This is a genomic window from Kitasatospora sp. NPDC004669 (assembly GCF_040609455.1).
Taxonomy (GTDB): domain Bacteria; phylum Actinomycetota; class Actinomycetes; order Streptomycetales; family Streptomycetaceae; genus Kitasatospora.
This window is the reverse complement of record NZ_JBEXKB010000004.1, coordinates 103,925-161,595: the sequence shown is the minus strand read 5'-3', so window position 1 is coordinate 161,595 and position 57,671 is coordinate 103,925. Positions and strand designations below refer to the sequence as shown.

General features: G+C 73.6%; 44 protein-coding genes and 1 pseudogene (1 of these 45 cut by a window edge). 11 read left to right on the top strand and 34 right to left on the bottom strand.

Annotated features, from left to right (window positions below):
* The 6 genes from ABZW30_RS05520 to ABZW30_RS05495 all read right to left on the bottom strand — a co-directional run.
* A protein-coding gene (locus ABZW30_RS05520; protein WP_355669714.1) for a 2'-5' RNA ligase family protein crosses the window boundary here: on the bottom strand, window positions 1-64 show its beginning. 425 nt of this gene lie to the left of the window's left edge; 64 of the gene's 489 nt are visible here — the first part of the coding sequence; it begins with the start codon at window positions 62-64; the stop codon falls past the left edge of the window.
* A gap of 62 nt (window positions 65-126) precedes the next feature.
* Window positions 127-1,167 carry a tryptophan--tRNA ligase gene (gene trpS, locus ABZW30_RS05515; RefSeq protein ID WP_355669713.1) on the bottom strand — a complete coding sequence of 347 codons (1,041 nt, stop codon included), beginning with the start codon at window positions 1,165-1,167 and terminating at the stop codon, window positions 127-129.
* A 30-nt stretch (window positions 1,168-1,197) separates the two neighbouring features.
* Window positions 1,198-2,523, bottom strand: a complete 1,326-nt coding sequence (locus tag ABZW30_RS05510; protein WP_355669712.1) for a hemolysin family protein — start codon at window positions 2,521-2,523, stop codon at window positions 1,198-1,200.
* 112 nt (window positions 2,524-2,635) lie between these two features.
* A complete protein-coding gene (locus ABZW30_RS05505) occupies window positions 2,636-3,628 on the bottom strand; it encodes a malate dehydrogenase (protein ID WP_355669711.1) in 993 nt (330 codons plus the stop codon).
* Window positions 3,629-3,828: 200 nt separating this feature from the next.
* Entirely contained in the window at window positions 3,829-4,254 is a 426-nt protein-coding gene (locus tag ABZW30_RS05500; RefSeq protein ID WP_355669710.1) for a DUF3017 domain-containing protein, read from the bottom strand.
* 19 nt (window positions 4,255-4,273) lie between these two features.
* Complete coding sequence (locus ABZW30_RS05495; RefSeq protein ID WP_355669709.1) at window positions 4,274-5,128, bottom strand: bifunctional methylenetetrahydrofolate dehydrogenase/methenyltetrahydrofolate cyclohydrolase; 855 nt, start codon at window positions 5,126-5,128, stop codon at window positions 4,274-4,276.
* 478 nt (window positions 5,129-5,606) lie between these two features.
* Between ABZW30_RS05495 and ABZW30_RS05490 the strand changes: the two genes are divergently transcribed.
* Window positions 5,607-6,218 (top strand): proline-rich domain-containing protein, encoded by a 612-nt coding sequence (locus ABZW30_RS05490; RefSeq protein ID WP_355669708.1) that lies wholly within the window; start codon window positions 5,607-5,609, stop codon window positions 6,216-6,218.
* A gap of 76 nt (window positions 6,219-6,294) precedes the next feature.
* On the opposite strand, the gene purH is transcribed toward ABZW30_RS05490, so the two are convergent.
* Both purH and purN read right to left on the bottom strand, forming a co-directional pair.
* Complete coding sequence (purH, locus tag ABZW30_RS05485) at window positions 6,295-7,896, bottom strand: bifunctional phosphoribosylaminoimidazolecarboxamide formyltransferase/IMP cyclohydrolase (protein WP_355669707.1); 1,602 nt, start codon at window positions 7,894-7,896, stop codon at window positions 6,295-6,297.
* Window positions 7,893-8,552 carry a phosphoribosylglycinamide formyltransferase gene (gene purN, locus ABZW30_RS05480; protein ID WP_355669706.1) on the bottom strand — a complete coding sequence of 220 codons (660 nt, stop codon included), beginning with the start codon at window positions 8,550-8,552 and terminating at the stop codon, window positions 7,893-7,895. The genes purH and purN overlap by 4 nt, the downstream gene beginning before the upstream one ends.
* A gap of 379 nt (window positions 8,553-8,931) precedes the next feature.
* Between purN and ABZW30_RS05475 the strand changes: the two genes are divergently transcribed.
* Window positions 8,932-9,576 (top strand): hypothetical protein, encoded by a 645-nt coding sequence (locus ABZW30_RS05475; RefSeq protein ID WP_355669705.1) that lies wholly within the window; start codon window positions 8,932-8,934, stop codon window positions 9,574-9,576.
* Between the two features lie 9 nt (window positions 9,577-9,585).
* On the opposite strand, the gene ABZW30_RS05470 is transcribed toward ABZW30_RS05475, so the two are convergent.
* Window positions 9,586-10,959, bottom strand: a complete 1,374-nt coding sequence (locus tag ABZW30_RS05470) for a DUF6350 family protein (RefSeq protein ID WP_355669704.1) — start codon at window positions 10,957-10,959, stop codon at window positions 9,586-9,588.
* Between the two features lie 132 nt (window positions 10,960-11,091).
* Between ABZW30_RS05470 and ABZW30_RS05465 the strand changes: the two genes are divergently transcribed.
* Window positions 11,092-13,470 carry a LuxR C-terminal-related transcriptional regulator gene (locus ABZW30_RS05465; RefSeq protein ID WP_355669703.1) on the top strand — a complete coding sequence of 793 codons (2,379 nt, stop codon included), beginning with the start codon at window positions 11,092-11,094 and terminating at the stop codon, window positions 13,468-13,470.
* A 72-nt stretch (window positions 13,471-13,542) separates the two neighbouring features.
* Here ABZW30_RS05465 and sucD read toward each other — a convergent pair whose 3' ends face one another.
* The 5 genes from sucD to ABZW30_RS05440 all read right to left on the bottom strand — a co-directional run bounded on the left by sucD (window position 13,543) and on the right by ABZW30_RS05440 (window position 20,560).
* On the bottom strand, window positions 13,543-14,433 hold the full coding sequence (gene sucD / locus ABZW30_RS05460) for a succinate--CoA ligase subunit alpha (protein WP_355669702.1): 891 nt from the start codon (window positions 14,431-14,433) through the stop codon (window positions 13,543-13,545).
* Window positions 14,434-14,452: 19 nt separating this feature from the next.
* Window positions 14,453-15,625, bottom strand: a complete 1,173-nt coding sequence (gene sucC, locus ABZW30_RS05455) for an ADP-forming succinate--CoA ligase subunit beta (RefSeq protein WP_355669701.1) — start codon at window positions 15,623-15,625, stop codon at window positions 14,453-14,455.
* 290 nt (window positions 15,626-15,915) lie between these two features.
* Complete coding sequence (locus ABZW30_RS05450; protein ID WP_355669700.1) at window positions 15,916-17,094, bottom strand: VWA domain-containing protein; 1,179 nt, start codon at window positions 17,092-17,094, stop codon at window positions 15,916-15,918.
* An 18-nt stretch (window positions 17,095-17,112) separates the two neighbouring features.
* A complete protein-coding gene (locus ABZW30_RS05445; RefSeq protein ID WP_355669699.1) occupies window positions 17,113-19,404 on the bottom strand; it encodes a DUF5682 family protein in 2,292 nt (763 codons plus the stop codon).
* Between the two features lie 73 nt (window positions 19,405-19,477).
* On the bottom strand, window positions 19,478-20,560 hold the full coding sequence (locus ABZW30_RS05440; protein ID WP_355669698.1) for an AAA family ATPase: 1,083 nt from the start codon (window positions 20,558-20,560) through the stop codon (window positions 19,478-19,480).
* A 200-nt stretch (window positions 20,561-20,760) separates the two neighbouring features.
* Between ABZW30_RS05440 and ABZW30_RS05435 the strand changes: the two genes are divergently transcribed.
* Both ABZW30_RS05435 and ABZW30_RS05430 read left to right on the top strand, forming a co-directional pair.
* Window positions 20,761-22,053 carry an SWIM zinc finger family protein gene (locus ABZW30_RS05435; protein WP_355669697.1) on the top strand — a complete coding sequence of 431 codons (1,293 nt, stop codon included), beginning with the start codon at window positions 20,761-20,763 and terminating at the stop codon, window positions 22,051-22,053.
* A 67-nt stretch (window positions 22,054-22,120) separates the two neighbouring features.
* Complete coding sequence (locus ABZW30_RS05430; RefSeq protein ID WP_355669696.1) at window positions 22,121-23,731, top strand: DUF5691 domain-containing protein; 1,611 nt, start codon at window positions 22,121-22,123, stop codon at window positions 23,729-23,731.
* Between the two features lie 80 nt (window positions 23,732-23,811).
* Here the strand turns inward: ABZW30_RS05430 and ABZW30_RS05425 are convergent, their stop codons facing one another.
* Window positions 23,812-24,219, bottom strand: coding sequence for a cobalamin B12-binding domain-containing protein (locus ABZW30_RS05425; protein WP_355669695.1), 408 nt, complete (start codon window positions 24,217-24,219; stop codon window positions 23,812-23,814).
* 338 nt (window positions 24,220-24,557) lie between these two features.
* On the opposite strand from ABZW30_RS05425, the gene ABZW30_RS05420 reads away from it, so the two are divergent.
* Entirely contained in the window at window positions 24,558-25,346 is a 789-nt protein-coding gene (locus tag ABZW30_RS05420; protein WP_355669694.1) for a M23 family metallopeptidase, read from the top strand.
* Here ABZW30_RS05420 and pcrA read toward each other — a convergent pair.
* The 3 genes from pcrA to ABZW30_RS05405 form a co-directional block, all read right to left on the bottom strand.
* A complete protein-coding gene (gene pcrA, locus ABZW30_RS05415; RefSeq protein WP_355669693.1) occupies window positions 25,343-28,003 on the bottom strand; it encodes a DNA helicase PcrA in 2,661 nt (886 codons plus the stop codon). The genes ABZW30_RS05420 and pcrA overlap by 4 nt on opposite strands.
* A 102-nt stretch (window positions 28,004-28,105) precedes the next feature.
* A complete protein-coding gene (locus ABZW30_RS05410) occupies window positions 28,106-28,783 on the bottom strand; it encodes a response regulator transcription factor (RefSeq protein WP_355255707.1) in 678 nt (225 codons plus the stop codon).
* Window positions 28,776-30,242: a PspC domain-containing protein gene (locus ABZW30_RS05405; RefSeq protein ID WP_355669692.1), complete on the bottom strand. Its 1,467-nt coding sequence runs from the start codon at window positions 30,240-30,242 to the stop codon at window positions 28,776-28,778. The genes ABZW30_RS05410 and ABZW30_RS05405 overlap by 8 nt, the downstream gene beginning before the upstream one ends.
* A gap of 134 nt (window positions 30,243-30,376) precedes the next feature.
* Here ABZW30_RS05405 and ABZW30_RS05400 point away from each other — a divergent pair, with 134 nt between their 5' ends.
* Window positions 30,377-31,804, top strand: coding sequence for a PspC domain-containing protein (locus tag ABZW30_RS05400; RefSeq protein ID WP_355669691.1), 1,428 nt, complete (start codon window positions 30,377-30,379; stop codon window positions 31,802-31,804).
* Window positions 31,801-32,010, top strand: a complete 210-nt coding sequence (locus ABZW30_RS05395) for a hypothetical protein (protein WP_355669690.1) — start codon at window positions 31,801-31,803, stop codon at window positions 32,008-32,010. Before ABZW30_RS05400 ends, ABZW30_RS05395 begins: the two co-directional genes overlap by 4 nt.
* Window positions 32,011-32,018: 8 nt before the next feature.
* Here ABZW30_RS05395 and ABZW30_RS05390 read toward each other — a convergent pair whose 3' ends face one another.
* The 8 genes and pseudogenes from ABZW30_RS05390 to ABZW30_RS05355 form a co-directional block, all read right to left on the bottom strand.
* Window positions 32,019-32,303, bottom strand: a complete 285-nt coding sequence (locus tag ABZW30_RS05390) for a Rieske (2Fe-2S) protein (RefSeq protein WP_355669796.1) — start codon at window positions 32,301-32,303, stop codon at window positions 32,019-32,021.
* A gap of 246 nt (window positions 32,304-32,549) precedes the next feature.
* Window positions 32,550-32,972, bottom strand: a pseudogene (locus ABZW30_RS05385) (DoxX family membrane protein); the annotation flags it as partial.
* A gap of 302 nt (window positions 32,973-33,274) precedes the next feature.
* Window positions 33,275-34,870: a glutamine-hydrolyzing GMP synthase gene (guaA, locus tag ABZW30_RS05380; RefSeq protein WP_355669689.1), complete on the bottom strand. Its 1,596-nt coding sequence runs from the start codon at window positions 34,868-34,870 to the stop codon at window positions 33,275-33,277.
* A gap of 1,025 nt (window positions 34,871-35,895) precedes the next feature.
* Entirely contained in the window at window positions 35,896-37,767 is a 1,872-nt protein-coding gene (locus ABZW30_RS05375) for a hypothetical protein (RefSeq protein ID WP_355669688.1), read from the bottom strand.
* Between the two features lie 141 nt (window positions 37,768-37,908).
* Window positions 37,909-39,714, bottom strand: a complete 1,806-nt coding sequence (locus ABZW30_RS05370; protein WP_355669687.1) for a GMC family oxidoreductase — start codon at window positions 39,712-39,714, stop codon at window positions 37,909-37,911.
* Between the two features lie 117 nt (window positions 39,715-39,831).
* The gene (locus ABZW30_RS05365; protein WP_355669686.1) at window positions 39,832-41,475 is read right to left on the bottom strand and encodes a succinic semialdehyde dehydrogenase; all 1,644 of its coding nucleotides are present in this window, start codon (window positions 41,473-41,475) and stop codon (window positions 39,832-39,834) included.
* Between the two features lie 119 nt (window positions 41,476-41,594).
* On the bottom strand, window positions 41,595-43,370 hold the full coding sequence (locus ABZW30_RS05360) for a protein kinase (RefSeq protein WP_355669685.1): 1,776 nt from the start codon (window positions 43,368-43,370) through the stop codon (window positions 41,595-41,597).
* 163 nt (window positions 43,371-43,533) lie between these two features.
* On the bottom strand, window positions 43,534-44,643 hold the full coding sequence (locus tag ABZW30_RS05355) for a protein kinase (RefSeq protein WP_355669684.1): 1,110 nt from the start codon (window positions 44,641-44,643) through the stop codon (window positions 43,534-43,536).
* A gap of 57 nt (window positions 44,644-44,700) precedes the next feature.
* Here ABZW30_RS05355 and ABZW30_RS05350 point away from each other — a divergent pair, with 57 nt between their 5' ends.
* Entirely contained in the window at window positions 44,701-45,264 is a 564-nt protein-coding gene (locus tag ABZW30_RS05350) for an SHOCT domain-containing protein (protein ID WP_355669683.1), read from the top strand.
* Between the two features lie 59 nt (window positions 45,265-45,323).
* Here ABZW30_RS05350 and ABZW30_RS05345 read toward each other — a convergent pair whose 3' ends face one another.
* Window positions 45,324-47,321, bottom strand: a complete 1,998-nt coding sequence (locus ABZW30_RS05345) for a serine/threonine-protein kinase (RefSeq protein WP_355669682.1) — start codon at window positions 47,319-47,321, stop codon at window positions 45,324-45,326.
* A 254-nt stretch (window positions 47,322-47,575) separates the two neighbouring features.
* On the opposite strand from ABZW30_RS05345, the gene ABZW30_RS05340 reads away from it, so the two are divergent.
* Window positions 47,576-48,142, top strand: coding sequence for a hypothetical protein (locus ABZW30_RS05340; RefSeq protein ID WP_355669681.1), 567 nt, complete (start codon window positions 47,576-47,578; stop codon window positions 48,140-48,142).
* 177 nt (window positions 48,143-48,319) lie between these two features.
* Here ABZW30_RS05340 and ABZW30_RS05335 read toward each other — a convergent pair whose 3' ends face one another.
* From ABZW30_RS05335 to ABZW30_RS05320, 4 genes are all read right to left on the bottom strand, one after another.
* Window positions 48,320-49,447, bottom strand: coding sequence for a GuaB3 family IMP dehydrogenase-related protein (locus ABZW30_RS05335; protein WP_355669795.1), 1,128 nt, complete (start codon window positions 49,445-49,447; stop codon window positions 48,320-48,322).
* Window positions 49,448-49,765: 318 nt separating this feature from the next.
* A complete protein-coding gene (gene guaB, locus ABZW30_RS05330) occupies window positions 49,766-51,268 on the bottom strand; it encodes an IMP dehydrogenase (protein ID WP_355669680.1) in 1,503 nt (500 codons plus the stop codon).
* 251 nt (window positions 51,269-51,519) lie between these two features.
* Window positions 51,520-52,236, bottom strand: coding sequence for an RNA polymerase sigma factor ShbA (gene shbA, locus ABZW30_RS05325; RefSeq protein WP_355669679.1), 717 nt, complete (start codon window positions 52,234-52,236; stop codon window positions 51,520-51,522).
* A gap of 335 nt (window positions 52,237-52,571) precedes the next feature.
* Window positions 52,572-53,183 (bottom strand): response regulator transcription factor, encoded by a 612-nt coding sequence (locus ABZW30_RS05320; RefSeq protein WP_014136228.1) that lies wholly within the window; start codon window positions 53,181-53,183, stop codon window positions 52,572-52,574.
* Window positions 53,184-53,747: 564 nt separating this feature from the next.
* On the opposite strand from ABZW30_RS05320, the gene ABZW30_RS05315 reads away from it, so the two are divergent.
* Entirely contained in the window at window positions 53,748-54,074 is a 327-nt protein-coding gene (locus tag ABZW30_RS05315; protein WP_030055868.1) for a WhiB family transcriptional regulator, read from the top strand.
* Between the two features lie 97 nt (window positions 54,075-54,171).
* Here ABZW30_RS05315 and ABZW30_RS05310 read toward each other — a convergent pair whose 3' ends face one another.
* From ABZW30_RS05310 to groES, 3 genes are all read right to left on the bottom strand, one after another.
* Window positions 54,172-55,170 (bottom strand): LysR family transcriptional regulator, encoded by a 999-nt coding sequence (locus ABZW30_RS05310; RefSeq protein ID WP_355669678.1) that lies wholly within the window; start codon window positions 55,168-55,170, stop codon window positions 54,172-54,174.
* 302 nt (window positions 55,171-55,472) lie between these two features.
* The gene (groL, locus tag ABZW30_RS05305) at window positions 55,473-57,104 is read right to left on the bottom strand and encodes a chaperonin GroEL (RefSeq protein WP_355669677.1); all 1,632 of its coding nucleotides are present in this window, start codon (window positions 57,102-57,104) and stop codon (window positions 55,473-55,475) included.
* 116 nt (window positions 57,105-57,220) lie between these two features.
* Complete coding sequence (gene groES / locus ABZW30_RS05300; RefSeq protein WP_014136232.1) at window positions 57,221-57,526, bottom strand: co-chaperone GroES; 306 nt, start codon at window positions 57,524-57,526, stop codon at window positions 57,221-57,223.
* Window positions 57,527-57,671: the final 145 nt, after the last annotated feature.

Here is a 57,671-nt window from a genome sequence, read left to right as displayed (position 1 = left end):
GCGGGTCGCCGTGCCCCGCCCGGGCGTCCTGGATCCGCGCCCCGTACGGGTCCGGGACGCTCACGGACACGCCGATGGTGACGACCTCCGGGAGGTCGCCACCATCGGGCAGGTGCGTGAGGGGAGTCACCGCTTGGCGGCCGGGAGGAAGCCGATCCGGTCGTACACCGTCGCCAGCGTCTCGGAGGCCACCGCGCGGGCCTTCTCGGCACCGACCGCCAGCACCCGGTCCAGCTCGGCCGGGTCGTCCAGGAAGGTGCTGGTGCGCTCCTGGAAGGGGGCGACCCACTCGGTGAACAGCTCGGCCAGCTCGGTCTTCAGGGCGCCGTACATCTTGCCCTCGAAGTGCGCGACCAGCTGCTCGACCGACTGGCCGCTGAGCGCGGAGTGGATGCTCAGCAGGTTGGAGACGCCCGGCTTCCGCTCCTCGTCGTAGGAGACGACGGTGCCGGTGTCGGTCACGGCGCTCTTGAACTTCTTGGCGCTGACCTTCGGGTCGTCCAGCAGGCTGACCAGGCCCTTGGGCGAGGAGGCCGACTTGCTCATCTTGATGCCCGGGTCCTGGAGGTCCATGATCTTCGCCGTCTCCTTGAGGATGTACGGCTTCGGGATCGTGAACGTCGGGCTGTAGCGCGAGTTGAAGCGCTCCGCGATGTCGCGGGTGATCTCCACGTGCTGGCGCTGGTCCTCGCCGACCGGGACGGCGTCCGCCTGGTAGAGCAGGATGTCCGCGATCTGCAGGATCGGGTAGGTGAACAGGCCGACGGTGGCACTGTCGGCGCCGTACCGGGAGGACTTGTCCTTGAACTGGGTCATCCGGGAGGCCTCGCCGAAGCCGGTGAGGCAGTTCATCACCCACGCGAGCTGCGCGTGCTCGGGCACGTGCGACTGGACGAACAGGGTGCAGTGCTCCGGGTCCAGGCCGGCTCCGAGCAGCTGGGCGGTGGAGATCCGGGTGTTCTGGCGCAGAGTCGCCGGGTCCTGCGGCACGGTGATCGCGTGCAGGTCGACGACCATGTAGAAGGCGTCGTTCTCCTTCTGCAGGTCGACCCACTGACGCACCGCGCCCAGGTAGTTGCCGAGGTGGAACGAGCCGGAGGTGGGCTGGATGCCGGAGAGCACCCGGGGACGGTCCTTGACCGGACCAGTGACCGCTGCGTTGACCATGCGGGCCATTGTTCCAGTTCCACCGGTCGCTCAGGAAACGTCCGCCCCCGGAGGTTCGGCCGGTGTGACGGCACTCACCCTCACCCGGGCGATCCGCCGACCCTCCACCTTCGCCACCGTCAGCAACGCCGTTCCCCCGCCGTCGAGCGGGATACGGGCCTGGTCACCGTCCCTGGGCAGCCGGCCGAGCGAGGCGACCAGGCAGCCGGCCACCGTCTCGTACGGGCCCTCGGGGAGGGACACGCCGGTCTCCTCCTCGAAGTCACCCAGGTTGAGCAGGCCGTCCAGTTCCATGCCGCCGCCGGCCAGCCGGCGGGTGGTGGTGGTCTCCGGCCGGTCGTACTCGTCCCGGATCTCGCCGATCACCTCCTCGACCAGGTCCTCCAGGGTGACGATCCCGGCGGTGCCGCCGTACTCGTCCACCACGATGGCCAGGTGGTGGCCCTCGCGGCGCATCTCGCCCATCGCCTCCAGCACCAGCTTGGTGGCGGGCAGCAGCTTGACCGGGCGGGCCAGGTCGCGGACCTTGACGGCCTGCTCGCCGCGGGCGCCGTACAGGTCGCGGACGTGGACGAAGCCGACCACGACGTCGGCGCTGCCCTCGACCACCGGGTAGCGGGAGTGCGGCGAGGTCTCGGCCTGGTGCCGCACGGCGGCCAGCGGGCGCTCGGCGTCCAGGAAGGTCACCTCGGTGCGCGGGACCATCACCTCGCGCAGCTGGCGCTCCCCGGCGGCGAACACATCGGCGATCAACGCCCGTTCATCGCTGCCCAGTTCGGTGTTGGCGGCGACCAGGCCGCGCAGCTCCTCGGAGCTCATCGAGCCGCGCCCGGCCGCCGGGTCGCCGCCGAGCAGGCGGACCATCAGATTGGTGGAGTGGCCGAGCAGCCAGATCACCGGCCGCAGCACCACCGACATCACGTCCACCACGGGGGCGGCGACCACCGCGATGGACTCGGCGCGCTGCAGGCCGATCCGCTTGGGGGTGAGCTCGCCGAGCACCAGCGAGACGTAACTGATCACCAGGGTGAGGCCGACCAGGGCGAGCGCGTCGGCCACCCCCTGGGACAGCCCGGCGTCGACGAACAGCGGGGCCACCTTGCCGGCCAGGGTGTCCGCGCCGAAGGCGGCGGACAGGAAGCCCATGCAGGTCACGCCGACCTGGACGGCGGCCAGGAAGCGGTTGGGGTCGGCGGCCAGGTGCGCGGCCCGGGCCGAGCGCCGGGTGCCGTGCGCCTCCAGGGTCCGGATCTGGCCCTCGCGCAGCGAGATCAGCGAGATCTCGGCGACGTTGAACAGCCCGCCCAGCAGGATGAAGACGAGGACGAGCGCGGCGTCCCCGAGGGTTTCGTTCACAGCGGGCCAGTGTAGGTGGCCGGTGTGTACGGGACCCCGAACACGGCGGCGGCCCGCCGTCCCCCGGTTTCGGGAGAGGGCGGGCCGTCCGGGCGGACCGTGCGGGCGGGACTCAGATGAGGCCCAGCTCCTGGACCGCGTCGCGCTCCTCGGTCAGCTCCTTGACCGAGGCGTCGATGCGGGCGCGGGAGAAGTCGGAGATCTCCAGGCCCTGGACGATCTCGAACTTGCCGTCCTTGGTGGTGACCGGGAAGGAGGAGATCAGGCCGGCCGGGACGTCGTAGGAGCCGTCGGAGACGACGCCCATGGAGGTCCAGTCACCCTCGGCGGTGCCGTTGACCCAGGTGTACACGTGGTCGATGGCGGCGTTGGCGGCCGAGGCGGCCGAGGAGGCGCCGCGGGCGTCGATGATGGCGGCGCCGCGCTTGGCGACGGTCGGGATGAAGTCGTTCTCCAGCCAGGCCAGGTCGCTGCCGACGGCCTCGAAGGCCGGCTTGCCGGCGATCTCGGCCTGGAAGACGTCCGGGTACTGGGTGGCGGAGTGGTTGCCCCAGATGGTGACGCGCTTGATGTCGGAGACCAGGGCGCCGGTCTTGGCGGACAGCTGGCCGACCGCGCGGTTGTGGTCCAGGCGGGTCATCGCGGTGAAGCGCTCGGCCGGGACGTCCGGGGCGTTGCGCTGGGCGATCAGGGCGTTGGTGTTGGCCGGGTTGCCGACGACCAGGACCTTGATATCGTCCGCGGCGTGGTCGTTGATGGCCTTGCCCTGCGGGCCGAAGATGCCGCCGTTGGCCTGCAGCAGGTCGCCGCGCTCCATGCCGGCGGTGCGCGGACGGGCGCCGACCAGCAGCGCGACGTTGGCGCCGTCGAAGGCCTCGTTCGGGTTGTCGGTGATCTTGATGTCGCGCAGCAGCGGGAAGGCGCAGTCGACGAGCTCCATGGCGGTGCCCTCGGCGGCCTTGAGGCCCTGCGGGATCTCCAGGAGGCGGAGGTTCACCGGCACGTCGGCACCGAGCAGGTGGCCCGAGGCGATGCGGAAGAGCAGCGCGTAGCCGATCTGGCCGGCCGCTCCGGTGATGGTGACGTTGACGGGGGTGCGGGTCATTTCTACCTTCTCCAGCAAATCGCCAGGTGCCCCAGGCACACCGGCACTGGAGCCAGGGATGATCTCTCGACATCGAGAGACCGGCGTCAGGTTATCGCAAAGGGAAGCGTACGCCGCGTGTGCGGGCGTGGCTGATGCGTCACAGACGCACTGCGGCCCCGCCCGGGAAATCCCGGACGGGGCCGCAGTGCGAAGGCGGCTCAGTGCTTGGGCCGACCGATCAACTGGCCGATGTTGTCGAGCAGCGGGAACTCCAGCCACGGGTTCGGCTGCGCCACCAGGGTCAGCAGCACGATCGAGGCGCCCAGGAAGGTCAGCACGATCACGTCGGTGAAGCGGCTGCGCACCGCCAGCATCCCGACCTCGGGCAGCACCAGCCGCAGCACCGCGCCGAGCAGCACCCCGGCGCCGAGGATCAGCAGCCCGTACTTGAAGCCGTCCTTGAAGTCGGCGAACCAGGTGACCGCGAGGCCGGCACCGACCACCGACAGGACCAGCGTTATCGGCCACTGCCGGACCGGCAGGGCGTGGTCGCGCCCGAGGGCCGGGGCCGCGCCCTCGGGCGGCAGGGTGCCGGTGGTCTTGACCGGCCTGCGCCGGGTCCGCGCCGGTCGCGGTTCAGTCATGCTCGCCGTCCCTCGGGGGTCAGACGCCGGCGCGGCGCTCGGCCGCCACGACGATGTTGTTGAGCAGCATCGCGCGGGTCATCGGGCCCACGCCGCCGGGGTTCGGGGAGATCCAGCCGGCCACCTCGGCCACACCCGGGTGGACGTCGCCGACGATCTTGCCCTCGCTGCGGCTGACGCCCACGTCCAGCACCGCCGCGCCCGGCTTGACGTCCTCCGGCTTGACCAGGTGCGGGACACCGGCGGCGGCCACGATGATGTCGGCCTTGCGCAGGTGGGCGCCGAGGTCGCGGGTGCCGGTGTGGCACAGGGTCACGGTGGCGTTCTCGCTGCGGCGGGTCAGCAGCAGGCCGATCGAGCGGCCGACGGTGATGCCGCGGCCGACCACGACCACCTCGGCGCCGTTGATCTCGACGTCGTGGCGGCGCAGCAGCTCGACGATGCCCAGCGGGGTGCACGGCAGCGGGCCGTCGATGCCCAGGGCGAGCCGGCCCAGCGAGGTCGGGTGCAGGCCGTCGGCGTCCTTGTCCGGGTCCATCAGCTCCAGGACCGGGTTCTGGTCCAGGCCCTTGGGCAGCGGCAGCTGGACGATGTAGCCGGTGCAGGACGGGTCGGCGTTGAGCTCGCGGACGACGTTCTCGACGTCCTCCTGGGTGGCGGTGGCGGGCAGCTCGCGCTGGATCGAGGCGATGCCGACCTCGGCGCAGTCCTTGTGCTTCCCGTTGACGTACCAGCGGCTGCCCGGGTCGTCGCCGACCAGGACGGTGCCGAGGCCGGGCGTGACGCCCTTCGCCTTGAGGGCCGCCACGCGGGCGGCGAGTTCGGACTTGATCGCGGCCGCGGTGGCCTTGCCATCGAGAATCTGGGCAGTCATGACCCCATTCTCCCGGATCGCGACCGGCGTCCGCACCGGGGCCGCTCCGCCGGCCGGACGGGTACGGAAGGTCCGCACCACATTGCGGTTGCGCCACAGTCTTGGCCCGGCACCCGGAACCGGCTGGACACGGTACTGCCGCCCGGTTGACGATATGCGGGCATTCCCTGCCGCGACCCGGCCCGGTGACGGGCCGACGGATCCCGCGGCGGGGCGTACCCGGGGGAAAGAGCCAGTGATCCGACCACAGCAGACCGAGCAGCCCGACCACCACGGTGCCGTCCTCGCCGTGCCGTGCCCGTCCCGGCCCTCGCTCGCCCGTTCCTCATCGCACTGCTGAGCCGGCCGCGCCCGTCAGCGCCGCCGGGCTGTCACTGTGCTCCGATACCGTCCCGTTCTGTCGCCGACCCGACTCGCCGGCCGCAACCGGGTCCTCCGCCGTACCGTCCCCGCGTCCCGTAACTGCCCGGAGGCATCCATGAGTTACCCGCCCGACCCGAACAACCCGTACGGCCAGCCGCCGGCCGCCCCCGGCTACGGCTACCCCCAGCAGGCCCCGCCGGCCCCGGGTTACGGCTACCCGCAACAGGCCCCGCCGGTCGCGCCGGGCTACGGCTACGCGCCGGCCGTGCCGCAGTCCATGCCGGGCCTGGTGATGACCACCCGGGTGCTGCTGTTCATCGTCGGCGGTGCGCAGGTGCTGCTCGCGCTCGCCTTCCTGATCGGGGCCGCGGTCGCCAATGACGCCGTCAACAAGAGCGGAGCGAGCAGCGACGACTTCATCTCCTCGATCGGCCACGCCGCCGCCGGCATCGCGGTCGTCATCGGCATCGTGTGGGCGCTCGCCGCCACGCTGTCCATCACGCTGGGTGCGAAGTTCGGCAGGGGCGGCAACGGTGTCCGGATCACCACCATCGTCTACGCCTCGATCGCCTCGCTGTTCGGCCTGATCGACCTGGTCGGCGGGATCTCCCAGAAGGTCACGGTGAACATCGTATTCGGCCTGATCTGGGTCGCGATCTGCGTCATCTGGATCACCGCCATGTGCGTCCGCGACGGCGTCAACTGGTTCAACCGGCCGCGGTACTGACGGTACGAGACCACGACAGAGCGGCCCGGCTCCCTCCGAGGAGGGAGCCGGGCCGCTCTGTCATGCCGTCACATCATCAGTGGAAGAAGTGGCGCGCGCCGGTGAAGTACATCGTCACGCCCGCCTTGGCAGCGGCCTCGATGACCTGCTCGTCGCGGATCGAACCGCCCGGCTGGACGATCGCCCTGACGCCCGCGGCGATCAGGATCTCCGGGCCGTCCGGGAACGGGAAGAAGGCGTCCGAGGCCGCGTACGAGCCCTTGGCCCGCTCGCCGGCCCGCTCGACCGCGAGCTTGCAGGAGTCGACCCGGTTGACCTGGCCCATGCCGACGCCGACCGAGGCGCCGTCCTTGGCCAGCAGGATCGCGTTGGACTTGACGGCCCGGCAGGCCCGCCAGGCGAAGGCCAGCTCGGCCAGCTCGGCCGCGGAGAGCGCCTCGCCGGTGGCCAGCGTCCAGTTCGCCGGGTCGTCGCCCTCGGCCTGCACCCGGTCGGCGTCCTGGAGCAGCACGCCGCCGGAGATCGGGCGGACCTCCTGGCGGTTGGCCGGCGCCTCGGGGGCGACCAGCACCCGCAGGTTCTTCTTGCGGGCCAGCACCTCGACGGCGCCCTCCTCGTAGCCGGGGGCCACGACGACCTCGGTGAAGATCGGGGCGATCTGCTCGGCCAGCTCGACGGTGACCGGGCGGTTGACCGCGATCACGCCGCCGTACGCGGAGACCGGGTCGCACTCGTGCGCCTTGCGGTGCGCCTCGACGACGTCGGCGCCGGTCGCGATGCCGCACGGGTTGGCGTGCTTGATGATCGCGACGGCCGGCTCGGCGTGGTCGTACGCGGCGCGGCGGGCGGCGTCGGTGTCGACGTAGTTGTTGTACGACATCTCCTTGCCGTGCAGCTGCTGCGCGCCGGCCAGGCCGCCCCCCGCGGCGAAGCCGCTGATCAGCCCAGTGTCGCTGTACAGCGCGGCGCCCTGGTGCGGGTTCTCGCCGTAGCGCAGCACGTTCTGCCGCTCCCAGGTGGCGCCCAGGAACTCGGGGAAACGCTCGTCGCTGGGGGCGTAGCCGGCCTCGAACCAGGAGGCGACGGCCACGTCGTAGGCGGCGGTGTGGGCGAACGCGGCACCGGCCAGGCGCTTGCGGGTGGCCAGGTCGAAGCCGCCCTCCCGAACGGCCGTCAGCACGTCGCCGTAGCGGGCCGGGTCGACCACGACGGCCACCGAGGGGTGGTTCTTGGCGGCGGCGCGGACCATGCTCGGGCCGCCGATGTCGATCTGCTCGACGCACTCGTCCGGGGTGGCGCCGGAGGCGACGGTGGCCTTGAACGGGTAGAGGTTCACCACGACCAGGTCGAAGGGCTCGACACCGAGCTCGGCCAGCTGCGCGCGGTGCGACTCCAGGCGCAGGTCGGCGAGCACGCCGGCGTGCACGCGGGGGTGCAGCGTCTTCACGCGCCCGTCCAGGCACTCCGGGAAGCCGGTCAGCTCGGAGACCTCGGTCACCGGGACACCGGCGGCGGCGATCCGGCCGGCGGTGGAGCCAGTGGAGACGATGGCGACCCCGGCGGCGTGCAGGCCCTGGGCCAGCTCCTCCAGACCGGTCTTGTCGTACACGCTGATCAGCGCGCGACGGATCGGACGGATGTTCTCCGAAACGGGGGGCGTGGTGGAGCTGGCACTCATGCCGGGATCCATACCTTTCGGTCCTCGATGCGGTGACCTTCGCGGGCCAGCCGGCCCACGACGTCGACGAGCAGCTTGCGCTCGACAGTCTTGATGCGCTCGTGCAGCGCTTCGCCGCCATCGGCGTGGTCGGCGTCGACGACCTCGACGACGCCCTGCGCGATGATCGGCCCGGTGTCCACCCCGGCGTCGACCAGGTGGACGGTGCAGCCGGTGACCTTCACCCCGTACGCGAGCGCGTCGGTGACGCCGTGGGCGCCGGGGAAGGAGGGCAGCAGTGCGGGGTGGGTGTTGACGATCCGTCCGCCGAAGGCCGCGATGAACTCGGGGCCGAGGATCTTCATGAAGCCCGCCGTGACCACCAGGTCCGGCTGGTGGGCGGCGACGGAGGCGGTCAGCGCGCGGTCCCAGTCGGCGCGGTCCGGGAAGTCCTTCACCCGGTGGACGAAGGTCGGCAGGTCGGCCTTCTCGGCCCGCTCCAGGCCGACGATCCCGTCCCGGTCCGCGCCCACCGCGATGATCTCCGCGCCGTAGGCCGGGTCGGCGACGGCGTCGATCAGCGACTGCAGATTGGTGCCGGAGCCGGAGACCAGCACCACCAGGCGGGCCGGTCCGGGCGTACGGGGCGGGAAGAGCTGGGCGGGGGCGGCGGCCACTGCGCGATTCTCCGTAGGTCGGGCGCCGTCCGCTGGTACATCCACCGGCGGTGGGGCCACTACGAACGGCAGGTCGAGCCAAGGGGAACACCAGGAGAACCCGCCGCGACGCGGGCCCCGGGGAACCTATGTGAGCTGCTGACCGTCACCACGATAACGGCTGGTCGGACGGCCTCCGCACCCTCCCAGCGGCGCTACGCGCGTAGTTGAGACGGGGATCTCCTCAGGTGACACACCGCAGTTGCGCGTGCCCGCCCCGGCTCGGGGTACGGGCCCCCGGCGGGCCCCCGAACGGCTGCGGGATCATTGGGGGCGCGGAAGACCGCTCCGACGCGAGACCCGCCGAACGAGCCCCGACCGAGAAGGAATGGCTGAACCCATGAGCAGCGGCGACGACAACGGCGAGCACAACCCCTTCGCGCCGCCGCCGGCGGACGCCCCGGACCAGCCGTGGCAGCCGCGCGGCTCCTGGCCCGGCCAGGGCCAGGAGGGCAACGGCGGCCAGGGCGGCCAGGGCGGCGGCGACCGCCCGCAGCTCCCGCCGCCGTGGGGCCAGGGCATCGGCGACGGCCGCCCCGGCCAGCGTCCTCCGGCGCCGCAGCCGCCCCGGCTCGACCCGACCAACCCGGCCCACCGCCGGGCCCGCAACGCCGCACTGGCCGGGCCGTTCGCGCTCGTCTGCCTGTTCGCGGAGTTCCACTGGATCGCGCTGCTGGTCGGGGTGCTCGGGATCTACTGGGGGGTCAGCGCGCTGCGGGCCAAGCAGCCGACGGCCCAGGCCGGTGGCGCCCAGGCCGCCGCCGTCCCCGGGGGGCCGAGGCCGAACCCGCTCACCCCGGCCGCGCTGGCCGGGATCCTGACCGGGGCGATGACCGTCGCCATGGTCGGCCTGGTGATCGGGCTCGGGGTCTACTACCAGGACTACGCGACCTGCGTCCGGGACTCGCTGACCAGCGTCGGGGCCGAGAACTGCGACCGCTACGCGCCGCAGTGGTACGTGGACTTCACCGGGAACGCGGAGTAGCCGTCGGCTTCAGTCGGCGGGGCCCCGGCCGGACAGCCGCAGCACGAGGACGTACGTACGGGCGCGCAGCCGCAGCGCGCTCCGGCGCGCGTACACCGCGAGCCCGGCGTACCCGACCGGGGCGTCCGCCGGGGTCCGGCCGGCCCTCGGGCCGAGCGCGCGGTGCCGTACCAGCAGGGCGCCCGGGACGGCGACCAGCGCCAGCCAGCCGGCCGCCGCCAGTCCCGTCCACCACGGCACCGGCCCCAGCCAGGCCATCCGCCCACCCGCCAGCGCACCACCCGACAGCCAGCCGAGCGCCGCCGCCCCGGCACCCAGCAGCAGCGCGGCCACCAGGGCCGCCGCCACCGTCGCGGCGGGCCGCCAGGGGTCACCGTCCTCGTACGGCGAGCGCCGGCCCGCCGCCGCGCGGCCCAGCAGGACCGCCGGCACCAGCCCCGCCAGCAGCGGCAGCACCAGCACCGCCAGCCGCCAGCCGCCCGGGCCCTCCTGGGGCAGCAGGGCGAACAGCGGGAACTCCGGCACCGGGCCGAGCTCCGTACCGCCCGGCGACACCAGCGTCCCGGTGCCGACCTTGAAGCCCGGGCCGAGCGCGTACGCCGCGCCCCAGAGCACCGCGTTCGGCAGCAGCACCACGGTGAGCAGCAGCAACCCGAGCAGCGCGGCCGGCCCGCCCCTGAGCAGCGCCATCCCGTGCCCGCCGCCGGCCACCGCGTCCAGCGCCGCCGCCACCGCCACCAGCACCCCGCCGGCCGCGACCAGCCCGGCCCCGGCCGCGCCGGCCGCCCGCCGCACCGCGGCCGCGACGCCGGTCGGCCGCCAATCCGCAGGGATGCGGTCGAGCAGCGGCAGGACCGTGACGGGTGCGGGCCGCGCCGAGCGGACGCCGACGGCCGTCACCAGTGCGGCGAGCAGACCGACCGCCAGGAGATCCGGCAGCACCCGGCTGCGGAACGGCCCGGCACCCGCGCAGTTCAGCGCCACCCCGACGGCCACCGCCCAGTAGCCCGCCCACAGCGCCAGCGGGCCGCCCCAGCGCGAACGCAGCCCGCGCCGCGCCGCGACCCCGGCCCCCGCCCGGTACAGCCGCACCACCGCCAGGGCGCCGAGCAGCAGCGGAGTCACCGTCAGCGGGGCGTCCCTGCCCCCGCGCAGCACCGGCGCGCCGTGCCCCAGCAGCCAGAGCACACCCGCCAACCGGGTGACACCCGCCGCGCCCGAGTCGGCGTACGGTGTCACGATCCAGAGCCCGAGCACCGGTACGGTGACCACCGCCAGGCCGACCAGTGCCGTCCGCACCCCCGCCAACAGGTCGGCCAGCACGGGGTATCCGCCCGATTGGCCCGGCGCTTCCAGGATCGGACGGTCCATCAGCTGTGTCATGGGGCTCATGCTGCCAAGGCGACTCGCCATGCCATGCGAAGCGGCAAACCGCCGCCGTGTCCCAGATTATTGGCTTATGCGCCTTTTCAGACCCGGCCCCCAAGCCGCCAACGCCCCGGCCCGGAGCGTCTGATGACCACGCCACCCACCCGCGACCCCGACCCGCTGCGTCGACTGACGCCCCGTGAGGCCCAGGCCCTCGCCCACCTCACCGCGGGCCACGACATCCACCACACCGCCGCCGCCTTCGGTGTCACCCCCACCACCGCGCGCAACCACCTCCACCGCGCCCTGCGGAAGCTCGGCTGCCCCACCGAAGCCGCCGCCATCGCCCTCCTCGGAACGGCGCCCCCCATCGGCACCCGTACCCGAGTGGCCCCCGCGGCCTCGGGAGAACACGGCGGTACGACGAGCACACCCTCCGCGACCCGGGCCCCGACGACCGGCGCACCCGACGGGAGCGAACGGCACCACCGCCCCCCCGTCGTCGGCACCGAACGCGGGAAGGAGGGCGGAGACGGCCCCGGGACGGCCGCACCGGAGGCTCCGCCGGAGCAGGGCGGCCGGCGTGGATCCGCCGCGGCCTCGGAGCCGGCGGCCGGGTCCGCTGCGACCGGGCCGGGCGACGCCGCGCGCCCCCGGACAGTGGTCAAGGCCCCGGAGCTCAGCGCACACGAGGCGCGGACCGCCACCAGGGCCGCGAAGGAACGGCGGGCCGGCACCCGGGCGGCCGCCACGGGCGGTGTGGCGCAGGAGGCGCCCTCGGCCGGGGAGGTGACCCGCCCCGGCGCAGGGCGCGCAGTGGCTTCGCCCGGCCAGACTGCGACCGGGAGGCAGGGCGCAGCCGGACAGCGGAAGACCCCGACGCCCCACGCCGATCCCCGGAAGCCCGGCAGCCCGGCCCCCGGCCGGGTCACGAGCGGCGGACAGGGCGCCGCCTCACGGCGGAACACACCGACGGCCCCCACCGCGAACGCGGCCGACGATCAGGACCTCACGTCACGGCGCGGCCCGGCGACGGCGCCGCCCCAGGAGCGCAGCGCCGGGGCCCATGACCGAGCCGCGAACGCGTCGGAGGGCACGGCCTCGCGGCACAGCCCGCCGACCGCACCCACCGAGCCCGGAGCCTCGGCCCCGCGGGGGCACGCGCCGACGACCCCCGGCTCCCGACGCGACCTGCCGACGGCACCCGTCCCGGAGCGCACCGGTGCGGCCCCCGGCCGGGCCGAGACCGACGGCCCGACCCCGCCGCGGCAGAGGCCGACGGCCCTGGCCGAGGCGGCACGCGACGAGCAGCTCCCCGCGGCGCGGCGCGGACTGCCGGCCGCCCCCGCCGATGCCCGGAAGCACGGCGGCGCGGCCACCGGTCGGAGCGCGGGCGCGGAGCAGCAGCCCGTACCGCGGCAGGACGCCCCCTCGCTCTCCGGCCGCAGGGAGCGCATCGACATGGCCCTCACCGAAGCCGGGAGCGGGCGGGACCTCTCCGACGAACCCGTCCCGAGCTTCGACGACCTCTACGCGGAGGCGCACACCCGACTGGTGCAGCAGGTGTTCCTGCTGACCGCGTGCCGGCATCGGGCGGTGCACTGTGTGCGGCGGGCGTTCGGGCAGGCGCGGCGGGAGTGGGACGCGGTGGTCGGGTCGGGGGATCCGGAGGGCTGGGTGCGGGTGCGGGCGTGTGAGTCGGCGCTGTCGCCGTGGCACCGGGGCGGGCCGAGGTGGGCGCACGCGTGGTCGCTGCCGCACCGGCGGATCAAGGTGCGGCCGGCGGACGAGGCGCAGGCGGTGCTGCCGGACCACGACCGGCTGACCGACCGGGACCAGGCGCTGCTGAAGGCCCTGCGGCGGCTGCCGCGGCCGCAGCGGCGAGCGCTGGTGCTGCACGACGGGCTGGGGCTGCCCGCGGCGGCGATCGCGGTGGAGGTGGAGTCGACCCGGGCGGCGGCCGAGGGGCGGGTCTGGGCGGCGCGGGCGGCACTGGCGCAGTGGGTGCCGGAGCTGGTGGGGCCGGATCCGGCGGCGCCGGGATTCGCGGACGGGCTGAGCGGGCTGCTGCACGGGGCGGCCGTACGGGGCTGCCCGGAGCCGCACCGTTCACCGGTGCCGGTGCTGCGGGCGCGGCACCGGTTGTGGACGGCGAGCCGGACGGGCGCGGCGGCGCTGCTGACGGTGGCGGTGGGCGGGGCGACGCTGGCGACCCTGGCGGGGCTGCGCCCGGCGGTGCTGTTCCAGCCGTCGGACCCGCCGTCCCCCGCGGTGTGCGTACCGGCCGCGGACGCGAAGGTGAAGCCGCCGGGTGTGCCGCTGCTGCCGGGCGGGGCGCCGAACGGCGTCAGCAGTCTGTGGTGCAGCCCGGCGCCGGGCCTGGAGGCGGTGGTGGTGGGCCGGCAGGCGGTGGCGGGCTGGAAGCTGCCGGCCGCGTCGGGGGTTCAGGCCCCGCCTGAGCGGCAGGGACCGGCGGCCTGTCTGCTGTGGTCCCCGCGGCCCTGCACCACCGGCCCGAGGCACTGAAACGCCGGGCACGGAAACGGCGAGCGCCCCCGCCCGGGAAGGGCGGGGGCGCTCACTGCGCGAGGGCGGGGATCAGGCCGTGGCGGCGATGATCTCGCGGGCCAGGCGGGCGGTCTCGGACGGCGTCTTGCCGACCTTGACACCGGCGGCCTCGAGGGCCTCCTTCTTCGCCTGGGCGGTGCCCGAGGAGCCGGAGACGATGGCGCCGGCGTGGCCCATGGTCTTGCCCTCGGGGGCGGTGAAGCCCGCGACGTAGCCGACGACCGGCTTGGTGACGTGCTCGGCGATGTAGGCCGCGGCACGCTCCTCGGCGTCGCCACCGATCTCACCGATCATGACGATGATCTCGGTCTCCGGGTCCTCCTGGAACGCCTTGAGGGCGTCGATGTGGGTGGTGCCGATGACCGGGTCACCGCCGATGCCCACGGCCGAGGAGAAGCCGATGTCACGCAGCTCGTACATGAGCTGGTAGGTCAGGGTGCCGGACTTCGAGACCAGACCGATCTTGCCGGAGCTGGTGATGTCGGCCGGGATGATGCCGGCGTTCGACTGTCCGGGGCTGATCAGGCCGGGGCAGTTCGGGCCGATGATCCGGGTCTTGTTGCCCTTCGAACCGGCGTACGCCCAGAACGCGGCGGTGTCGTGCACCGGGACGCCCTCGGTGATGACGACGGCCAGGCCGATCTCGGCGTCGACGGCCTCGACGACGGCGTCCTTGGTGAACTTCGGCGGCACGAAGATGACGGTGACGTCGGCACCGGTCTTCTCCATCGCCTCGGCGACGGAGCCGAAGACGGGCACCTCGGTGCCGTCGACGTCGACCGTGGTGCCGGCCTTGCGCGGGTTGACACCGCCGACGATCTGGGTGCCGGAGGCGAGCATGCGGCGGGTGTGCTTCATGCCCTCGGAGCCGGTCATGCCCTGAACGATGACCTTGCTGTCCTTGGTAAGGAAGATAGCCATGGTGTAAAAGTCCCCTTCCTTACTTGTTGGCCAGCTCGGCGGCGCGGTCGGCCGCACCGTCCATGGTGTCCACGCGCTGGACCAGCGGGTGGTTGGCGTCGTCGAGGATCTTGCGACCCAGCTCCGCGTTGTTGCCGTCCAGGCGGACGACCAGCGGCTTGGTGACGTTCTCGCCCTTGCTCTTCAGGAGCTCCAGGGCCTGCACGATGCCGTTGGCGACCGCGTCACAGGCGGTGATGCCACCGAAGACGTTGACGAAGACCGACTTGACGTCGGGGTCGCCCAGGATGATCTCCAGGCCGTTCGCCATGACCTCGGCCGAGGCACCGCCACCGATGTCGAGGAAGTTGGCGGGCTTGACGCCGCCGTGCTTCTCACCGGCGTAGGCGACCACGTCGAGGGTGCTCATGACGAGGCCCGCGCCGTTGCCGATGATGCCGACCTGGCCGTCGAGCTTGACGTAGTTCAGGCCCTTGGCCTTGGCGGCGGCCTCCAGCGGGTTGGCCGCGGCCTTGTCCTCCAGCGCCTCGTGCTCGGGCTGGCGGAACTCGGCGTTCTCGTCCAGGGAGACCTTGCCGTCGAGCGCGATGATCTTGCCGTCACCGGACTTGATCAGCGGGTTGACCTCGACGAGGAGGGCGTCCTCGGCGATGAAGACCTTCCACAGCTTCTGCAGGACCTCGGCGACCTGGTCGGCGACCTCGGCCGGGAACTTCGCCGCGGCGACGATCTCGGCGGCCTTCTCCGGGGTGCAGCCCTCGTTGGCATCGACCGGGATCTTGGCGAGCGCGTCGGGGTTCTCCTCGGCGACGACCTCGATCTCCACGCCGCCCTCGACGCTGGCCATGGCCAGGAAGGTGCGGTTGGTGCGGTCCAGCAGGAACGAGACGTAGTACTCGTCCTTGATGTCGGCGGTCTGGGCGAGCATCACCTTGTGGACGGTGTGGCCCTTGATGTCCATGCCGAGGATCTGCTCGGCCTTGGCGACGGCGTCCGCCGGGTCGGCGGCGAGCTTGACGCCACCGGCCTTGCCTCGGCCGCCCACCTTCACCTGAGCCTTGACGACGGCGCGGCCGCCGAAGCGCTCCGCGATGGCGGCAGCGTCTGCGGCGGTCTCGATGACATCGCCGTCAAGCACGGGAACACCGTGCTTGGCGAAGAGGTCCCTCGCCTGGTACTCGAACAGGTCCACGTGTTTGTCCTTGTTCGTGGTCGCGGATTGTGTCTCTACGAGCGTGCCACGGCAGGATCTTCGCTGCGGGTCGTCGGGGCGGTGCGGGTACGCAGAGGTACGGCCTTGCGGCCCACACAGCCACGGGCGCACACGTCAATCAACACGCGCGTCACGTCCGTCTGGCAGGTTATCCCCGAGGGACGGGCCTGTTCCGCCCGGGGCCTGTCCGTCTTGGGTGAGAACCGTCACAGATCAGCCCGGACGCCCCGTCCACCGATCGGGTGAGTTCACCCGCCCGAGTGAGACCGTCACATCCCCTGGTCCGCGCCCTTGACCAGGTGCTGCGGGATCGGGCGCTTCTCGATCGCCGCCGCCATGATCTCGGGGAAGGCGTCCGGAGTGCAGGCGAAGGCCGGGGCGCCGAGGGCGGCCAGCGCGGCGGCGTGGGCGTGGTCGTAGGCCGGGGCGCCTTCGTCGGAGAGCGCGAGCAGGGCGATGAACTGGACGCCGGCCGCCTTCATCGCGGCGACCCGCCTGAGCATGCCGTCCCGGATGCCGCCCTCGTACAGGTCGCTGATCAGCACCACGACGGTCTCGGAGGGCCGGGTGATCCTCGACTGGCAGTAGGCGAGCGCGCGGTTGATGTCGGTGCCGCCGCCGAGCTGGGTGGCGAACAGGACGTCCACCGGGTCGGTGAGCTGCTCGGTGAGGTCGACCACCGAGGTGTCGAAGACGACCAGCCGGGTGTCCAGGGTGCGCATCGAGGAGAGCACCGCGCCGAAGACCGCCGAGTGCACGACCGAGGGCGCCATCGAGCCGGACTGGTCGATGCAGAGGATGACGTCCTTCTTCACCGCGCGCTGGGCGCGGGCGTAGCCGACCAGTCGCTCGGGGACGACGGTCCCGTGCTCGGGCAGGTAGTTCTTCAGGTTGGCCCGGATCGTCCGGTCCCAGTCGATGTCCCGGTGGCGGGGCCGGTTCACCTTGGCGCTGCGGTCCAGGGCGCCGCCCAGGGTGGCCCTGGTCCGGTCGGCGAGCCGGCGCTCCAGGTCGGCGACCACCTTGCCGACCACGGCCCGGGCGGTCTCCCGGGTGGTCTCGGGCAGCGCGTGCTTGAGCGACAGCAGGGTGCCGACCAGGTGCACGTCCGGTTCGACGGCCTCCAGCATCTCCGGCTCCAGCAGCAGCCGGTCCAGGCCGAGCCGGGTGATCGCGTCCTGCTGCATCAGCTGGACGACGGTGGACGGGAAGTACTCGCGGATGTCGCCCAGCCAGCGGGCCACCTGCGGGGCCGAGCCGCCGAGCCCGGCGCTGCGGCGTCCGCCGCGCGGGGGCCGGCCGGCCTCCTCGGGGGCGCCCCGGTACAGCGCGGCGAGGGCGCCGTCCATCGCCGCGTCGCGGCCGCGCAGGGTGCAGCCGGTGCCGTCGGCCTCGCCGCCGAGCACCAGCCGCCAGCGGCGCAGCCGTTCGTCGGTCGTGGTCGCCATCGGGTCCTCCTCCTTCGGTCAGGTGTTGCGGCCGGTGGCCTGGCGCGGGATCGTCGGGCGGACGCCCAGCAGCACGGCCACCACCGGCACGGCGGCGTCGGCGCGGGCCCGGTCGAGTTCGCCGGCCGTCTCGGGCGCCGCCGGGGCCGCGCCGAGCGGGCCGGCCGCGACCCGGCCGCCGATGGTGGTGCGCACGCCCGCCTCCAGTCCGGCGAAGGTGCGGCGCAGCAGCGGCAGGACGTCGGTGAACACCTCGGCGCTGACACCGGTGAGCCACTCGTCGAGCAGGGCGAGCAGTCGGGGGTCGTGCAGCAGCAGGGCGCCGCCGCCGGCGAGGAAGCCCTCGACCCAGCCGGCCGCGTCCGCGGGGGCGCTGGCGACGGACAGCACCAGCCGCAGTCGGCGGCCGGCCTCCTCGGAGTCGAGCCGACCGTCGTCCAGCAGCAGCCGGACGGCGCGGCCGCGCAGCAGGCCGGGGGCGCCGGTGGCCGGTCCGCCGGCGGGTTCGCGGCGGGCCAGCGATTGCAGCGCGGCGGCCCAGCGGTCGGCCAGGCCGTCCGGGGCCGCGGCGTCACCGGAGTCGATCAGGGCGATCGCGCCGTGGACCTCGTCGATCCGGGCGCGCATCGCCGCCGCGCTCTCCGCGTCCAGGCCGACGCAGGCGGGCGGCAGTCCGACGCAGACCCGTTCGGCCAGGCCCGCCGCGGCCTCGGCGAGCGCGCCGTGGTCGGTGCCGCGCACATCGCCGTAGCGCAGCGCACGGACCAGCGCGGGCAGCGCGCCGGCGAGGTGGGCGACATCGGTGTCCAGGGCCGCGCAGTCGGCGAGCACCCGCATCACGGCGGGCAGCGCGCCGGACAGCCCGGCCAGCAGGCAGGTCTCCACCAGGCCGGTCAGCTCGGCGAGTTCGACGGCGGCGCGGGCGGTGCCGACCGCCTTGCCGACGGCGGCCTCCTCGACCGTGGTGCCCCACTGGGCGGCCTCGGCGATCCGGACCGCGAACTCGGGCTGCCAGCACAGCCGCCAGCTCTCCCGGAAGGTGCCGGTGGAGGCGACCGAGGAGCGGGCGGACACACCCCACTCGACGCCCAGCAGCCGCAGCCGGTGCAGCAGTCGGGAGCGGGCGGCGTCGGTGTCCTTGCGCAGGTCCAGGTCGAGGTCCTTGGGCGCGGCCTCGGGCTTGAGGCGCAGTGAGCGCTGCAGCCGGGCGAGGTCGCGCTGCAGCGGCACCGCCGGTGCGGCGTCCGGGACTTCGCCGAGCTCGTCGCCGACCACCAGGCGGTCCCGGACGAGTTCCAGCGCGACGTCCGAGCCCTCGCAGAGCACCGCGCGGACGGCGTCCAGGGTCTCGGTCAGCCCGGCGAGCGGGCGGCCGCGCAGCACCGCGAGGGTCTCGGCGAGCCGGACCGCCTCGATGACGTGCGCGGAGGAGACCGGGTGGTCCTCGGCGCGCAGCAGTTCGGCGGCCCGGGTGAGCCAGCGCGGCACCGGGTCGCCCTCGGTGGTGAACAGGTGGTGGTACCAGCCGGGTGACTGGATGCCCGCGCCGTAGCCGGTGGCCTGGGAGAGCCTGCGGTGCGTCCACGGGATCCAGGTGATGTCCGCCTTCACCTTCTTCGGCAGTTCCGCGAGCAGCGCCCGGTCGTGGGCGACGGTGGGCATCACCGCCAGCGCGGGGACGTGGAAGGCCCCGCACACCACGGCGATCCGGCGGTGCCCGGCGCGGCGGGCGGCGCGGATCTGCTGGCGCATGTACGCCTCGCGCAGCAGGTCCCGGCGGGACTCGCCGAGGCCCTCGGCACGGAGTGCGCCCATCGCCTCGGCGACGGCGGCGAAGGGCGCCAGCGCGTCGGTGCCGGGGGCGCGGTGCTCGACCACGTCCTCCCACCAGCGCTCGGGGTCGTCGTGCCCGGCGGCCTCGGCGAGCAGGGCCATCGGGTCGGCGGGCGGCTCGTCGGCGTCCTCGTCGGCGTCCTCGGCGGTGGGCGCGAAGCCGCACCCGGCGGGCAGGTCGATGAAGCGGACCGGCAGGTCGTGCTCCACGCCGTACCGGATCGCCACCCACTCCGGGGAGAACTCGGCGTACGGCCAGAAGGCGGCCCGGGCCGGGTCGTCCACCGCGTGGGCGAGCAGGGCGACCGGCGGGACGAGGTCCTTCTCGGCGGCCAGGTGGACGATGCCGTCGGCCTCCGGCGGGCCCTCGATCAGCACCGCGTCCGGCTGCCACGTCGCCAGCGCGGCGGCCACCGCCCGGGCCGAGCCGGGGCCGTGGTGCCGGATGCCCAGCAGGGCGACCTCGACCTCGCTCATGCCCCCACCTCGCTGCGCTCGGCAGGCGCTGAGCGCAACGCGCACCTCTTAATGGTTCGCTCGCTTCGCTCGCTCACGCCCCCACCTCGCGGGCGGCGCGGTAGAAGTCCTTCCAGCCGTCGCGCTCGCGCACCACCCCTTCGACGTACTCGCGCCACACCGCCTGGTCGGCCACCGGGTCGCGGACGACGGCGCCGAGAATGCCGGCCGTCACGTCCCCGGCGCGCAGCACGCCGTCGCCGAAGTGGGTGGCCAGGGCCAGGCCGTTGGTCACCACCGAGATCGCCTCGGCGGTGGAGAGGGTGCCGCTCGGGGTCTTCACCTTGGTCCGGCCGTCCACGGTGATCCCGGCCCGCAGCTCGCGGAAGACGGTGACCACCCGCCTGATCTCCTCGGCGCCGCCGGGCAGTTCGGGCAGTTCGAGGGAGCGGCCGAGCTGGTCGACCCGGCGGGTGACGATGTCGACCTCCTCCTCCAGCGAGCCCGGCAGCGGCAGCACCACGGCGTTGAAGCGGCGGCGCAGCGCGCTGGACAGCTCGTTGACGCCGCGGTCGCGGTCGTTGGCGGTGGCGATCACGTTGAAGCCGCGGACGGCCTGGGTCTCGGTGCCCAACTCCGGTACGGGGAGCGTCTTCTCGGACAGGATGGTGATCAGGCTGTCCTGCACGTCCGCCGGGATGCGGGTCAGCTCCTCGACCCGGGCGATCTTGCCGTCGGCCATCGCCCGCATCAACGGCGAGGGCACCAGGGCGTCCCGGCTGGGGCCGTGGGTGAGCAGCTGGGCGTAGTTCCAGCCGTACCGGACGGCCTCCTCGGGGGTGCCGGCGGTGCCCTGCACCAGCAGCGTGGAGTCCCCGCTGATCGCCGCGGCCAGGTGCTCGGACACCCAGGTCTTGGCGGTGCCGGGCACGCCGAGCAGCAGCAGCGCGCGGTCCGTCGCCAGGGTGGTGACGGCGACCTCCACGACCCGGCGCGGGCCGATGTACTTGGGGGTGATCGCGGTGCCGTCGGGCATGTCTCCGCCGAGCAGGTAGGTCGCCACGGCCCACGGCGAGAGCTTCCAGCGCTCGGGGCGCGGGCGGTCGTCCTGCGCGGCCAGCGCGGCCAGTTCACCGGCGAAGGCGTCCTCGGCGTGTTGCCGCAGAACGTCGGTCATCGAGACTCCTTCGGGTCGGCCGCCGGGCACACGGGTGGCCCGGCGACGGGGTGATCGGGGGGGAGCCAGGTCGGCGTCACGGCCTGTGGGAACCAGCCTGCAACGCACCACTGACAACGGCTGACAACGGCTGACGACGAGCGGACGGACGCCGGACGGACAGTCAGCCGCTGTCAGTGCCGCCGCCTACCGTCGGTCGCATGGAGGAACGCTGGAGCACCGAACACGTCCTGTCCCTGGCACCTGACGCCGCGTCGCGGAAGGCCGCGGGCAAGCTCTCCTCGCCCGCGCCCTGGTCCGGGACGGGCACCGACGGCGCCGCGCTCTGGGGCGAGTGCCGGGGCAGCGGTCGGACGCCGTACCGCACCGTGATCGAACTCGCCACGCCCGCCTACCAGTGCAGCTGCCCCAGCCGGAAGTTCCCGTGCAAGCACGCGCTCGGGCTCCTCCTGCTGTGGAGCGGCGCCCCCGAGGCCGTCCCGGCCGGCGAACCCGCCGACTGGGCGGCGGACTGGCTCAAGAGCCGCCAGGAGCGAGCCGAGAAGCGAGCGGCGCCCCCGGCCGATCCGGAGGCCGCGCGCCGCCGGGCCGAGCGGCGCGGCGCCCGGGTCGCGGCCGGCGCGGCCGAGCTGCGGCTACGGCTGGCCGACCGGGTCCGGCACGGCCTGGCCGACCAGTCCACCGCCGGGCCCTGGGAGGAGGTCGCCGCCCGGATGGTCGACGCGCAGGCCCCCGGACTGGCCACCCGGGTACGGGAGTTGGACACCCTGCCGCAGGAACGGATGCTGGAGGAGTACGCGATGCTGCACCTGCTGGCCACCGCCGCCACCCGGATCGACGAGCTGCCGCCCGAGCTGGCCGCGACCGTCCGCGCCCGGGTCGGCTACACCCTGGACGCCGCCGAGGTACTGGCCGGGCCCACCGTCCGGGACCGCTGGCTGGTGCTCGGCAGCCGGGACACGTCCGACGAACGGCTCACCACCCGCCGGCTCTGGCTGCGCGGCGCCAAGACCGGCCGCCACGCCCTGCTGCTCGCCTTCGGCCGCCCCGGCCAGGCCCCCGACCTCGCCCTGCCCACCGGCCACCTGCTGGAGGCCGAGCTGGCCTACCACCCCGGCGCCCGCCCGCTGCGCGCCGCCCTGGGCACCCGCTACGGCGTGCCCGGGCCCGGCCCGGCCGGCGCGCCCGCCGGGCTCACCGTCGCCGAGGCGGTGGCCGGGTACGGCGCCGCGGTGGCCGACGACCCGTGGCTGGACGGCTGGCCGACGCTGCTGGCCGAGGTCGTCCCGGTCCGCACCCCGGACGGCTGGCACCTGACGGACGGCCACCACACCGTCCCCGTCCGCGCCTCGGCCGTCCCGGAGGCGGCGCTGTGGCGGCTGGCCGCGGTCTCCACCGGCCGCCCGCTGACGGTCTTCGGCGAGTACGGCCACCAGGGCTTCGCCCCGGTCACGGCCTGGACCGCCGAGCACCGCCCGGTCGGCCTCACTTAGGCGTGTCTTGCGGATCCCTGCCGGGCCCGCCCAGATCCACGAGACACGCCTCACCTAGGAGCACCGAATGACGATCACCCAGGACCCGTGGGAGACCCTGCGGACCAGCGCCCTGCTCGGCACCGACCGCCGCCCGGTGCCGGCCACCGCCCTGCCGCTCGCCGACGCCGTGGACCCGAGCGACCCGGCCACCGCCCTGCTGGAGCTGGCCGCGCTGGCCACCGTCCGCCGCCGGGCCGGCGCGCTGCCCGTGCCGGCCGTCGAACCGCCCGGCCCGCCCGCGCCCGAGGACACCCGCCCCGAGCTGCCCGAGGCCGCCGCCCGCCGACTGGCCGTACTGCTCGCCGGGCGCACCGGCGGCAGCGGCACCCTGGCCAACCTGGCCGAGCTGCTGCCGCAGTGGCTCGCCACCGCCCGCGCCCAGGGCCTGCGGCCGCCCGCCCCGCTGATACCCGGGCTGCTCGACACCGCCCGGGCGCGCAGCGAACTGCGCTCCGACGCCGTCGCGTTGGCCGGCCCACCGGGCCGCTGGCTGGCCGAGCAGAACCCCGACTGGCGGTTCGTGCTGCGCACCGCCCCGCCCGAGCCGGCCGGGCGGCCGGACGACCCCACCGACCACCGGCTCTGGCACGAGGGCCTGTTCGCCGAGCGGGTCACCCATCTCACCCTGCTGCGCCGCAGCGACCCGGCCGCCGGGCTGGAGCTGCTGCGGAGCACCTGGTCCACCGAACGCGCCGAGGACCGGCTGCTCTTCCTGGACGCCCTGCAGGACGGCCTCTCCCCCGCCGACGAACCGTTCCTGGAGACCGCCCTCGGCGACCGCAGCAAGAACGTCCGGGCCACCGCCGCGGAACTGCTCTCCACCCTGCCCGGCTCCGCGCTCGCGCTCCGGATGGCCGAGCGGGCCCGGGCCGCCGTCCGCCTCGCCGACAGCGGCACCCATCTGCTGGTCACCCCGCCCGTCGAGTGCGACGAGCGGATGCAGCGCGACGGCATCGCCCCCAAGTCCCCCACCGGGCGCGGCGAACGGGCCTGGTGGTTCGGCGAGGTGGTGGCGGCCGCACCGCTCGCGACCTGGTCGCGGAGCACCGGCCTGACGCCCGAGCAGCTACTCGCCCTGCGGGTCGGCGACAGCGTGGACGAGACCAGCAGCAGCTGGGCCGACGACCTGCGCGAGGCCTGGGCCCGCGCCGCCGTCCGCCAGCACGACGTCGACTGGGCCCGGGCACTGCTCGGCCCGGCCCCGGTACCGCCCGCCCGCGGCGCCGGACGGGCCCGCGCCCAGCGGGCCACCGGCGCCCCGGCCAAGCTGCTGGCGGTCCTGCCGCCCGAGGAGCGGGCCGCCTGGACGGCCGCCTTCATCGAGGTGCACGGCCTGGGCGAGGCCTTCCAACTGCTCGGCGCCTGCGCCGCCCCGTGGACGCCGCCGCTGTCCACCGCCGTGGTGACGGCGCTGGCCCGGGCCGCCGCCTCCGGCGCGTACCCGTGGAGCCACAGCGGGGTGCTCGGGATGACGGAGCGCGCGCTCGCCCCGGAGACGGCCGCCGCGGTGGAGGATCTGGCCGCCGGGGCCGCCCCCGACTCCGCCTGGTCGGAGACCTTCGCCCGGCTGGCCGGGACGCTGCGCTTCCGGGCCGCGATGCTGAATGAGCTGAGGCCGACCGACCCGGCGCCCTGAGCCGCTCGCCCGACGCGCGTCCCGAGCACGGCGGAGCGGGCCGGTCCGCACCGGGACCGGCCCGCTCCTCGCGTCCGGGTTCAGCTGGCGGTGCGCAGGTTGGCCTCGACCCAGGCCACCACGTCCCGGGTGGGCGTGCCCGGGGTGAAGATGTCCGCGACGCCCATCGCCTTGAGTTCGGCGATGTCCTCGTCCGGGATGATCCCGCCGCAGAAGACCTTGATGTCCTCCGCGTCGCGCTCCTTCAACAGCTCCAGCACCCGCGCGCACAGCGTCATGTGGGCGCCGGAGAGGATCGACAGCCCGATGCCGTCCGCGTCCTCCTGGATCGCGGTGTCGACCACCTGCTCGGGCGTCTGGTGCAGCCCGGTGTAGATGACCTCCATACCGGCGTCGCGCAGGGCGCGCGCAATGACCTTGGCACCACGGTCGTGACCGTCGAGCCCCGGCTTGGCGACCACCACACGGATCGGCCCCGACACACTCATCACTGCCTCCTGGACCTCGTCGTCCACCATCCGACCGGACCTCGTGGGCCCACGGGTGCGGTTAACGCTCGATAACCAACCAACCTGAGGGGAGATTAGCGCCACCCGGCCCGGATGGTCGCACCGCCTCCCAAGAGGAGGGCAAAGTCACAGCCCCAGGCCTTGCTACCAGTGGGTACACCCCTCCGCGGACCGTCCGTACAGACACCGGCCAGACCCCCGGCCGCCCCCTTGACAACCGGAGGTTTTTCCGGGGTGTCGGCCTTGCGGCTACAGTCACGGCTGTTTTCCCTCTCGCCCGACGACGTGCCCGAGGCCCACCGAGGAGGCAGCCCCCGATGGCTCCCGAAGCAGCCGCCCGCCCGACCCGTGCGGAGCTGCGCCTCGCCGCCCGCGAGCAGTCCCGCGCCCAGCGCCGCGGCGCCGCCAAGGCGGCCACCCGGGCCGCGCTGTTCCGGGTCGCGGTCCCGTCGGTCGCCGCACTCGGGGTCGCCGGGGCCGCGGCCGTCACGGTGGTCCATGAGCAGGCCGACCGGGTGCCGCCGCAGGCGACGGCGGCCGACACCCCGGACGACACCGCCGCCCGGCAGGCCGCGCAGCAGGCGGTCGCGGGCGACGGCCAGGCCCAGGCCTCGCGCGGCGACGCCCGCCAGCCGCTGGCCGGCGCCCAACCCGCCGACGCCCAGCCCACCGACACCCCGACGGCCCAGCCGACCGCGGAACCGGCCAAGCCCAAGGTGGTCATGCCGGTCGCCCAGCACGGCCTCGGCGAGCTGTTCGGCGCGGCCGGCACCCACTGGGCCAAGCTGCACACCGGCATCGACTTCCCGGTGGACGGCGGCTCCGAGGTCTACGCCGTCACCGACGGCACGATCCGCACGCAGTGGAACCCGTTCTACGGCTACATGTCGATCCTGAAGATGAACGACGGCACCGAGGCCTGGTTCTGCCACTTGCGCGCCTACAAGGTGCGCAAGGGCCCGGTGAAGCAGGGCGACGTGATCGCCTTCGTCGGCAGCAGCGGCAACAGCACCGGGCCGCACCTGCACTTCGAGATCCGGCCGCCGGGCAGCGGGCCGGTCGACCCGCTGCCCTGGTTCCTCGCGAACGGACTCGATCCGCGCTAGAGCTTCTCGACGGGCGCGTAGCGCAGCAGCAGCTGCTTGCGCCCCTCCGAGCCGAAGTCGACCGTGGCCTGCGCCCGGTCGCCGAAGCCGGTGACGCCCACCACCGTGCCCAGTCCGAAGGTGTCGTGGGTGACCCGGTCGCCGACCGCGAGCGAGACGGCCTCGCGCTCCACCACCTTGCCGGCGCGCCGCGCCGACTGGCCCCAACCCGCCTTCGGTGAGGCGGCCGCCGACGAAGACCCGGCGGAGCGCGAGCCCCCGGACGAGGACTTGCCCCAGGACGAGCCCGAGGAGAAGCCGCGCTGGACCGGCGCCTGCGCCGCGCCCGTCCGCTTCCACTCGACCAGCGTCTCCGGGATCTCCTCCAGGAACCGTGAGGCCGGGTTGTAGGCCGGCTGCCCCCAGGCGCTGCGCAGCACCGAGCGGGTCAGGTAGAGCCGCTCGCGGGCGCGGGTGAGCCCCACGTACGCGAGCCGACGTTCCTCCTCCAGCTCCTTGACCTGGTTGAGCGCCCGCATGTGCGGGAAGATCCCGTCCTCCATGCCGGTCAGGAAGACCACCGGGAACTCCAGGCCCTTGGCGGTGTGCAGGGTCATCATCGTGATGACGCCCTGCCCCTCCTCGTCCTCGTCGGGACTTCCTCCTTCGGTCCCGTATTGCTTCGCATCCGGGAGCTGATCCGAGTCGGCGACCAGCGCGACCCGCTCCAGGAAGTCGGCCAGCGAGCCGACCGGCGGCGCGCCCTCCTCCCCGGCGTCCGGCCGCTCGCCCGGGTCCTGCTCGTACTCCAGGGCGACGGAGGCGAGCTCCTGCAGGTTCTCCACCCGGGTCTCGTCCTGCGGATCGGTGGAGGCCTGGAGTTCGGCCAGGTAGCCGGTCTCCTCCAGGACGGCCTCCAGCACCGCCGCCGGGCCCGCGCCCGACTCGACGACCTGGCGCAGCCCGGCCATCAGGGTGTTGAACTTCTTGACCGCGTTGGCCGAGCGCGCGGCCATCCCGTACGCCTCGTCCACCCGCAGCAGCGCCTGGGCGAAGGAGATCCGCTCCCGCGCGGCCAGCGCGTCGACCATCGCCTCGGCCCGCTCGCCGATGCCGCGCTTGGGCACGTTGAGGATCCGGCGCAGCGGCACGGTGTCCTCCGGGTTGGAGAGCACCCGCAGGTACGCCAGGACGTCCCGGACCTCCTTGCGCTCGTAGAAGCGCACCCCGCCGACCACCTTGTACGGCAGGCCGACCCGGATGAACACCTCCTCGAACACTCGGGACTGGGCATTGGTGCGGTAGAAGATCGCGACGTCGCCGGGCTTGGCCTCGTCCTTGTCGGTGAGGCGGTCGATCTCGTCGGCGATGAACTGGGCCTCGCCGTGCTCGTCGTCCGCGACGTAGCCGACCACCTTCTCGCCGTGCTCGCCGGCCGTCCAGAGCTTCTTCTCGCGCCGGTTGGCGTTGCGCTCGATGACGGCGTTGGCGGCGCTCAGGATGGTCTGGGTGGAGCGGTAGTTCTGCTCCAGCAGGATCGTGGTCGCGTTCGGGTAGTCCTCCTCGAACTGGAGGATGTTGCGGATGGTCGCGCCGCGGAAGGCGTAGATCGACTGGTCCGCGTCACCGACCACGCACAGCTCCGCCGGCGGCACCTCGGCCAGGCGCCCGGCCGCCGGGTTCACGAGCTCGCCGTCCACGGTGCGCTTGGGGGCGTCGGCCACCGAGCCGCCGGTCAGCTCGCGGACCAGCGTGTACTGGGCGTGGTTGGTGTCCTGGTACTCGTCGACCAGGATGTGCCGGAACCGGCGCCGGTAGTGCTCGGCGACGTCGGGGAAGGCCTGCAGCAGGTTCACCGTCGTCATGATGATGTCGTCGAAGTCCAGCGCGTTGGCCTCGCGCAGCCGCCGCTGGTACAGCGCGTACGCTTCGGCGAGCTTCTTCTCCATCGGGTTGGCGGCCTGGTCGGCGAAGGTCTCCTCGTCGATCAGCTCGTTCTTGAGGTTGCTGACCTTCGCCGTGAAGGACTTCGGCGGGAACTGCTTCGGGTCCAGGTCGAGGTCGCGGCAGACCAGCGACATCAGCCGCTGCGAGTCGGCCGAGTCGTAGATCGAGAAGCTGGAGGTGAAGCCCAGCACCTTGGACTCGCGGCGCAGGATCCGCACACAGGCGCTGTGGAAGGTGGACACCCACATCGCCCGGGCGCGCGGGCCGACCAGCGCCTCGACGCGCTCGCGCATCTCGCCGGCAGCCTTGTTGGTGAAGGTGATCGCCAGGATCTCGCCCGGCTGCACCCCGCGGGCGCCCAGCAGGTACGCGATCCGGTGGGTCAGCACCCGGGTCTTGCCGGAGCCTGCGCCGGCCACGATCAGCAGCGGCGAGCCCGCGTGCAGCACCGCCTCGCGCTGCGGGTCGTTCATCCCCTCCAGCAACTGCGCCGGGTCCACCACCGTCCGGGCGGCGCCGTTGCGGTACCAGGCGTCCCGCTCGGCCTCGGCCGCGTGGTCGGTCTGGAACAGCCCGGCCGGGATGGCCTCCTCGTACGCGTCGTACGGGACGTCGTCCTCGTACGGCGGGGGCTCCTCGTCGACGGCGTCGATGGGTGCGGCGGGCTGCTTCGACCCGGCGGCGGGTGCCTCGAAACCGGGGAGCGGGAGGTCGTCAAAGAGGCTATTCATGGCACTGACGAGTCTATGGCCACCCACGGACAAGCCCGCCCGCCCGGAGGAAACAGGGCGGGCGGGCTCACCGCGACATTCGACGGCACCCGGCTGACGGGCTCAGACCAGGCGGCGGGCGGTGGCCCAGCGGGTGAGCTCGTGGCGGTTGCTGAGCTGGAGCTTGCGCAGGACGGCGGAGACGTGGCTCTCGACGGTCTTCACCGAGATGAAGAGCTGCTTGGCGATCTCCTTGTAGGCGTAGCCGCGGGCGATCAGCCGGAGCACCTCGCGCTCGCGCTGGGTGAGGCGGTCGAGGTCCTCGTCCACCGGCGGGGTGTCGGTGGCGGCGAAGGCGTCCAGGACGAAGCCGGCCAGCCGGGGCGAGAAGACGGCGTCGCCGTCGGCGATCCGGAAGACCGCATTGACCAGGTCGGTGCCGGTGATGGTCTTGGTGACGTAGCCGCGCGCACCGCCTCGGATGACGCCGATGACGTCCTCGGCGGCGTCCGAGACGGACAGCGCCAGGAACTTCACCCCTCCCTGCTCGCCCATCACGCCGACCGAGCGGCGCAGCACCTCGACGCCGCCGCCGCCGGGCAGGTGGACGTCGAGCAGCACCACGTCCGGCCTGGTCTCGGCGACCACGCGGACCGCCGAGTCGACGTCGTCGGCCTCGCCGACCACGTCGATGCCGGTCACCTCGGTACGGCCGATCTCGGCCCTGACCCCCGTCCGGAACATCCGGTGGTCGTCCACCAGGACGACCCTGGCCGTGCGCTCCGGCGCTGCCTCAGTCATTCGTTCTCTCCATCTCCAGCTCGACCTCGGTGCCGCCGCCCGCCGCCGGCCGCACCCGAGCGGTGCCGCCGTTGCGCTTCATCCGGCCGATGATCGACTCCCGTACGCCCATCCGGTCCTCGGGCACCGTGTCGGGGTCGAAGCCGGGGCCGTGGTCGCGGATGAACACCGACACCGTCCTCCCCTCCACCTCGGCGTAGACCTGGACCGGTCCCCCGCCACCGTACTTGGCCGCGTTGACGGTCGCCTCCCTCGCGGCCTGCATCTGTGCCGCGATCCTCTCGTCCATCGGGCAGTCGCCGACGATCACCAGCTCGACCGGGACGCCGTGCCGGTCCTCGACCTCGGCGACGGCGGCGCGCAGGGTCTCCGCCATGGTGTCCGGCGCGGCCTCGGCGGCGGCCTCCGGGCGGTACAGCCACAGCCGCAGCTCACGCTCCTGGGAGCGCGCCAGCCGCAGCACCTCCTTGGGGTCCTCGGCCCGACGCTGGATCAGGGTCAGGGTGTGCAGCACCGAGTCGTGGATGTGCGCGGCGATCTCGGCGCGCTCCTGGGCGCGGATGCGGGCGGTGCGCTCGGCGCCGAGGTCCTGCCACATCCGCAGGCCGTACGGGCCGAGCAGCACCAGCACGCCGGCCAGCACCGCGAGGGAGGCCTCGATCACCGAGCCGAGCGTGGAGCCGCTGCCCTGCATGGCGAGCAGCGCGATGGTGCCGGCCACCGCGAGCAGCACACCGGCGCCGACCCGGGTGTAGGCGCCGCGGCGCCTCTCGCCCTCCTCGATGCCGAACCAGCGCTGCCAGCGCGAGTCGTCGGCCTGCCGCCAGACCAGCGCGACGCCGACGCCGATCGCCAGCAGTGGCCAGGTGTACGGCTTGGCGGTCTGCACGCCGAGCACGTTCAGCAGGGCGATCAGGCCGATCACGACCATGACCAGGGCGGCGAGCTGGCCGATGCCGCCCTGCCCGGTCTTGGCGGCGGGCCGGTCGGCGGACTCGCCCTCGGCGGCGGGCGCGGCGACCGGCTCGCCCTGGAGGGCGTGCTGGAGCAGTTCACGCAGCCGGCCGACCCAGCCGCCGCCGGGCTTGGTCAGCGGGGTGCCCGGTCGCAGCCAGGCCGAGGTCGGTATGTAGACGCCGTTGACGTTCACCCAGTGCGTGCCACCGCGTTGCGAGGGCTCGCCGATGCCGATCGGCACCACGAACCAGAACGCGGCGTACAGCAGCGCACCGATCCCCTGCGCGAAGAACAGCAGGACGAAGGCGAGCCGCACCCAGCGGACCGGCAGCCCGAGGTGCACCGCCAGCCCGTGTGCGACGCCGCCCAGCATCCGCCCCTGCGGGCTGCGGTAGAGCCGACGGTACGGCGGCCGTCCGCTGTCGGGCGCGTTCGGGTCGCCGCCGGCCGACGACGTGGTGTCGGGGGCGAGGGGTCGGGGATCGGTACCGGGTGCTGCCACGTCACCGATGGTTCCACGCGGGTGGCCGCGGGCGCATCAGGGTGTGTCCCTAACGTCTATCAGGGACAAGTCAGGGTACGGGCAGGGCCGGACCCGGTTGGGTCGGACCGCCCCCTGCCGGAAGGATGGTGCCCATGACCGAGGACCACCGCATCCAGGAGGCCGGGCCCGCCGCCCCGCCGGAACCGGACCGCCCCCCGCTGACCCGGGCCGAGCACCACCGCGTGGTGGCCGGCGTCTGCGGCGGCCTCGGGCGGCATCTGGACATCGACCCGGTGGTCTTCCGGGTGGTCACCGTGGTGCTCTGCCTCTCCGGCGGCCTCGGACTGTTCCTGTACGGCCTGGCCTGGCTGATCATCCCGACCGAGGGCGCCACCGGCGGCAAGGGCGGGCGCACCGAGCTCCAGCGGGTGCTCACCGGCCGGGTGGACGGCCAGTCGGTCGGCGCGGTGCTGCTGACCGTGATCGGCACCGGGGTGTTCTTCTCCTCGATGGGCGACGGCGACCAGCAGTTCCCGCTGCTGCTGCTCGGCGGCCTGGTCTTCCTGGCGGTGCGCTACGACCCGGAGCGCCGCCGCGGCCGGATCCGCGGCCGCCGGCGCGGCGGCCCGTACGACCGTCACTTCCCCGAGACCGACGGCCACACCTGGCCGCGCCCGCCGCAGGACGAGGCGGCCCGCGCCCAGCACGCCGCCGACCAGGCCGCCGGGAAGGTCCCCGCCGACTCCCCCGGCCCGAGCGGCTACCTGTGGGACCCGCGCCACCCCGAGCGCAACCCGTACGGCGACGCCGTCCCCGCCTCCTCGACCACCACGCCCCCGTTCGGTACGAAGGTGCCGCCGCCCGGCAGCCCGGCCCAGCCCTGGTGGCAGCGCACCGACCTGCCGGAGGGCGACCCGCTGCGCAAGGAGCGCCCGGAGCGCCGCCGCGAACCGGCCGTCGTCCGGCGCCCCAAGGAGCGCTCGGCGCTCGGCTTCTTCGGCTTCCTGCTGGCGATCGGCGCGGCCACCGCGGTCTGGTCCGCCTCGGTCGGCCACACCGACGTCACCAAGCTGAGCACCGTGGTGCTGGCCACCGGGCTGCTGGTGGTCGGCCTGAGCCTGCTGCTGGCCGCGAAGTTCGGCAAGGCCCGCAAGCTCGCGGTGCTGGGCCTGCTGGTCACCCTGGCGCTGACCTTCGTCGGCCGCTCGCCGCACTCCGTGCAGGACGCCGTCGGCGACCGCTCGTGGACGATCACCTCGGCCGCCGAGCTGAAGGACCGCTACGACCTCGGCGCCGGCGAGATCCGGATGGACCTGGCCGGGCTCGACCCCGCCGGGACCACCCTCGCCACCAAGGTCGACCTCGGCGCCGGCCAACTGACCGTCACCCTGCCGTCCGACGTCACGGTGAACCTGGTGGCCCGGGTCGGCCTCGGCAACATCAACGTCCCGGGTGACCAGAACAACGGCGCCGGCCGGCACACCTACGTGCTCAGCCCGCCGGTCGGCCACCCGTCCAAGGGCACGCTCGACCTCGAACTCGGAATCGGCATCGGCGACATCAAGGTGGTCCAGCAGTGAGGAAGCACCGGCTCGACCTGTTCTCGCTGATCGCGGGCGGACTGTTCACCGTGATCGCCGTCAGCTACCTGGTGGCGGCGCTCAACGACGAGACGGTGAGCGGACGGATCGTCGTCCCGATCACGTTCCTCGTGCTCGGCGTCGGCGGCCTGGCCGGCGCGGTCGTGGCGGTGGCCCGGCGCAACCGGCCCGATCGTGAGGACTGAGGGAGCGCTCAGCTCTGCAGTGGGCCCAGGGTCAGCTTGTCCCCGTCCTTGCTGACGGTGTACCTGGGCAGCGGCTTGACCGCCGGCCCGTTGACCACCGCGCCGGTCGCGGCGTCGAACCGGGAGCCGTGGCAGGGGCAGTAGAGCTGGCCGTTCTTCGGGGCGTCCACCGCGCAGCCGGAGTGGGTGCACACCGAGGACAAGCCGCAGTACTGCCCGGCCTTGGGCTGGACGATGTAGACGGCGTCCCCGCTGGCCGGGTCCTTGACCTGCGCGGACCCGCCGACCGGCACGCTCGCTGCGGGCACCGAGGGGGCGGGCGCCGTCGCGGCGGACGCCGTCGCGACGGGGTCCGCCGCGGCGGGGGCCGGGTCTGCGGACTGCTTGGGGGCGGCCTGCTTGTTCCGGCCGAAGGTCCGGGTCAGCGAGCCGGTCAGCAGCCCGGCGCCGCCGATCGCGACCGCCGCGATCCCGCCGTCCACCAGCGCCCGGCGCTTGACGTGGTCCTCGGTCAGCCCGCGTTCCCGGTCCCGCCCGGCCCGGCCGGCCAGATAGCCGTCCACCGACAGGTACGGCGTGCCGGCCAGCAGCAGCGGGGTCCAGGCCATCAGGTAGGCGAGGTCGTTGCCGAGGTAGTACGGCGAGACGCTCCAGCTGACGGTGAGCCAGAGGCTCAGGTTGATCAGCGCGCCGCCCAGCGCCGCGACCCGCCCCCAGAGGCCGAGCAGGGTGCCGAGGCCGACCGCCAGCTCGCCGAAGGCGACCGCGAGGGAGAACAGGGTGGGCGCGTGGAGGGCCGGGCCGAGCAGGAAGGAGATCGGGCTGCCGCCGGCCTTGGCCGCCTGGGTCTGCGAGACGAACGAGGCCGGATCGCCCGCGCCGGCCAGGAAGTGGGAGTCGGAGAGCTTGTCCAGGGCGGCGTAGACGAAGGTGACGCCGAGGAAGATCCGCAGCGGCAGCAGCGCGTACCCGGACGCGAGCGCCCGCCGCTGGGCCGCCCGGTCGTCCCGGTCGTCCCCGCCGGACGCGCCCCCGTCCACCGCCACGGAGTTGCTGGCCTCCGACATCCCTCACACCTTCCTTCGCGGCCTGCCACTCCCTGACAGGTCCGGTCCGCATTCTGCCCGCTCCTGCACGCTTTCGGTGGGACGTCCCCCCGGGAGGACCAGACGTCCCACCCCGGGGAGCAAACGGCCGCGCCGCCGCTCCCCCATACGGGAACGACGGCGCGGCCGTTCAGCACCGGCTCAGCGGCGCGGGAGTGCTACTCCCACTCGATGGTGCCCGGCGGCTTGCTGGTGACGTCGACGACGACGCGGTTCACGTCGCGGACCTCGTTGGTGATCCGGGTGGAGATCCGGGCCAGCACGTCGTACGGCAGGCGCGACCAGTCGGCGGTCATCGCGTCCTCGGAGGAGACCGGACGCAGCACGATCGGGTGACCGTAGGTGCGGCCGTCGCCCTGCACACCCACGCTGCGGACGTCGGCGAGCAGCACGACCGGGCACTGCCAGATCTCACGGTCCAGACCGGCCGCGGTCAGCTCCTCGCGGGCGATCGCGTCGGCGTCGCGGAGCAGGTCCAGACGCTCCTTGGTGACCTCGCCGACGATCCGGATACCCAGACCCGGGCCCGGGAACGGCTGGCGCTGGACGATCTCCTCCGGCAGGCCGAGTTCCTGGCCGACCATCCGGACCTCGTCCTTGAACAGCTTGCGCAGCGGCTCGACCAGCTGGAACTGCAGGTCCTCGGGCAGGCCGCCGACGTTGTGGTGGGACTTGATGTTGGCGGTGCCGGTGCCGCCGCCGGACTCCACCACGTCCGGGTACAGGGTGCCCTGGACCAGGAAGTCGACCGACTCGCCCTGCTCGCCGGCCTCGGCGATGATCTCGGCCTGGGCCTGCTCGAAGACCCGGATGAACTCACGGCCGATGATCTTGCGCTTCTCCTCGGGGTCGGTGACCCCCTTCAGCGCGTTCAGGAAGCGCTCGGAGGCGTCGACGACCTTCAGCTGGACGCCGGTGGCGGCCACGAAGTCCTTCTCGACCTGCTCGGTCTCACCCTTGCGCATCAGGCCGTGGTCGACGTAGACGCAGGTCAGCCGGTCACCGATGGCCTTGTTGACCAGGGCGGCCGCGACCGCGGAGTCCACACCGCCGGACAGGCCGCAGATCGCGCGCTTGTTGCCGACCTGCTCGCGGATCAGGGCGATCTGCTCCTCGACCACGCTGCCGGTGGTCCAGGTCGGGGCGATGCCGGCGCCGCGGTAGAGGAAGTGCTCCAGGATCTGCTGGCCGTGGTCGGAGTGCAGCACCTCGGGGTGGTACTGGACGCCGTACAGGCGGGCCTCGTCGTTCTCGAAGGCCGCGACCGGGACCACGTCGGTGGAGGCGGTGACGGTGAAGCCCTCCGGGGCGGCGGAACAGGCGTCGCCGTGCGACATCCACACCGAGTGCTGCGCCGGGACGCCCTCGAACAGGGTGGAGCCGGCGCGGGAGACGGTCAGCGGGGTGCGGCCGTACTCGCGGGCGCCGGTGTTGTCGACGGTGCCGCCCAGGGTCACGGCCATCAGCTGGAAGCCGTAGCACATGCCGAAGACCGGGACCCCGGCCTCGAAGATCGCGCGGTCGATCTGCGGGGCGCCCTCTTCGTAGACCGACGACGGGCCACCGGAGAGGATGATCGCCTTCGGGTTCTTGGCGAGCATCTCGGCGACCGGCATGCTGCTCGGCACGATCTCGCTGTAGACCCGTGCCTCACGCACCCGACGGGCGATGAGCTGGGCGTACTGGGCACCGAAGTCGACCACCAGGACGGTGTCGTTGTCCGGCGCGGACTGGACGGGAATTGCAGAGGACACAGACGGCCTTCCGGCAGCGGTATCGAGGTGTCGCGCTGAACCGCCTCCCCGACGGGGGCTGCGGCGGCGGACGGGTGTGGGTGTCTGAACACCGATTCTACCGGGCTGTCCGGTTTCACTCGTCTGCCCGTCCAAAGGACCGTGACCGGGCGGGCCCTCGCTTCGTTGCTTCTGACAACCGTACGGCCGCGCCGCGTCCGCCAGACGCGCCGGCTCCGCCCCCGACCGGGGGCACCGCCGTACGGGCTGCAGGACCACGCGTGGAGCTTCACCCCCAGTCCACCGGCGCATGTGGCGCCGCCACCCCGACCGGTCGGGGAGCGCGGCTCCGTGGGACCGTGCGCGGGTGCCGCGGCCGGCCAGCAGGGGACAGCGACCCCGGCCGCGACTGGGCCGAGAGGTGGGGCGGCCGGCCTCCGGGGACGCCCGGGACCGGCCGTCGCACCGACGGTTCACTCCGGGCACGCCCCGGGCGCACACCCCTCGTCGTCCCGCGCTGCTACGCGCGTCCCCGTGCGCCGCAACCACTTCGACCACTACACACCGTGATCATTCAGCGCGGTGTCTGCCGTAAATGGACTGTGCCGAACTGTGCCGAATCGGTTGCAGAGCAAGCCCTTCGTCCAGCACGATGCTCGGTGTGAACGGTTCTCCCGGCGGCCGGCAGGCTCATCGCGGAGGTCCGGACCGATGTCTCCGCCGCCGCCGCGCGGAAGGCGACAGCGGTTTTCACTTCACGCTCCGTGAGCGTGGGCCCGGCGCAAACCTGCGCGCCGACCCGCCGTCGTACGGGCGTGCGCGCCCCGCTCCGCCGGCCATCCACGCCGGAGCCGCGAGGACGCGACCCGAAGCCAACCGACACGACGGCGCTCCTCCCCCGGCGCCGTCACCTCCAGCACCGGCGCAGCCCTGACGCCGATGCTGAGCGACAAAGGGCCCCGTTCCCCCGCGGGGCCCTTTGCCCTTTCCGGCTCCCTACGGCGCTTTCCGGCCGTTTCGGCTGCTCCCGGGGTTTCCGGCCCGCCTCAGGGGTGGTCGCGCCACACGCTCGGATCGACCGGCTCCTCGGGCGGCCGCGGCGCGTCGGCGGGCAGCGGCGTCCCGGCGGCGGGGGTGGCCGGCGCCTCGTGCGAGCCGATCACCTCGCTCACCCCGGCCCCGAGCACCTCCGGCGGCGCGTCCTGCGGCCTGCCCTGCGGCGCGGCGTACGGTGCGGCGCCCTGCGGCGGCACGCCGACCGGGGGCATACCCTGCGGCGGCATGCCCTGCGGCGGAACGCCGTACGCCGGCCCGGTCGGGTACGGCACCTGCGGGGGCACCGCCCCGTACGCGCCGGGTGGCGCCGCCCCGTACGGAGCCGCGGCACCCCGGCCACCGAGCGCCGCCATCGCCGCCGGCACCAACACCGCCCCGACCACGGCCCAGACCGCGTTGGCCACCAGCACGCTGAGGAACACCAGGCCGACCGAGTTCTCCTCGGACATCTCCGAGCGGACCGAGGAGGTCCAGCCCGCCATCGACACCGTCCTGGTCAGCAGCGCGCCGGCCACCGTCATCAGCAGGGTCAGCACCACCGTGTACACGGCCGCCAGGCGCAGCCGGTCGGCCGCGTCCAGCTGCCGCCGGTACGCCGCCCAGCCGAGCAGGAGGGCCGCGACCACTGCCGCCAGACCGCACCAGCGCCAGTCGGCGGACGCGTCGTGCAGATCGAAGAAGGAGAGCTCCACCCCGCTGCTGCGGTTGCCCCATGTCGTGTCGCCGCTGGTCGTCCTGACGTGCGCCGAGAAGGTCGCCCCCGAGCCGAAGCCGAGCAGCTGGAGGCCGAGGTTGGGCAGGAACGCCAGCGAGACCGCGGTCGTCGCACCGTTCTCGGCGTTCACCGCGACCAGCACGAAGGCCGCCACCGATGACAGGGCCACCGACAGCGCCAGCGCCTGGCCGGCCGTCAGCGCGGCCAGCGCCCAGCCGCGCACCGACCGGCTGCGCCAGGCGGCCCAACGCAGCGCGTCGGTGCCGTAGACGGCGAAGGCCAGCAGGAAGGCCAGCAGGGCGGTCCATCCGACCGCCTCCAGCCAGGTGCTGTCCGCGGTGATGCCCATCGCGCGGCTTCGGCCGCCGGAGTCGGAGTAGTCCGGGAAGCCGGAGTAGCCGCCTGGCCGCCCCGGGTTCCAGTCGGTGCCCGCGAGCAGGCCGAGCAGCAGGGTGACGGCGGCCAGCACCACGGCGCTGCGCAGCGCCTCACCGGCGGCCTGGGTCCGGGTCAGCTGGGTGCCGTCGGCCTTGCGCCGGCGCAGCCTGGCCCGCAGGCCGAGCCAGAGCGCCAGCGCCCAGAACACGGTGACGGTCAGCGGCAGGACCCGGAAGGTGAGCTCCATGCCCTCCTGAAGGGAATGGCCCGACGAGCCCGTGTTCGCGCCGATCCGGAACGGTGCGCCGAGCGCGTTCAGGGCCATCGCCAGCGCCGCGCCGAAGCGGTCGCCGAAGTCGGGCGGGGCGTAGGCGCCGTCGTAGTCGTAGTCGCCCGGGACGGCCGCGATCAGAGCCGCCACCAGCAGGACGACGGTCGGCCCGATGGCCGCCACCAGCGCGGGGCGCCAGTTCGAACCGGCCAGCCAGCGCAGCACGGGCGACTGGGCGGTCTTCGGGTAGTACGGCTGCCCGGCGCCCCAACTGCCCACCGCGGGCGGGCCGCCGACCGGCGGGTACCCGGCGCCCTGGCCGGGCGGCGGGTAGTAGCCGGGCGGCGCGGTGGGCGGCTGCCCGTAACCGGGGGCGGTCGGCGGTACGGCGGGCAGGGCGACGGCGGTCGGCGACGGAGGTGCCGGCGGCCGACCGCACGAGCCGCAGACGGACGCCCCCTCCACCGAAGTCGCGCCGCACGATGCGCAGTTGGCCATGGACCGCTTTCCCCCCGCTCGACGAGTTCCTGGTCCCCCCAGGGAGCCCGTTTATCCCATCGGATCCGAAAGGCTGTCAACCGCGAAAGCCGCCAGGCGGGTTGGCCCCGACCTGGTCGGATCGGGGCCGCGCCCGCGGCCCTAGTCGCGCTTCTTCGGGACCTCCGGGACGGGCAGCAGCGGCAGCCGCAGCGCGCCGAACGCGCCCTCCGGTACGGCCGGTCGCACCGGCGCGACCGCGGTGACCGGGCGGTAGGCCTCGCCCGGGGCCGGACGCGGGTCCTCCTCACCCTTGTTGGGCCACATCGACATGGCGCGCTCGGCCTGCGCGGTGATGGTGAGCGAGGGGTTGACGCCGAGGTTTGCGGAGACGGCCGCGCCGTCCACCACGCTGATCCCGGGGTGTCCGTACAGCCGGTGGTACGGGTCGACCACGCCGGTCTCGGGGGCATCGCCGATCGGGCAGCCGCCGAGGAAGTGCGCGGTCATCGGGATGTCGAAGATCTCGCCGACGGTGCCGCCCGGGAAGCCGTTGATCTCGTCGGCCAGCGCCTGGGCGCCCTGCTCGGCGGCCGGGATCCAGGTCGGGTTGGGGGTGCCGTGGCCCTGGCTGGAGGTGAGCCGGGGCTTGCCGAGAGGGCCCTTCTTCAGCGAGACGGTGATCGAGTTGTCCAGCGACTGCATCACCAGACCGATGATCGTCTTCTCGGACCAGCCGCGCTGGTTCATCGAGCGGGCGAAGGTCACCGGGTGGAGCGCCGAGTTGCCCAGGTAGCGCAGCCAGCGCGGGGTCCTCCCACCGCCCTTGACCTGGGCGATGGACAGCGCGCCCATCGCGTTGGAGCCCTTGCCGTAGCGGACCGGCTCGATGTGGGTGTTGGCGTCCGGGTGGATCGAGGAGGTGATCGCGACACCCTTGGTGAAGTCCGCCTTGCCGCCGTAGCGCCGGTCGGTGGTCTGCGCGCCCACCAGCGCCTCGGAGTTGGTGCGGGTCAGCTCGCCGAGCCGGGCGGAGATCCGGGGCAGGTGGCCGGAGGCGCGCATCCGGTGCAGCAGCGACTGGGTGCCGTAGGTGCCGGCCGCGACGACCACCCGGGCGGCGGTGATGGTCCGCGCGCCCGCCTTCGCCGGGTCGGTCTTCGACCGGGAGTCGGTGCGCCGCACGTCCACCGCGTAGCCACGATTCCCACGGGCGTCGCCGTGCTCACGGATCCGGGCCACCGTGGTGAGCGGGTGGATCTCGGCGCCGCCCCGCTCCGCCAGGTACAGGTAGTTCTCGGTGAGCGTGTTCTTGGCGCCGTGGCGGCAGCCGGTCATGCACTCGCCGCACTCCACGCAGGCCTTGCGGGCCGGGCCGGCGCCGCCGAAGTACGGGTCGGCGATCTCCTCGCCGGGCGCCGCCTTGGCCGTACCGTCGGTGTCCTTGCCGTCGCCGAAGAAGACCCCGACCGGCGCCATGTGGAAGGTGTCGCCGACGCCCATCCGCTCGGCGGCCGCCTTGAGGTGGACGTCCGAGGGGGTGACGGTCGGGTTGAGCCGCACCCCGAGCATCCGCTGCGCCTGGTCGTAGAACGGCGCCAACTCCTGCTGCCAGTCGGTGATGTGGCGCCACTGACGGTCCTCGAAGAAGGCCTTCGGCGGCACGTACAGGGTGTTGGCGTAGTTCAGCGAGCCACCGCCGACCCCGGCGCCGGCCAGGATCAGCACGTTGGCCAGCAGGTGGATCCGCTGGATGCCGTACAGCCCGAGCTGCGGCGCCCACAGGTAGTTCGGCAGGTCCCAGGAGTTCCGGGGCAGTTCGTCCCGCTCGAAGCGCCGCCCGGCCTCCAGGACGGCGACCCGGTAGCCCTTCTCGGTGAGCCGCAGCGCCGCGACCGAACCGCCGAAGCCGGAGCCGACCACGACCACGTCGTAGTCGAACTCGGCCGCACCGCCGGACTCCACCATCTGCCACTGCTCCTTCGAGGGTCGAACCTGCTGGGGGGAAAGCCGGTCGGAGGCCACCTGAACCCGCGGCCACCTGCGCCCCGGGCTACGTGAGCCCGCGGCCGTTCGCGCCCGGGGTCACTTGAACCGCAGCGCCTTGAGCACCCGCAACCCGCCGGTCATCACGGCCGCGAACTGCTTGTCGTCCAGGCCGAACGACGGCGCCAGCGGCATGACCCGCTGGGTCGAGATGGTCTGCGCCTCGGTGAAGCGCAGGATGCCCTCCGCACCGTGGCGCCGGCCGAGCCCGGAGTCACCCATGCCGCCCATCGGCGAGGCGACCGAGCCGTACGCGGCCGCGTAGGCCTCGTTGACGTTGACCGTCCCGGTGCGCAGTCGGGCCGCGACCGCCCGGCCGCGCCGCAGGTCCCTGGTCCAGACGCTGGAGTTCAGGCCGTACGGCGTGGAGTTGGCGGCCGCGACCGCCTCCTCCTCGGTGTCGAAGCGGTAGACCGCGACGACCGGGCCGAAGGTCTCCTCGCCGCAGACCGACATCTCCGGGGTCACCCCGTCGAGGATCGTCGGCTCGTAGAAGTACGGGCCGAGGTCGGGCCTGGCCCGCCCGCCGGCCAGCACGGTGGCGCCCGCCTTGACCGCCTCCTCCACGTGCCGGGTGGTGGTGTCCAGTTGGCGGGCGGAGACCAGCGAGCCCATGTCGGCGCCGTACGCGAGGCCGCCGCCCAGGCGCAGCGCCCGGGTACGGGCGACGAAGCGCTCCAGGAACTCGTCGGCCACCGAGCGGTGCACCAGCAGCCGTTCGATCGAGATGCACAGCTGTCCGGCCGAGGAGAAGCAGGCCCGTACGGCGCCCGCGGCGGCCGCGTCGAGGTCGGCGTCGGAGAGCACCAGCATGGCGTTCTTGCCGCCGAGCTCGAGCGAGGCGCCGACCAGCCGGGCGGCGGCGCGCTGGGCGACCTCACGGCCGGTCCGGGTGGAGCCGGTGAAGGAGACGTAGTCCGCGTGCTCCACCACGGCCGGGCCGATCACCGGGCCGTCGCCGATCACCACCTGCCACAGATCGGCCGGCAGCCCGGCCTCGATCAGCAGCTCACGGGCCCACAGCCCGGTCAGCGCGGTCTGGGTGTCGGGCTTGTTGACCACCGCGTTGCCGGCCGCGAAGGCGGGCAGCAGGTCGCCGATGCACAGCTCCAGCGGGTAGTTCCACGGCGAGATGTGGCCGACCACGCCCTTGGGGCGGCGGGCCTCGACGGTGTGGGTGAGCACCGGCAGCGCCCCGCCGCGGCGGCGGTCGCGCAGGTAGCCCTGGGCGCCGCGCCCGTAGTGCCGGGCGGCCATGGCGACGGCCAGCACCTCCTCGAAGGCGTGCAGCCGGGCCTTGCCGGTCTCGGCCTGGATCAGGTCCAGCACCTCGTCCTGCCGCTTGAGCAGCAGGTCGTGGAAGCGCAGCAGGACGGCGGCGCGGCGGCGCACCGGCAGCGCGGCCCAGGCGGGCTGGGCGCGGCGGGCCAGCTGGAAGGCGACCTCGACGTCGGCCGGGGTGGACTGCGGCAGGCCGGCCAACCGCTCACCGGTCAGCGGGGCGACGGTCTCCACCACACTGGGCTCGCCGGTCGCGGTGACCCCGGCGGCCAACCGGGCCACCAGGGACGGCGGGACGGCGGCCGCAACGGTCCGGCCTCCGCCGGGAGCTGCCGGGTTGCCGCTCGCGGAACCGGCGTCAGCGTGTTCGGTGGCCGCTGCATCTGCTGTGAGGTCCGACATACGGCGCAGCCTAGGCCTTCGGGGGCCGGTTCGGTACCCGTCGGTAACAAGAATCTGCCGCAGTCGGGTGAAAGCGGGGCGCTCCGCCCGTACGGCCCTCCGCCCGTACGGCCCTCCGCTCAGCGGGTCGGGGTGAAGCCGTTGAGCACCGTGGTGAAACGCTGAGTGGCCTCGGTCCAGTCACTGCCCTTGTCCGGGCTGGACGAGTAGATCGCGTACGCGGTGCCGTCCTCGTCGAGGAACTCGGTCTCGATCGCGCGCCGACGGCCGCCTTCCTTGGCCGCGTAGCTGAACTCCCAGACGGCCGCCTCGTGACCGTTCACCGCGGTGCTCGCCATCCGGTGCTGCTTGTAGTCCTTCTGCGCCTTGGAGACGCTGGCCTCCATCTCCCGCATGTGCTCCAGCGGCTTGACCGGCTGGCCGACGGTGACCGCGAACTGCAGGTAGTGCACCTTGCCGTCGGGGCTGTAGAAGATCTGGTTGTTGTCGCTCCCGAGGATGCGCTGCCAGGCCGGGTTCGCGGCCGGCAAGGGGAAGCGGAAGCCGGCCGGGTCGTCGACCCAGTGGTAGCCGGCGGGCGCCGGCGCCCCCGGGGTCGCGCTGCCGGTCGGCACCGGGTCGGACGGCTCGGCCGTGCCCGGCTGCCCGGTCGGGGTGGTGTCGGCGTCCGGGGTGCCGGCCACGTGCCGGGTGGCGAGGAAGGTCGCCGCGGCCGCCAGCACCCCGACGGCCACCGCGATGGCGGCCAGCTTCATCCGGCTGCGGCGCTTGGCCGGACCGCGCGTGGGCGTGACGGTGTGCGCGACCGGCGCGCTGACGGCGGTGTGCGCCTGCTGCGCGGCCGACACTCCCCCGGCGGTGTCCGCGGCACCGGCCGGAACGGCGGAGGTGACGGCGGTCGTGGTCGCGGGCACGGCCGGACGCGGCCCGGTCGGCTCCTCCGAGCCCTCCACCGGGGACTCCGCGGTCCCCTCCGGCACCTCGCTGCGGTCCACCACCGGCACCGACTGGGTGGGCGTACGGACCGACGCGACCGACTTCAGGCCGATGGTGTGCCCGGCCTGCACCTCGGCCAGCATCCGGGCCGCCTCGTCCGCGCTCGGCCGGTCGGCCGGGTCCTTGGCCATCAGCGCGGCCAGCACCGGTCCCAGCGGCCCGGCCCGGCGCGACTCCGGCAGCGGCTCGTCGACCACCGCGGCCAGCGTGGTGATCGGCGAGTCCCGGCGGAACGGCGACTGGCCCTCGACCGCCGCGTACAGCGTCGCCCCGAGGCCCCACAGGTCGGAGGCCGGCCCGGGCCGCTCGCCCTGGGCGCGCTCGGGGGCCAGGTAGTCCGGCGAGCCGACCAGGTCACCCGGCCGGGTCAGCTCGGTCGAGCCCTCGTAGGTCGCGATGCCGAAGTCCAGCAGCACCACCCGCCCGGTGCCGCGCTCCAGCAGCACGTTGGCCGGCTTGACGTCCCGGTGCAGCACACCGAGCTGGTGGCCGCGGTGCAGCGCGGCGAGCACCTGGCTGCCGACCTCGGCGGCGGCGCGCGGCTGGAGGGTGCCGTCCTGGCTGATCACGTCGGCCAGCGAGCGGCCGTCGACCAGCTCCATCACGATCCACGGCCGGCCGTCCTGCTCCAGCACGTCGTGCACGGTGATCACGCCGGGATGCTTGATCCGGGCGGCCGCGCTGGCCTCGCGCTTCATCCGCGCGTGCAGGATCTGCAGGTCCTCCTCGGGGAGGTGGTTGACGGTCAGCTCCTTGACCGCGACCTCGCGGTCCAACATCCGGTCCCAGGCCCGCCAGACCGTGCCCATCCCACCCCGGCCGAGCCGGTCACCGAGCTCGTACCGCCCGGCCAACAGCCGCTCCGCTTCGGCCGCCTCCGGCCGGTCCTGCACGCCCATCGGCGACCGCTCCCCCTCTCGATTCCCACCTGCCGTCACCTCGGCGGATCGCCTGGTGCAGACCGCTGTTCGAACAAATCCCACGCACACATTAGGCGCACCCCGCCCACCCCGGTAATCACGCCCGCCCACCGGACCAAGGAGCCGGTGCGCACCGAGGCCGTCAGCCTGCGAACAGCACCACGGCGGCTATTCCCAGCACCAGCAGCAGGAACACACCCCCGACCAGCAGCGGCCCGAGGAGGGCCGGGGCCATCCGCGGCGCTCTGCCGCCGCCGGGCCGTGCCCCGTCGAACTCCGTACCGACCTCCGGCCGCCCGCCCCGACCGCCCGCGCCGCGCCGACGCGGCCGCAGCGGCACCAGCGGCGCGTCCGGCTTGAGCTCCACCGCCTGCGTCGCCCGCTCCTCGTCGGCCGGCTCCGGCGCGCCCGCCAGCAGCGCCGCCAGCTCCTGCCGCGCCGCGTCCGCGGTCGGCCGCAGGGTCGGATCGGGCTGCAGCAGCCGCTCGGCCAGCGGCGCCAGCGGACCGCAGACCGCCGAGGGCTCACGCCGCCCGTCCCGCACCGCCGTCACCAGCTCCGGCACACCGCCCTCCGGGTACGGCGCGCGGCCGGTCACCAGCCGCTGCACCAGCACCCCGAGCGCCCAGCAGTCACCCGCCGGGCCGCCGTCCAGCGGCCAGCGCTCGGCCACCGGGCCGACCAGGGTGGCCCGGACCTCGTACCGGCGCCGGCCGCCCGGCCCGCCGAGGTCCTCGGCCAGCGCCTCCTGCGCCACCCCGGCGAGCAGCCCGCCGAGCATCGCCGCGCCGTCCTCGCAGACCAGCACCGACTCGGCGGTCAGGTTGCCGTGGGCGAGCCCGGCCTCGTGCAGCGCCCGCAGCGCGCCGACCACGTCCGCCGCCAGCTCGGCCGCCCGGTACGGCGGTACCGGACCGGCGGCGAGCAGGTCGGCCAGCGTCTGCCCGGCCGGCCGCTCCTCGACCGTCCACAGCAACTCGCCCTCGACGAAGGCCCCGACCCCGCGCAGCAGCCGCGGGTGCCAGGACGGCGCGGCCGAACCGACCGCCGCCACCCGCCGCACCAGCCGGTCCCCGTGCGCGGGGTTCGGCTCGTCCGGGTCCTGACCGGCGGTCAGCAGCGCGGGCAGCTCAATCGCGCGCAGCAGCACCGACTCGCCGGTCCGCTCGTCCACCGCGAAGGCGCGCAGCAGTTCGGGACGATCCGTCAGCCGGTACCGCCCCGCCAGCAACTGCCCCGGGCCGCCACGCATGCCAGTTCCTCTCGCTCATCAAGCAGCCTACTGAGCGGCTCCTTTACGCTCGACCCCATGGACTGGAGCGATCTGATCGACACCGCCTTCAAGGTGGCGGGCAACAGCAGCCAAGCCAACCAGGCCGCGGCCGTCCGCACGGTCGAGGCCGCCGTCATAGACGGCGAGAAGCCGGTCGCCTCGACCGCCGGGCGCCACCCCGACCACTTCCGCAAGGGGGTGTTGGTGCTCACCACCCACCGGATGCTCTTCCTGAAGGACGGAAAGCTGCCGGTCCCGGTTCCGCTTACGGCCGTCACCGACGCCACCGTGACCCGCACCAAGCTCACCGGCGACGTGCTGACGGTCGTCGCGCTGACCGGCTCGCACCGCTTCGAGGACGTGGCGAAGGCCGACGTCTTCGCCGAGCGGATCCGCGAGGCCGCCCGGCTCGCCCGGCTCGCCCGTAGCGCATCGCCGCAGGTGCCCGCCGCCGCCCCGGCGCCCTCCGACGCCGCCCCCGCCGAGTTCTCGGCCGGTGAGCAACTCCTCGGCCAGCTGGAGCGGCTGGCCGCCCTGCGGGCCTCGGGTGCGCTCACCGAGGAGGAGTTCAGCCGGGCCAAGCAGCGCCTGCTCGGCTGAACCCGCCCGCCGTAGGTCCTGTCTTCGAACTCCCGCGGGCGCGAGTTCGAAGACGGGCCCTACGGCGCCGGCTGGAAGCTGTTGAACACGACGTCCCGGGCCGGCGCCTGAGCGGCCCACTGGGCGTCCGGGACGATCCAGTAGATCGAGTAGCCGTACTTGGCCGGAGTGCCGGTGACGAAGCCGCGGTTGAGGGAGTGCATCTTGGGCGTGCCGTTGGTCCACTCCCAGTCCGCCGCGTTGGTCCACTGCCGGTAGTTGATCGCCGACAGGTTCACCCGCTGGTAGTTGCTCACCTGCGAGCGCAGGTCGGGCTCGGCGTCCTGCCAGTCGGCGACGGCGCTCGAGTGCGGCGAGGTGCTCCACTCGATCCGCAGCTGGCTGCCGTCCGCGCTCTTGAAGATCCGCCGGTTGGGGTCCGACCCGGCCGGCTGCAGCCCGTCCGGCAGGAACACCGAGAAGCCGCTCGGGTCCTTGTACTCGTGGTACCCGGCCGGCGCCGCCCCGCCCGGGGCGGCCTGGGTCGGGGTCGGCGTCGAGGTCGGCGTCTGCGTGGGCGTGGACGCCGGGGTCTGGGTCGGGGTGCCGGCGGCCGGCGGCGGTGCGGCGGCCGAGGAGGCGGCCGTGGTGGCCGGCTCGGCGGCCGTCCCGGCGGGCGCGGGCTCGCCGGGCGGGGTCGCCGGCGTCTGACTCGGCGTGGCCTCGGTGGTCGTCGCCGCCGGCGAGGTGGCGCCCGCGCTGTGGGTGCTCCCGCCCTTCGCGCCGCTTCCCCCGCTGCCCACGGCCTTGACCACCGCGACCACCCCGGCGATCAGCAGCAGCACGACCACCACGGTCGCGATGGCCAGCCGCCGCCGGCCCGTGCGCGGGTTTGCCCCGGCCGCCTGGGTCGCGCCCATGGTCCACTCGCTGGTCACCGGCCGGATCGGCTCGGTCGCCGGAACGGGCTCGGGCTCAGCGGCGGGCTTGGCGACGGACTTGGCGACGGGCTCCGCCGCCGGCTCCTCGTCCCGAGCCCGGCTGCCCACCCGGACGGTCCCCAGCAGCCCGCCCACGGTCCGCTTGGGGGCGGGCTCCTCGGCCTTGGACTCGGCCTTGGACTCGGCCTCGGACTCGGCCTCGGCGGGCTCCGGCTCGGCGGCCGTCTGCTCGGCCTTCTTCCCGACCGCCTCCCCCACCTTCTCCACCGGCATCGCGTGCTCGGTGGTCGACTCGGCCTTCGCGGTCGCCTCGGCGACCACCCGCTTGAGCATCGAGCGGGTCTGCGAGGCGTCGAGTCGCTTCGCCGGGTCCTTCTCCAGCAGCCCCTCGATCACCGGCAGCAGCGGCCCGGCGTTCACCGGCGGGACCAGCTCCTCGGTCATCACCGCGGTCAGGGTGGCCAGCGCCGAGCCCCGGTCGTACGGCGGCCGGCCCTCGACCATCGCGTACAGCGTGCCGCCCAGCGACCACAGGTCGGCCGGCGGCCCGGGCTTCTGCCCGCGCGCCCGCTCCGGGGATATGTACGAGGGCGCGCCGACCAGCATGCCGGTGGAGGTGACCGAGGCGTCGCCCTCCACGCTGGCGATCCCGAAGTCGGTGAGCACGACCCGGCCGTCCTCGCCGATCAGCACGTTGGACGGCTTGACGTCCCGGTGCAGGATGCCCAGCGCGTGCGCCGCGATGAGCACGCCCAGCACGTCCAGCGCGATCTCCGCCGCCCGGCCGGGCGTCAGCGGCCCGTCCTCCCGGACCACGTCGGCCAGCGAGCGGGACTCGACCAGCTCCATGACGATCCACGGCCGGTCGTCCTCGTCGACGACGTCGAAGACGGTCACCGCCGAGTTGTGCCGGATCCGCGCGGTCGCCTTGGCCTCGCGCAACGTCCGGACGATCAGCCGGTGCTTCTCCTCCTCCTCGACGCTGGCGTTCATCCGCAGTTCCTTGACCGCGACGGTCCGGCCCAGCATCTCGTCCTCGGCGCGCCAGACGGTGCCCATGCCGCCGCGCCCGAGCACGCCGTTCAGCCGGTAGCGGCCGGCCAGGAGGCGGCCGGTGGAACCCTGCGCCTGGGTCATTCGGAACGTTCCCCCATGTGCTGCTGGCGGTGGTGGTGACGGCGCGTCGGCCCGGCCCGGGCCCGAACGCCCAAGCCTCCATCATCCCCTGTCCGGATGGCCCTCGACCACCCACCCCCCGTCCCAAGCCGGGACGAACCGGAACGGGTGCGGCGCTCCGTGCCCGATCTGTGATCGAAAACTCGCCAAGATCTGTCCGAACCGCTGCTACCGTTCGGCAGCTCATCGTCTTTTCCCGGGGGGACTCGACGCCCATGACCGCACCGGCACCGGGCACTGACGGCCCATCGATCCGGCCGCGCACCGCCCAGCACTACTCGGTCGCACCCCTCCTCGACACCCCCGACGGGTACGTCGCCCCCGGCATGCCCGGCATCCCCGTCACCGGCTACGACCCCGTCTCCCCCGCCGCCCCCGCGACCGCCCCACGCCGCCGCACCGCCCTCGCCCTCCCCCTCGCCCTGCTCGCCGCCCTGCTCGGCGGCCTGGCGTACGGCTTCGCCCCGCTGCGGGCCGCCGACAGCCTCGGCTGGCTGGCCATCGCCCAGGCCGGCCTGATCGCCCTCCCGCTCGGCCTCCTCGGTGGCCGGAACCGGTTACTCCCGGCCCTGGGCGCCCTGCTGTCGGCCGGCGCCCTGCTGCTCGGCCAACTCACCCAGCGGCTCCGCATCGTGCAGACCGACAGCCCCGGCCCGCACGGCCTCCTGCACGACACCCTCAGCACCTGGCACGCCGACCTGCGCCCCCTCGACGTGGCCTTCTACGCCATCGCCCTCATCGGCGGCTTCCTCCTCACCCGCCGCACCGCCGACCGCGGCTGACGCGGGCGCACCGAGCGAAGGCCGCGCGCCCGCGGTGCCCGACCCGCCGCCACACACCCGGGAGCCCGAACCCCCACACCCCGATCCGCCGACCCCGACCCGCCGACCCCGAAAAGCCCGGAAGGCCCCCACCCGGCGAACCGGGCAGGGGCCTTCGACACCGCGTCAGGGCACTGCTCAGCGGTGGTCGAGCGCCGGGTTGACGGTCACCTCGACCCGCTGGAACTCCTTCAGCTCCGTGTAGCCCGTGGTGGCCATCGCGCGGCGCAGCGCACCGAACAGGTTCATGGTGCCGTCCGGGGTGTGCGACGGACCGGTGAGGATCTCCTCGGTGGTGCCGACCGTGCCGAGGTCCACCCGCTTGCCGCGCGGCAGCTCCTCGTGGACGGCCTCCATGCCCCAGTGGAAGCCCTTGCCCGGGGCGTCGGTGGCGCGGGCCAGCGCGGCACCGATCATCACCGCGTCGGCGCCGCAGGCGACCGCCTTCGGGATGTCGCCGCTGTAGCCGACGCCGCCGTCCGCGATCACGTGCACGTAGCGGCCGCCGGACTCGTCCATGTAGTCGCGGCGCGCGGCCGCCACGTCGGCGACGGCGGTGGCCATCGGCACCTGGATGCCGAGCACGTTGCGGGTGGTGTGGGCGGCGCCGCCGCCGAAGCCGACCAGCACGCCGGCCGCACCGGTCCGCATCAGGTGCAGCGCGGCGGTGTAGGTGGCGCAGCCGCCGACGATCACCGGGACGTCCAGCTCGTAGATGAACTGCTTGAGGTTGAGCGGCTCGGCGGCGCTGGAGACGTGCTCGGCCGAGACGGTGGTGCCGCGGATGACGAAGACGTCGACACCGGCGTCCACGACGGCCTTGGAGAACTCGGCGGTGCGCTGGGGCGAGAGCGCGGCGGCGGTGACCACGCCGGAGTCGCGGACCTCCTGGATCCGCTGCTTGATCAGCTCGGCGCGGATCGGCGCGGAGTAGATCTCCTGCAGGCGGCGGGTCGCGACGGACTCGTCGGTGATCGAGGCGATCTCGTCCAGCAGCGGCTGCGGGTCCTCGTAGCGGGTCCAGAGGCCTTCCAGGTTCAGCACGCCCAGACCGCCCAGGCGGCCGATCTTGATGGCCTGCTCGGGCGAGACCACGCTGTCCATCGGGGCGGCCAGGAACGGCAGCTCGAAGCGGTAGGCGTCGATCTGCCAGGCGATCGAGACCTCCTTCGGGTCACGCGTACGGCGGCTGGGGACGACGGCGATGTCGTCGAAGGCGTACGCCCGGCGGCCGCGCTTGCCTCGCCCGATCTCGATCTCGGTCACTTCGAGCCCTTCTGGTTTGTTGCTCATGCCCGCCGGGTCACCCCGGCCGCCCCCAGTATCCCGTACCGGCTGTGACTCGCGCGCTCGCCTACCGGCCGCTCCGGCCCGGTGCCGACGGTCATCGCGCCGGTGCCCCTCGTTCCGGGGGCCTCCCCGATCGCCCTCCTTGCCCGCCGACGAGCAGGAGGGGCCCACCCTTTCGGATCGGCGCGGGCGCCCCGAGGGCCCGCAGCCCGGACACGCCGAGGGGCCCGCCGTCGCGGTACGACGGCGGGCCCCTCGGTGGTCCGGGCCGGCTCCCTCAGCCGGTCAGGCCGTTCAGCGGCTCGAGTAGTTCGGCGCCTCGACGGTCATCTGGATGTCGTGCGGGTGGCTCTCCTTGAGGCCCGCCGAGGTGATCCGGACGAAGCGGCCCTTGCTCTCCATCTCGGCGATGGTGCCGGCGCCGACGTAGCCCATGGTCTGGCGCAGGCCGCCGACCAGCTGGTGCAGCACGGCCGACAGCGGGCCGCGGTACTGCACCTGGCCCTCGATGCCTTCGGGGACGAGCTTGTCGTCCGAGGCCACCTCGGCCTGGAAGTAACGGTCCTTGGAGTAGGAGCGGCCCTGGCCGCGGGACTGCATGGCGCCCAGCGAGCCCATGCCGCGGTAGGACTTGAACTGCTTGCCGTTGATGAACAGCAGCTCGCCGGGGGACTCCTCGCAGCCGGCCAGCAGCGAGCCCAGCATCACGGTGTCGGCACCGGCGGCCAGCGCCTTGCCGATGTCGCCCGAGTACTGCAGGCCGCCGTCGCCGATGACCGGCACGCCGGCCGCCTGGCAGGCCTGGGCGGCCTCGTAGATGGCGGTGATCTGCGGGACGCCGATGCCGGCGACCACGCGGGTGGTGCAGATGGAGCCGGGGCCGACGCCGACCTTGACGCCGTCCACGCCGGCGTCGATCAGCGCCTGGGCGCCGTCGCGGGTGGCGACGTTGCCGCCGACCACGTCGACCTTGACGGCCGACTTGATCTTGGCGATCCAGGCCAGCGCGTTGTGGCTGTGGCCGTGCGAGGTGTCGACGACCAGGAAGTCCACGCCCGCCTCGACCAGGGCCTGGGCCCGGTCGAAGGCCTCGGCGCTGGCGCCGACCGCGGCACCGACCAGCAGACGGCCCTCGGCGTCCTTGGCGGCGTTCGGGTACTGCTCGGCCTTGACGAAGTCCTTGACGGTGATCAGGCCCTTGATCCGGCCCTCGTCGTCGACCAGCGGGAGCTTCTCGATCTTGTGGCGGCGCAGCAGCGCCATCGCGTCCACGCCGGAGATACCGACCTTGCCGGTGATCAGCGGCATCGGGGTCATGATCTCGCGGACCTGGCGGCTGCGGTCCGACTCGAAGGCCATGTCACGGTTGGTGACGATGCCCAGCAGCTTGCCGGACGGGTCGGCGATCGGCACCCCGGAGATGCGGAACTTGGCGCACAGCGCGTCGGCCTCGGCCAGCGTGGTGTCCGGGCCGACCGTGATCGGGTCGGTGACCATGCCGGACTCGGAGCGCTTCACCAGGTCGACCTGGTTGGCCTGGTCCTCGACCGACAGGTTGCGGTGCAGCACGCCGACGCCACCCTGGCGGGCCATCGCGATGGCCATCCGCGACTCGGTGACCTTGTCCATCGCCGCGGACAGCAGCGGGATGTTGACGCGGACGTTCCGGGAGACCCGCGAGGAGGTGTCGACCTCGTTCGGCAGCACCTCGGAGGCCCCGGGCAGCAGCAGGACGTCATCGAACGTGAGCCCGAGCATGGCGAACTTCTCGGGTACGCCTGCGGCGTTGTAAGACATTTGGGGGGTACCTTCCGTGGCCGGCCTAATCCGCTCACGCCCTGAGGGAGGGGGCGCGTTCATCGCTCACTCGCGCAGACCGCCGAAAGCCGGGTGGGTTCGGAGGAACCTCCAAGGGAACCCCGTGTGCACCCGCGAAACTTTGGCAACCTGCCCAGGCGCCGATACCCCATGGTACTGGCACCGCGAATGTGCCTCGTGTGCCCTTGACAACAACCCGCCCCCGTGGCTCATTCCACCTGGTCGAGGGCTCAGGACGATTCCTCGGCGAGCGCCCGCAGCCGGCTGAGCGCCCGGTGCTGGGCCACCCGGACGGCGCCGGGCGACATCCCGAGCACCTCACCGGTCTCCTCCGCCGACAGCCCGGCGGCCACCCGAAGCAGCACCAACTCACGCTGACGGGCCGGCAGGTTGGAGAGCAGCTCCTTGGCCCAGGCCGCGTCGCTGCTGAGCAGCGCCTGCTCCTCCGGGCCGAGCGCCTCGTCCGGCACCTCCGGCAGGTCGTCCTGCGGCACGACCGTCGAACCGGGCCCGCGCATCGCGGCCCGCTGCAGATCGGCGATCTTGTGCGCGGCGATCCCGTAGACGAAGGCCTCGAACGGCCGCCCCTGGTCCTTGTACCGGGGCAGCGCGCACAGCACCGCGACGCAGACCTCCTGGGCCACGTCGTCCACGTGGTGCCGGGCCCCGCCGGGCAGCCGGACCAGCTTGGCGCGGCAGTAGCGCAGCGCGAGCGGGTGGACGTAGGCGAGCAGGGCGTCGATGGCCGGGCCCTCGCCGCGGACGGCGGCCGCGACCAGTTCGCCCACCAGGGGCGAGCCGCCCGTACCGAGCACCGGCGGGCGGCCCGGTCCGGCCCCGGCATCGGGGCCACCGGAATCGGCGTACGACGGATCGTGGCCCGGGCCCGAGGGCTGGGCCTCACCCGGGTCCGCCTGGCCGGCCGCACCGGCGACGTCGTCGCGCATCGGTCCATGGTGCCTGGTCGATCGGGAAAACGCGGCACCGCGTCCGGAGTTGTGCACCGGAACGTTATGCGCTGTGGCACCGCGCGGTGTGCCGCGCCTCACCGGCCCCTCCTGCACCGTCCCGCCTCCCGCCCCGCCGCCGTAGGTGGTTCCGTCCGTCGCGCCGTCCGCCGAGTGTCCTGCGGCTGCGTGGTTCGCCGCAGTGCCTGTCCGCTGGTCCCCGAGGTGCTCCACTCCTCCATGGTGCAACCTCGGGACCGTAACGTCACACGCCCGTGCGGCTCCCGCTCCGGGAATCGATGGCGGCGCGCCTGGGCCGACGGCGCCGCCGGTGGTCAGCGGACCAGGCCCCAGCGGAAGCCCAGCGCCACCGCGTGCGCGCGGTCGGAGGCCCCGAGCTTCTTGAACAGCCGTCGGGCGTGGGTCTTGACGGTGTCCTCGGACAGGAACAGCTCCCGGCCGATCTCGGCGTTGCTGCGTCCGTGGCTCATGCCCTCCAGCACCTGGATCTCACGCGCCGTCAAGGTCGGCGCCGCGCCCATGTCGGGACTGCGCAGCCGGCGCGGGGCGAGCCGCCAGGTCGGGTCGGCGAGGGCTTGGGTGACGGTGGCCCGCAGCTCGGCGCGCGAGGCGTCCTTGTGCAGGTACCCGCGGGCACCGGCGGCCACCGCCAGGGCGACACCGTCGAGGTCCTCGGCGACGGTGAGCATGATGATCCGGGCGCCCGGGTCGGCGGACAGCAGCCGCCGGACCGTCTCGACCCCGCCGAGACCGGGCATCCGGACGTCCATCAGGACGAGATCGGACCGGTCGGCGACCCAGCGGCGCAGGACCTCCTCCCCGTTCGTCGCGGTGGTGACCCGGTCCACACCGGGTACGGTCGCGACGGCGCGGCGAAGCGCCTCGCGGGCGAGCGGGGAATCGTCGCAAACGAGAACGGAAGTCATGACCGTCGTCCTCCGCAGCTGATCCGCGTCACGTTGAGCCTCCTGGCTGGTACGAACCTCTCCGACACGGCCGATCGGCGACGGACTTCGTCCTGATCGCCCCGACTTGCCCGCGATCGTTCCCGACGTCCGGCGCCCGCTAACCGCCTCCGCACTTCCAACGACCGTCACTCGAATGAGTTACGGCCCCCGGGCCATCCCCACCACTGTACGTGGCCAACCCATTACCGATCAGCCGCATCGCGGTGCACACGCCGCACTTTTGCGCAGCTCGCGCGCGGTCGGCGTACGACCCGCACACCGGTGCGGCGTGTCGCGCGCCCGTCGGCCACCCGATTGCCGCACCCGCGCCCGCCAAAAGCCCTTGCCCGGTTTGCCCGTTTTTATAGCTTTCTCATGGTCATTGACTGTTGTGCCAGTGTGTGGGTGACTTGTCCATGGAGTTGCCTTAAGTCATATTTCCAGGTGTCCATACCAGCGCGGGACGCCCCGCCGGGCACCGCTCGGCAGCAGCCCGCCGAGCACGCCCGGCCGACGGCCGACCGCTTCCGAAGGGAATGAGCCATGGCAGATTTCTCCCGCCTCCCGGGTCCCAACGCGGACCTCTGGGACTGGCAGCTCTCGGCAGCCTGTCGTGGCGTGGACAGCTCGCTCTTCTTCCACCCCGAGGGCGAGCGCGGCGCGGCGCGCAGTTCGCGCGAGGCCAGCGCCAAGGAGGTCTGCATGCGCTGCCCGGTGATCGCCGAGTGCGCCGCGCACGCCCTGGCGGTCCGCGAACCGTACGGCGTCTGGGGCGGGATGACGGAGGACGAGCGCGAGGAGATGCTGGGCCGCTCGCGGCACCGCCTTGTGGAGGTCCCGCTGACCCCGCCGGCGGTCGCGCAGCACTAGACCCGCCTCGACGGCACGCCGTGAAGAAACGTTTCTTCGCGGCGCCTCAGGCTGCTCACATCCGGTATCGGACAGGCGGTAGCCCCGCCACCGACCGTCAGCGGTCGGCGGCCGCGCTCGCCAGGCGCTCCAGCATCAGCGCGACGGCCGGCACCTCGGCCAGGTCCGGCAGGGTCAGCGCCACCACCCGGCGCACCGCCGGCACCCCGGAGGCCGTCCGCACCGGCACCGTCGACACACCGTCAGGACGCACCGACTCCAGCGCCAGCCGGGGCAGCACCGCCACCCCCAGCCCGGCCGCCACCAGGCCGACCACCGCCGGGTAGTCGTCGGTCGCGAAGTCGATCCGGGGCTCGAAGCCCGCCCCGGCGCACAGCTCCACCAGGTGCCCCCGGCACTGCGGGCAGCCGGCGATCCACTGCTCCCCCGCCAACTCGGCCAGCTCCACCGGCCTGCCCCGCCCTGCCAGCGGGTGGGTGGCGGGCAGCAGGCCCACCAGCGGGTCGTCCAGCAGCGGGGTGACCACCAGGTCGGACCAGTCGGTGCCGGCCGACAACTGCTGCGCCTCCAGGTTCGCCTCGGCCCGCGCCTCGCGCGGGGTACCGTGCGCGGGGGCCGGCAGCGCGACGGCGCCCTCGGACTGCGGGTAGCGGAAGGCCAGCGCGATCTCGCACTCCCCGCCGCGCAGCATCGCCAGCGACTCCGGCGGCTCCGCCTCGACCAGCGACACGCGCACCCCCGGATGGCTGTCCCGCAGCCGGGCGACGCCGGGCGGCACCAGGGTGGAACTCGCGGTCGGGAAGGACACCAGCCGCACCCGCCCGGCCCGCAGCCCGGCGATCGCGGCCACCTCCTCCTCGGCGGCGGAGAGCCCGGCCAGGATCCCGGTGGCATGCTTGAGCAGGACCCGCCCGGCCTCACTGAGCTGCATCCCGCGGCCCGAACGGACCACCAGCGGGGTGTCGACCGACTTCTCCAAGGCCTTCATCTGCTGGCTGATGGCAGGCTGCGTACACCCCAGCTCGCGGGCGGCGGCGGAGAAGGAGCCGGTGCGGGCGACCGCACGCAGGACGCGCAGATGGCGGGCCTCGATCATGCCTCAGTTATAAGGCAATCTTTGCATTCTGCAAAATTCTACTGATAGTTGAAGCCTGGAGCACCCTCCCCGAGCTGCGCCCCGGAGGCGGGCGGGCGAATCCCCGCCCCGAGCCGAAGGGGCGCGCCGGTGCCGAAAGGGAGAAGCGACCAGCGAGGCACGAGCGCCGGAGCGCCGACCGTCGGCACCGGGTCCCAGCGCCCCGGAGGCGAGCGGGCGAATTACAGCCGGAGGCCCGGCCCGCCTCCCCGAGGGAGCGGACCGGGCCTCCGGTCAGGAGTTGCGGCTGTCGCGCCGGGGCCTCAGTGCGAGTGGCCGTGGCCGTGCGAGTGGCCGTGACCGTTGTCGGCCTCCTCCTCCTTCTTCTCCACCACGAGGGTCTCGGTGGTGAGCAGCAGGGAGGCGATCGAGGCGGCGTTCTCCAGGGCGGAGCGGGTGACCTTGACCGGGTCGATGACGCCGGCCTTCACCAGGTCGCCGTACTCGCCGGTGGCGGCGTTGTAGCCCTGGCCGATCTCCAGCTCGGAGACCTTGGAGGTGATGACGTAGCCCTCCAGGCCGGCGTTCTGGGCGATCCAGCGCAGCGGCTCGTGCAGCGCCTTGCGGACCACGGCGACACCGGTGGCCTCGTCACCCGACAGGCCCAGGCCGTCGTTCAGCACCTTGGCGGCGTGGACCAGGGAGGCGCCACCACCGGCGACGATGCCCTCCTCGACCGCGGCGCGGGTCGCCGAGATGGCGTCCTCCAGGCGGTGCTTGCGCTCCTTCAGCTCCACCTCGGTGGCGGCGCCGACCTTGATGACGCAGACGCCGCCGGCCAGCTTGGCCAGGCGCTCCTGCAGCTTCTCGCGGTCCCAGTCGGAGTCGGTCGCGGCGATCTCGCCCTTGATCTGGGCGACACGGCCGGCCACGGCCTCGGCGTCACCGGCACCGTCGACGACCGTGGTCTCGTCCTTGGTGATGGTCACGCGGCGGGCGGTGCCCAGCACGTCCAGGCCGACCTGGTCGAGCTTGAGGCCGATCTCCTCGGAGATGACCTGGCCACCGGTCAGGACGGCCAGGTCGCCGAGGATCGCCTTGCGGCGGTCGCCGAAGCCCGGGGCCTTGACGGCGACGGCGTTGAAGGTGCCGCGGATCTTGTTCACGACCAGGGTCGACAGCGCCTCGCCGTCGACGTCCTCGGCGATGATCAGCAGCGGCTTGGAGGCACCGCCCTGCAGGATCTTCTCCAGCAGCGGCAGCAGCTCCTGGATCGAGGAGATCTTGCCCTGGTTGATCAGGATGTACGGGTCCTCCAGGACCGCCTCCTGCCGCTCCGCGTCGGTGACGAAGTACGGCGACAGGTAGCCCTTGTCGAACTGCATGCCCTCGGTGAAGTCCAGCTCCACGCCGAAGGTGTTCGACTCCTCGACGGTGATGACACCGTCCTTGCCGACCTTGTCGATCGCCTCGGCGATCAGCTCGCCGACCTGGATGTCCTGGGCGGAGAGGGACGCGACGGCGGCGACGTCGTCCTTGCCCTCGATCTCGCGGGCCACCGAGAGCAGGTGCTCGGAGACGGCGGCGACGGCCTTGTCGATGCCCTTCTTCAGGGCGGCCGGACCGGCACCGGCGGCGACGTTGCGCAGACCCTCGTTGACCAGGGCCTGGGCCAGCACGGTGGCGGTGGTGGTGCCGTCACCCGCGACGTCGTTGGTCTTGGTGGCGACCTCCTTGACGAGCTGCGCGCCAAGGTTCTCGTACGGGTCGTCCAGCTCGACCTCGCGGGCGATGGTGACACCGTCGTTGGTGATGGTCGGGGCGCCGAACTTCTTGTCGATGACGACGTTGCGGCCCTTGGGGCCGATGGTCACCTTGACGGTGTCGGCCAGCTTGTTGACACCGCGCTCCAGCGAGCGGCGGGCGTCCTCGTCGAACTGCAGGATCTTCGCCATGTTCCCTATTCCCTCGGGGCTGCGGCCGACCCACCGGCCGCCGAACAACGTGAACCAACAACCGCGCCCCGGGCCACTGTCACGAAGGACACGGATCCGGGGCGGGTCGGGACGTCTTACTTCTCGATGATCGCGAGAACGTCGCGGGCGGAGAGCACCAGGTACTCCTCGCCCTGGTACTTCACCTCGGTGCCGCCGTACTTCGAGTACAGGACGATGTCACCGACGGCGACGTCGAGCGGCAGACGCTGGCCGTCCTCGAAGCGGCCCGGGCCGACGGCCAGGACGACGCCCTCCTGGGGCTTCTCCTTGGCGGTGTCCGGGATAACCAGGCCGGAGGCCGTGGTGGTCTCGGCGTCGAGCGGCTGGACCACAATGCGGTCCTCGAGCGGCTTGATGGCAACCTTGCTGCTGGTGGTCACGTCCGAGCTCCCCTTCGGAGATTACGGGGCTTTCTAACGGATAGGGGCGAACGCGCGAGCCTGCCGTCGCGGGGGTCAGACACGCGTCTTCGCGTTAGCACTCCCCCAGTGGGGAGTGCCAAGGACGACCATAGGCCGGTGTTAG

Excerpts from the sequence above, each read along its gene's own strand:
- groL (WP_355669677.1), bottom strand. The coding sequence starts at position 57,104 with ATGGCGAAGATCCTGCAGTTCGACGAGGACGCCCGCCGCTCGCTGGAG.
- ABZW30_RS05410 (WP_355255707.1), bottom strand. The coding sequence starts at position 28,783 with ATGACTGAGGCAGCGCCGGAGCGCACGGCCAGGGTCGTCCTGGTGGAC.
- ABZW30_RS05320 (WP_014136228.1), bottom strand. The coding sequence starts at position 53,183 with ATGACTTCCGTTCTCGTTTGCGACGATTCCCCGCTCGCCCGCGAGGCG.
- ABZW30_RS05340 (WP_355669681.1), top strand. The coding sequence starts at position 47,576 with ATGACCGCACCGGCACCGGGCACTGACGGCCCATCGATCCGGCCGCGC.
- sucD (WP_355669702.1), bottom strand. The coding sequence starts at position 14,433 with ATGGCTATCTTCCTTACCAAGGACAGCAAGGTCATCGTTCAGGGCATG.
- ABZW30_RS05420 (WP_355669694.1), top strand. The coding sequence starts at position 24,558 with ATGGCTCCCGAAGCAGCCGCCCGCCCGACCCGTGCGGAGCTGCGCCTC.
- ABZW30_RS05400 (WP_355669691.1), top strand. The coding sequence starts at position 30,377 with ATGACCGAGGACCACCGCATCCAGGAGGCCGGGCCCGCCGCCCCGCCG.
- ABZW30_RS05500 (WP_355669710.1), bottom strand. The coding sequence starts at position 4,254 with ATGACTGAACCGCGACCGGCGCGGACCCGGCGCAGGCCGGTCAAGACC.
- ABZW30_RS05425 (WP_355669695.1), bottom strand. The coding sequence starts at position 24,219 with ATGAGTGTGTCGGGGCCGATCCGTGTGGTGGTCGCCAAGCCGGGGCTC.
- shbA (WP_355669679.1), bottom strand. The coding sequence starts at position 52,236 with ATGCGCGACGACGTCGCCGGTGCGGCCGGCCAGGCGGACCCGGGTGAG.
- ABZW30_RS05370 (WP_355669687.1), bottom strand. The coding sequence starts at position 39,714 with ATGGTGGAGTCCGGCGGTGCGGCCGAGTTCGACTACGACGTGGTCGTG.
- ABZW30_RS05445 (WP_355669699.1), bottom strand. The coding sequence starts at position 19,404 with ATGAGCGAGGTCGAGGTCGCCCTGCTGGGCATCCGGCACCACGGCCCC.
- ABZW30_RS05360 (WP_355669685.1), bottom strand. The coding sequence starts at position 43,370 with ATGGGCGTGCAGGACCGGCCGGAGGCGGCCGAAGCGGAGCGGCTGTTG.
- ABZW30_RS05475 (WP_355669705.1), top strand. The coding sequence starts at position 8,932 with ATGAGCAGCGGCGACGACAACGGCGAGCACAACCCCTTCGCGCCGCCG.
- trpS (WP_355669713.1), bottom strand. The coding sequence starts at position 1,167 with ATGGTCAACGCAGCGGTCACTGGTCCGGTCAAGGACCGTCCCCGGGTG.
- ABZW30_RS05465 (WP_355669703.1), top strand. The coding sequence starts at position 11,092 with ATGACCACGCCACCCACCCGCGACCCCGACCCGCTGCGTCGACTGACG.
- ABZW30_RS05435 (WP_355669697.1), top strand. The coding sequence starts at position 20,761 with ATGGAGGAACGCTGGAGCACCGAACACGTCCTGTCCCTGGCACCTGAC.
- ABZW30_RS05355 (WP_355669684.1), bottom strand. The coding sequence starts at position 44,643 with ATGCGTGGCGGCCCGGGGCAGTTGCTGGCGGGGCGGTACCGGCTGACG.
- ABZW30_RS05495 (WP_355669709.1), bottom strand. The coding sequence starts at position 5,128 with ATGACTGCCCAGATTCTCGATGGCAAGGCCACCGCGGCCGCGATCAAG.
- ABZW30_RS05350 (WP_355669683.1), top strand. The coding sequence starts at position 44,701 with ATGGACTGGAGCGATCTGATCGACACCGCCTTCAAGGTGGCGGGCAAC.
- ABZW30_RS05430 (WP_355669696.1), top strand. The coding sequence starts at position 22,121 with ATGACGATCACCCAGGACCCGTGGGAGACCCTGCGGACCAGCGCCCTG.
- pcrA (WP_355669693.1), bottom strand. The coding sequence starts at position 28,003 with ATGAATAGCCTCTTTGACGACCTCCCGCTCCCCGGTTTCGAGGCACCC.
- guaB (WP_355669680.1), bottom strand. The coding sequence starts at position 51,268 with ATGTCTTACAACGCCGCAGGCGTACCCGAGAAGTTCGCCATGCTCGGG.
- ABZW30_RS05375 (WP_355669688.1), bottom strand. The coding sequence starts at position 37,767 with ATGGCCAACTGCGCATCGTGCGGCGCGACTTCGGTGGAGGGGGCGTCC.
- ABZW30_RS05365 (WP_355669686.1), bottom strand. The coding sequence starts at position 41,475 with ATGTCGGACCTCACAGCAGATGCAGCGGCCACCGAACACGCTGACGCC.
- ABZW30_RS05440 (WP_355669698.1), bottom strand. The coding sequence starts at position 20,560 with ATGACCGACGTTCTGCGGCAACACGCCGAGGACGCCTTCGCCGGTGAA.
- purH (WP_355669707.1), bottom strand. The coding sequence starts at position 7,896 with ATGAGTGCCAGCTCCACCACGCCCCCCGTTTCGGAGAACATCCGTCCG.
- ABZW30_RS05315 (WP_030055868.1), top strand. The coding sequence starts at position 53,748 with ATGGCAGATTTCTCCCGCCTCCCGGGTCCCAACGCGGACCTCTGGGAC.
- ABZW30_RS05490 (WP_355669708.1), top strand. The coding sequence starts at position 5,607 with ATGAGTTACCCGCCCGACCCGAACAACCCGTACGGCCAGCCGCCGGCC.
- ABZW30_RS05470 (WP_355669704.1), bottom strand. The coding sequence starts at position 10,959 with ATGACACAGCTGATGGACCGTCCGATCCTGGAAGCGCCGGGCCAATCG.
- ABZW30_RS05345 (WP_355669682.1), bottom strand. The coding sequence starts at position 47,321 with ATGACCCAGGCGCAGGGTTCCACCGGCCGCCTCCTGGCCGGCCGCTAC.
- ABZW30_RS05310 (WP_355669678.1), bottom strand. The coding sequence starts at position 55,170 with ATGATCGAGGCCCGCCATCTGCGCGTCCTGCGTGCGGTCGCCCGCACC.
- ABZW30_RS05450 (WP_355669700.1), bottom strand. The coding sequence starts at position 17,094 with ATGGCGACCACGACCGACGAACGGCTGCGCCGCTGGCGGCTGGTGCTC.
- ABZW30_RS05505 (WP_355669711.1), bottom strand. The coding sequence starts at position 3,628 with ATGACCCGCACCCCCGTCAACGTCACCATCACCGGAGCGGCCGGCCAG.